The 57,671-nt window shown below is 64.2% G+C and carries 40 protein-coding genes and 1 pseudogene (1 of these 41 cut by a window edge); 28 read left to right on the forward strand and 13 right to left on the reverse strand.

Annotation, left to right across the window (positions count from 1 at the left end; genetic code table 11):
* Positions 1 to 175 precede the first annotated feature (175 nt).
* From BT115_RS10275 to BT115_RS10285, 3 genes are all read left to right on the forward strand, one after another.
* Positions 176 to 634 (forward strand): REP-associated tyrosine transposase, encoded by a 459-nt coding sequence (locus BT115_RS10275; RefSeq protein WP_072322523.1) that lies wholly within the window; start codon positions 176 to 178, stop codon positions 632 to 634.
* 167 nt (positions 635 to 801) lie between these two features.
* On the forward strand, positions 802 to 2,127 hold the full coding sequence (locus BT115_RS10280; RefSeq protein WP_072322524.1) for an APC family permease: 1,326 nt from the start codon (positions 802 to 804) through the stop codon (positions 2,125 to 2,127).
* A 35-nt stretch (positions 2,128 to 2,162) separates the two neighbouring features.
* Complete coding sequence (locus tag BT115_RS10285; RefSeq protein WP_072322525.1) at positions 2,163 to 4,268, forward strand: beta-agarase; 2,106 nt, start codon at positions 2,163 to 2,165, stop codon at positions 4,266 to 4,268.
* An 8-nt stretch (positions 4,269 to 4,276) separates the two neighbouring features.
* Here the strand turns inward: BT115_RS10285 and BT115_RS10290 are convergent, their stop codons facing one another.
* From BT115_RS10290 to BT115_RS10305, 4 genes are all read right to left on the reverse strand, one after another.
* Complete coding sequence (locus tag BT115_RS10290) at positions 4,277 to 4,459, reverse strand: DUF2061 domain-containing protein (protein WP_072322526.1); 183 nt, start codon at positions 4,457 to 4,459, stop codon at positions 4,277 to 4,279.
* A gap of 89 nt (positions 4,460 to 4,548) precedes the next feature.
* Complete coding sequence (locus BT115_RS10295; RefSeq protein ID WP_072322527.1) at positions 4,549 to 4,959, reverse strand: hypothetical protein; 411 nt, start codon at positions 4,957 to 4,959, stop codon at positions 4,549 to 4,551.
* Between the two features lie 10 nt (positions 4,960 to 4,969).
* Positions 4,970 to 5,437: an Mpo1 family 2-hydroxy fatty acid dioxygenase gene (locus BT115_RS10300; protein WP_072322528.1), complete on the reverse strand. Its 468-nt coding sequence runs from the start codon at positions 5,435 to 5,437 to the stop codon at positions 4,970 to 4,972.
* Between the two features lie 50 nt (positions 5,438 to 5,487).
* On the reverse strand, positions 5,488 to 6,384 hold the full coding sequence (locus tag BT115_RS10305; RefSeq protein ID WP_072322529.1) for a phosphoribosylaminoimidazolesuccinocarboxamide synthase: 897 nt from the start codon (positions 6,382 to 6,384) through the stop codon (positions 5,488 to 5,490).
* Between the two features lie 160 nt (positions 6,385 to 6,544).
* Between BT115_RS10305 and BT115_RS10310 the strand changes: the two genes are divergently transcribed.
* From BT115_RS10310 to BT115_RS10335, 6 genes are all read left to right on the forward strand, one after another.
* Positions 6,545 to 6,856 (forward strand): c-type cytochrome, encoded by a 312-nt coding sequence (locus BT115_RS10310; protein WP_072322530.1) that lies wholly within the window; start codon positions 6,545 to 6,547, stop codon positions 6,854 to 6,856.
* Complete coding sequence (gene djlA, locus BT115_RS10315) at positions 6,853 to 7,659, forward strand: co-chaperone DjlA (RefSeq protein ID WP_072322531.1); 807 nt, start codon at positions 6,853 to 6,855, stop codon at positions 7,657 to 7,659. Before BT115_RS10310 ends, djlA begins: the two co-directional genes overlap by 4 nt.
* 88 nt (positions 7,660 to 7,747) lie before the next feature.
* On the forward strand, positions 7,748 to 8,419 hold the full coding sequence (rpe, locus tag BT115_RS10320; protein WP_072322532.1) for a ribulose-phosphate 3-epimerase: 672 nt from the start codon (positions 7,748 to 7,750) through the stop codon (positions 8,417 to 8,419).
* Positions 8,420 to 8,508: 89 nt separating this feature from the next.
* On the forward strand, positions 8,509 to 9,249 hold the full coding sequence (locus tag BT115_RS10325) for a hypothetical protein (protein ID WP_143144528.1): 741 nt from the start codon (positions 8,509 to 8,511) through the stop codon (positions 9,247 to 9,249).
* 95 nt (positions 9,250 to 9,344) lie between these two features.
* On the forward strand, positions 9,345 to 10,118 hold the full coding sequence (locus tag BT115_RS10330; protein WP_072322534.1) for an SEL1-like repeat protein: 774 nt from the start codon (positions 9,345 to 9,347) through the stop codon (positions 10,116 to 10,118).
* Between the two features lie 834 nt (positions 10,119 to 10,952).
* Positions 10,953 to 11,750, forward strand: a complete 798-nt coding sequence (locus tag BT115_RS10335; protein ID WP_072322535.1) for a hypothetical protein — start codon at positions 10,953 to 10,955, stop codon at positions 11,748 to 11,750.
* A gap of 104 nt (positions 11,751 to 11,854) precedes the next feature.
* Here the strand turns inward: BT115_RS10335 and BT115_RS10340 are convergent.
* Positions 11,855 to 12,214: pseudogene (locus BT115_RS10340) on the reverse strand (efflux RND transporter permease subunit); the annotation flags it as partial.
* 230 nt (positions 12,215 to 12,444) lie between these two features.
* Between BT115_RS10340 and pdsR the strand changes: the two are divergent.
* The 6 genes from pdsR (at position 12,445) to BT115_RS10370 (ending at position 18,584) form a co-directional block, all read left to right on the forward strand.
* Positions 12,445 to 13,134 carry a proteobacterial dedicated sortase system response regulator gene (gene pdsR / locus BT115_RS10345; protein ID WP_072322536.1) on the forward strand — a complete coding sequence of 230 codons (690 nt, stop codon included), beginning with the start codon at positions 12,445 to 12,447 and terminating at the stop codon, positions 13,132 to 13,134.
* Between the two features lie 64 nt (positions 13,135 to 13,198).
* A complete protein-coding gene (locus BT115_RS10350) occupies positions 13,199 to 15,196 on the forward strand; it encodes an ATP-binding protein (protein WP_072322537.1) in 1,998 nt (665 codons plus the stop codon).
* Between the two features lie 100 nt (positions 15,197 to 15,296).
* The gene (trpE, locus tag BT115_RS10355; protein ID WP_072322538.1) at positions 15,297 to 16,772 is read left to right on the forward strand and encodes an anthranilate synthase component I; all 1,476 of its coding nucleotides are present in this window, start codon (positions 15,297 to 15,299) and stop codon (positions 16,770 to 16,772) included.
* Positions 16,773 to 16,841: 69 nt separating this feature from the next.
* Positions 16,842 to 17,501: a hypothetical protein gene (locus BT115_RS10360; RefSeq protein WP_083527409.1), complete on the forward strand. Its 660-nt coding sequence runs from the start codon at positions 16,842 to 16,844 to the stop codon at positions 17,499 to 17,501.
* Between the two features lie 93 nt (positions 17,502 to 17,594).
* Positions 17,595 to 18,068, forward strand: coding sequence for a DUF4019 domain-containing protein (locus BT115_RS10365; protein ID WP_072322540.1), 474 nt, complete (start codon positions 17,595 to 17,597; stop codon positions 18,066 to 18,068).
* Positions 18,069 to 18,206: 138 nt separating this feature from the next.
* Positions 18,207 to 18,584, forward strand: coding sequence for a hypothetical protein (locus tag BT115_RS10370; RefSeq protein WP_072322541.1), 378 nt, complete (start codon positions 18,207 to 18,209; stop codon positions 18,582 to 18,584).
* Between the two features lie 26 nt (positions 18,585 to 18,610).
* Here the strand turns inward: BT115_RS10370 and BT115_RS10375 are convergent, their stop codons facing one another.
* The 4 genes from BT115_RS10375 to BT115_RS10390 all read right to left on the reverse strand — a co-directional run bounded on the left by BT115_RS10375 (position 18,611) and on the right by BT115_RS10390 (position 23,935).
* Complete coding sequence (locus BT115_RS10375) at positions 18,611 to 19,984, reverse strand: leucyl aminopeptidase family protein (RefSeq protein ID WP_072322542.1); 1,374 nt, start codon at positions 19,982 to 19,984, stop codon at positions 18,611 to 18,613.
* Positions 19,985 to 20,052: 68 nt separating this feature from the next.
* The gene (locus BT115_RS10380) at positions 20,053 to 20,751 is read right to left on the reverse strand and encodes an HAD family hydrolase (RefSeq protein WP_072322543.1); all 699 of its coding nucleotides are present in this window, start codon (positions 20,749 to 20,751) and stop codon (positions 20,053 to 20,055) included.
* 3 nt (positions 20,752 to 20,754) lie between these two features.
* Positions 20,755 to 22,245, reverse strand: a complete 1,491-nt coding sequence (locus BT115_RS10385; protein ID WP_072322544.1) for a LysM peptidoglycan-binding domain-containing protein — start codon at positions 22,243 to 22,245, stop codon at positions 20,755 to 20,757.
* Positions 22,246 to 22,621: 376 nt separating this feature from the next.
* Positions 22,622 to 23,935, reverse strand: a complete 1,314-nt coding sequence (locus BT115_RS10390; RefSeq protein ID WP_255369427.1) for a Do family serine endopeptidase — start codon at positions 23,933 to 23,935, stop codon at positions 22,622 to 22,624.
* Between the two features lie 422 nt (positions 23,936 to 24,357).
* Here BT115_RS10390 and BT115_RS10395 point away from each other — a divergent pair, with 422 nt between their 5' ends.
* From BT115_RS10395 to BT115_RS10420, 8 genes are all read left to right on the forward strand, one after another.
* Positions 24,358 to 26,505 carry an adenosylcobalamin-dependent ribonucleoside-diphosphate reductase gene (locus tag BT115_RS10395; RefSeq protein WP_072322546.1) on the forward strand — a complete coding sequence of 716 codons (2,148 nt, stop codon included), beginning with the start codon at positions 24,358 to 24,360 and terminating at the stop codon, positions 26,503 to 26,505.
* 21 nt (positions 26,506 to 26,526) lie between these two features.
* On the forward strand, positions 26,527 to 27,516 hold the full coding sequence (locus tag BT115_RS19060; protein WP_218184759.1) for a histone: 990 nt from the start codon (positions 26,527 to 26,529) through the stop codon (positions 27,514 to 27,516).
* Between the two features lie 83 nt (positions 27,517 to 27,599).
* On the forward strand, positions 27,600 to 28,343 hold the full coding sequence (locus tag BT115_RS10405; protein WP_072322547.1) for a TSCPD domain-containing protein: 744 nt from the start codon (positions 27,600 to 27,602) through the stop codon (positions 28,341 to 28,343).
* A 35-nt stretch (positions 28,344 to 28,378) separates the two neighbouring features.
* Entirely contained in the window at positions 28,379 to 31,840 is a 3,462-nt protein-coding gene (locus BT115_RS10410; RefSeq protein WP_072322548.1) for a P-loop NTPase fold protein, read from the forward strand.
* A 60-nt stretch (positions 31,841 to 31,900) separates the two neighbouring features.
* The gene (locus BT115_RS18940) at positions 31,901 to 32,536 is read left to right on the forward strand and encodes a hypothetical protein (RefSeq protein WP_255369439.1); all 636 of its coding nucleotides are present in this window, start codon (positions 31,901 to 31,903) and stop codon (positions 32,534 to 32,536) included.
* Entirely contained in the window at positions 32,443 to 32,895 is a 453-nt protein-coding gene (locus BT115_RS18945; protein WP_255369404.1) for an SOS response-associated peptidase family protein, read from the forward strand. The genes BT115_RS18940 and BT115_RS18945 overlap by 94 nt, the downstream gene beginning before the upstream one ends.
* An 81-nt stretch (positions 32,896 to 32,976) precedes the next feature.
* A complete protein-coding gene (locus BT115_RS18435) occupies positions 32,977 to 33,231 on the forward strand; it encodes a hypothetical protein (protein ID WP_143144529.1) in 255 nt (84 codons plus the stop codon).
* Between the two features lie 13 nt (positions 33,232 to 33,244).
* Positions 33,245 to 33,562 (forward strand): hypothetical protein, encoded by a 318-nt coding sequence (locus BT115_RS10420; protein ID WP_072322549.1) that lies wholly within the window; start codon positions 33,245 to 33,247, stop codon positions 33,560 to 33,562.
* Between the two features lie 1,074 nt (positions 33,563 to 34,636).
* Here BT115_RS10420 and BT115_RS10425 read toward each other — a convergent pair.
* Positions 34,637 to 36,538: a 3'-5' exonuclease gene (locus BT115_RS10425; RefSeq protein ID WP_343124052.1), complete on the reverse strand. Its 1,902-nt coding sequence runs from the start codon at positions 36,536 to 36,538 to the stop codon at positions 34,637 to 34,639.
* A 368-nt stretch (positions 36,539 to 36,906) separates the two neighbouring features.
* Here BT115_RS10425 and BT115_RS10430 point away from each other — a divergent pair, with 368 nt between their 5' ends.
* The 4 genes from BT115_RS10430 to BT115_RS10445 all read left to right on the forward strand — a co-directional run bounded on the left by BT115_RS10430 (position 36,907) and on the right by BT115_RS10445 (position 50,809).
* The gene (locus BT115_RS10430) at positions 36,907 to 39,510 is read left to right on the forward strand and encodes a dermonecrotic toxin domain-containing protein (protein ID WP_072322550.1); all 2,604 of its coding nucleotides are present in this window, start codon (positions 36,907 to 36,909) and stop codon (positions 39,508 to 39,510) included.
* A 61-nt stretch (positions 39,511 to 39,571) separates the two neighbouring features.
* Complete coding sequence (locus BT115_RS10435; RefSeq protein WP_072322551.1) at positions 39,572 to 42,181, forward strand: dermonecrotic toxin domain-containing protein; 2,610 nt, start codon at positions 39,572 to 39,574, stop codon at positions 42,179 to 42,181.
* Between the two features lie 62 nt (positions 42,182 to 42,243).
* On the forward strand, positions 42,244 to 44,865 hold the full coding sequence (locus BT115_RS10440) for a dermonecrotic toxin domain-containing protein (protein WP_072322552.1): 2,622 nt from the start codon (positions 42,244 to 42,246) through the stop codon (positions 44,863 to 44,865).
* 223 nt (positions 44,866 to 45,088) lie between these two features.
* Positions 45,089 to 50,809, forward strand: a complete 5,721-nt coding sequence (locus tag BT115_RS10445; protein ID WP_072322553.1) for an autotransporter domain-containing protein — start codon at positions 45,089 to 45,091, stop codon at positions 50,807 to 50,809.
* 39 nt (positions 50,810 to 50,848) lie between these two features.
* Here BT115_RS10445 and BT115_RS10450 read toward each other — a convergent pair whose 3' ends face one another.
* From BT115_RS10450 to BT115_RS10460, 3 genes are all read right to left on the reverse strand, one after another.
* Positions 50,849 to 51,667: a restriction endonuclease gene (locus tag BT115_RS10450; RefSeq protein WP_072322554.1), complete on the reverse strand. Its 819-nt coding sequence runs from the start codon at positions 51,665 to 51,667 to the stop codon at positions 50,849 to 50,851.
* A gap of 318 nt (positions 51,668 to 51,985) precedes the next feature.
* On the reverse strand, positions 51,986 to 52,447 hold the full coding sequence (locus tag BT115_RS10455) for a hypothetical protein (RefSeq protein WP_143144531.1): 462 nt from the start codon (positions 52,445 to 52,447) through the stop codon (positions 51,986 to 51,988).
* A gap of 185 nt (positions 52,448 to 52,632) precedes the next feature.
* The gene (locus BT115_RS10460) at positions 52,633 to 53,967 is read right to left on the reverse strand and encodes a lysozyme inhibitor LprI family protein (protein ID WP_072322555.1); all 1,335 of its coding nucleotides are present in this window, start codon (positions 53,965 to 53,967) and stop codon (positions 52,633 to 52,635) included.
* Between the two features lie 368 nt (positions 53,968 to 54,335).
* On the opposite strand from BT115_RS10460, the gene BT115_RS10465 reads away from it, so the two are divergent.
* On the forward strand, positions 54,336 to 57,671 hold the 5' portion of the coding sequence (locus tag BT115_RS10465) for an autotransporter-associated beta strand repeat-containing protein (RefSeq protein WP_072322556.1). The gene runs 1,986 nt beyond the window's last position; 3,336 of the gene's 5,322 nt are visible here — the first part of the coding sequence; its start codon is at positions 54,336 to 54,338; its stop codon lies beyond the right edge, outside the window.

Genomic DNA, 57,671 nt, shown 5'->3' on the forward strand with positions numbered 1-57,671 from the left:
TGTGGGAGCCGCCATGGCGGCGAGAAGCCAACAGCGCGATGAAGTGGTGAGGTAACGTTCCCTCGCCGCTGTAGTGGCTCCTACAGTGCTGTGCAAGATGGCGCTTGCTCCCACCTACACGATCGCTGCCTGATGACTGGCAGCGTTCGCGGGTCCCCCGGCTCATCCTCGCGGGATGGCCCTCACAGAAAACTCCCATCGCTTGCGTGCCGGGCGCGTTTCCGAGCCAGGACGCGTCTACTTCGTTACCGCGGTCACCTGGAATCGGACGCCGCTTTTTCGCAACGTCCATCACGCGCGCGTCGCATCGCGTATCTGTCACCGGTCGAGCACTTGGCCACATGCCACGTGTCTTGCATGGGTGCTGATGCCGGACCATTGGCATGGCCTTATCAAACTGGGCGACGAAGACCTGCACCGAGTGGTCGGCCGATACAAAGCGGCCGTATCCCGCGTCATCAAGCGCGCCTCAGAGCGTGAATCGCCAGTCTGGCAGCGCACGTTCCACGACAGGGCACTGCGCCGCGAGGATGACATCAAGGCAGCCGCCAGGTACCTGATCGCCAATCCGCTCCGCGCCGGACTCGTCGAACGGATCGGTGATTATCCCTATTGGAATGCGGTGTGGCTTTAGAGGCGGGGTTCCGAGCTCGAGTGTGGGAGCCGCCATGGCGGCGAGGCAGACTAGCCCCGGTGCGGCAAGATTTACCTCGCCGCCATGGCGGCTCCCACAGCGGGGCACGATGGGTCTAGCCGGCGTGGCGGCTCGCCCTGGGTCGCGGCTTATGGCATCGTCGGCGGATGCCAGCACCTCAGCCAGCTCATTACCTCCGTCGCCTCGGCATCTGGGATGCCGCGATGATCGTCATCGGTGGCGTCATCGGCGCGGGTATCTTCCGTACGCCGGCCACCGTCGCTCAGCTCACGCGTTCCGGCACCGAAGTCATCGTGCTGTGGACGCTCGGCGGCCTGCTTACATTGGCCGGCGTGCTCTGTTACGCGGAGCTTGGTGCGCGACGCCCTCAGGCTGGCGGTACCTACGTCTATCTGCGCGAGGCGTTCGGTCAGCTTCCCGCGTTCCTGTTCGGCTGGACGATGGCGCTCATCAACTATCCGGGCAGCGTCGCCGCGGTCGCCACCACCTTCGCCGACTACGCCTGCCGCGCCCTGGGACTTTCGCACGACTGGGTGAAACCGCTCGCCGTCGGCGCGATCAGCTTCATCGTCGCCGTGAACCTGTTCGGCATCCGTGCGGGCGCCTGGGTGCAGAACACGTTCACGGTGCTGAAGCTGGGTGCCGTGGCGCTGCTGATCGTGGTGGGGTTGTTCCTCGCCCAAGGCCATCTCGGCCTCGCCTTCGCTGCCGATCCGACGCATGACCTGCCGGTCGGCACCGTCGTCGGCGCGCTGCTTCCGGCGTTGTTCGCCTACGGCGGCTTTCATTACCTCAACGACCTCGCAGGCGAAGTGCGCGACCCGCAGCGAACGCTGCCGCGTGCGCTCGGTCTCGGCATGGCGAGCGTGGTGGTCTGCTACGTGTTGGTCAACGTCGCCTATATGGCGGGGCTTGGTCATGCCGGTCTCGCCGCGAGCACCGCACCCGCTGCCGACCTCATGCGTCACGTGTTTGGCGAATCCGGTGCCACCATCATCGCGATAGGCATCGCGTGTTCCACTTTCGGGTATTGCAGCATCGCCATTGCCGGCGGTGCGCGCGTGCTGCAGGTGATGAGCGCGGACGGCATGTTCTTCCGGCCCATCGCGCGTATCGAGCCCCGCACGGGTGCGCCGCAGATGGCGCTGGTAGCGCTCGGCGGCTGGGCGATCGTGCTGATTCTGTCGGGCAGCTTCAACGCGCTGCTCAATTACACGACGGTAGGCGAGTGGTTGTCGCATGCCTTTGGCATCGCCACGATCTTCTGGTATCGCAAGAAGTTGAAGAGCGAGCCGTCGCCGTACCTGGTGCCTGGCTATCCATGGCTGCCGATGATCTTCACCACGACCGTGCTCTGCGTGATCGCCGCCACAGCGTATGCCGCGCCCGGCGATGCGGGCATGAGCCTGGTGATCATCGCGCTCGGTGTACCGGTGTACTACTTCTGGCGGCGTCGCACGCGGGTTCACTGACACCTATCCTTCGCCTTACGTAAACGAGTCCACGCATGCGCCTGCCGATTGCGTTTCTGTTCGCAAGCACCGCTTTGTCCGCGCAAGCAGCCACGCTCGATCTCTCGCATCCACCTGCCACGCTGCGCACCACGGCCCGCGATGCGACGCTCGATCCGACGCCGCGACCCGCGAGCGGTGGCGAGACACTGGTGGCGTTGACCTTCAAGCCGGCGCCCCATCCCTCGCTGACGCTGGCACCGCAGCAGGGTGCTTGGGCCTGGCCCGCGAACGGCACGCTTCGCCTGCGTGTGCAGAACGGTATGCCGTGGCCGGTGACGTTGACGATCGACGTGGCCTCTGGCGCGAAGCACCTCACGACGACCGTGGGTCTGCCGCCGGGGCCGCCACAGACGGTGTCTGTGCCGTTGCAGCCCACGTCGCCGCGCGCGTTCGGTATGCAGGTCGGCCCGCCGATGCCGTTCGATGACGCGGGTACGCCGCGACTCGTGGCGACCGGCGTCGACGGCGCCATCGATCCTGCTGGCGTGACCTCGGTGACCCTCTCGACGCCGCAGCCCGGCGCAGCGCAGACCATCCTCATCGGACGGATGGAGGACGTGGCCGGCAGCGACGATCTGCGCCGCGCTTACACCGGCATCGTCGATCGCTATGGGCAATACACCCGTAGCACGTGGCCGGAGAAGATTGCCGACGACGCATCGCTCAAGACACGCGCCAGCGCGACACTAACGGCCACGGCGAGCACCCAACGCGATCGCTACGGCGGTCGCATCGATCTGCCGGCGATGAAGGCCACCGGTTGGTTCCGTACGCAGAAGCAGGGCGATCGCTGGTGGCTGGTGACGCCGGAGGGGCACGCGTTCTTCTCGCTCGGCGTGAATGCAGTCAACAAAACCGACGGCCGCACCTACGTGCAGGGCCGGGAGTTCATGTTCGCCGAACCGGCCGCGGCGAACGGCCCGTTCGGTGGCACGTCCGACAGTCGCAGCGATCAGGGTTCGCAGCGCGACAACGGCATGAATCACGGTCGCTGGTGGGACGTCTATGCGAACAACGTCGCGCGCTCGCTGGGTGGCGGCGCCGATGTGGAGACGGCTTGGCGACGCCGCACGGTCGATCGCCTGAAGGCGTGGCGCTTCAACACGCTCGGCAACTGGAGCGATCCTGCCTTCGCGAAGGACCCGCGCATCGCCTATACCGTGCCGATCCTGATCCGCGGCGATTTCAACACCGTGGGTACCGGTTTCGACTGGTGGGGTCGCATGCCCGATCCTTTCGATCCGCGCTTCGTGAAAGCAGTGACAGCCGCCGTGGCGGCAGCGACGAAGGGCGTGCGCGACGATCCCTGGCTGCTGGGTTACTTCGCCGACAACGAACTCGCCTGGGCGGGTGTCGGCCCGCAGGGCCGCTGGGCCCTTGCAGCCGGCACGCTCGCGCAGGGGCCGGAGAGCCCCGCGAAACAGGATTTCCTCGTGTATCTCAAGCAGACCCACGGCGACGTCGCTGCATTCGCCAAGGCCTGGGGCGTGTCGGTGTCATCGTGGAACGACGTTGCGGCGAAGGGCTTCAAGGCCCCGGACCCGAACGAGGCGTATCCCGCCATCGCTGTGGACGAGATCGCTTTCCTGCGCCGCTATGCCGACCGTTACTTCAGCACGGTCGCGCATGCGCTGAAGCAGGCCGACCCGCATCACCTGTTTCTCGGCGGCCGGCTCGCCGTGCGTACGCCGGAAGTCGAAGCCGCCAGCGCGGCGTACGCCGACGTCACCAGCATCAACACGTATACCGACCTGCCCGAGCACGGCTTCGACGTGGCCGCGTTCAAGCGTCTCGACAAGCCGGTGATGATTACGGAGTTCCACTTCGGCTCGACGGACCGCGGGCCGTTCGGTGGCGGCGTGGCGTCCGTCGCCAGCGAAGCGGAGCGCGGCAAGGCCTATGCGCGTTTCGTGAATGCTGCCGTCGCATCCGGCCTCATCGTCGGCACCCACTGGTTCCAGTACGTGGACCAGCCGGTCACCGGTCGCGTGCTCGATGGCGAGAACGCGCATATCGGGCTGGTCGGCATCACCGACATCCCGTTCGAGGGTTTCACCCGCGCCGTGAGCGAGACGAACGCTCGCGCCGGCGGCAAGTAATCCGTGGATCAGGCGGCGCGTGCGACCGGAAGGTCGTGGCGCGTGTGCTTGACCAGGTCGCGACCCAGCGCGAACGCGATCGGCTCCGCGATGCCCACGAGTGTGCTGACGGCGAGGTTCTGGTTGACGGCGTAACTCATGGAGAACGCGATGCTGAAATGCGTCGCGGCGTATTTGATTTTCCGGGCCATGGCAGGGCTCCCAATAAGAATGACTCTCATTATGGGGTCGCCCATGCTTAAGTCCAACGCATGGTTTGGATGGCGCCCATAGGCGATAACTATCGCCGAATGGCCGTCCCCACGATCATCGCCACCACCATGACCAGGGCGACGGCCATGCAGGCGCTGGTAGGCTTCACCCGCCGCGCATCGGTACGCGGCACCATCCACCAGAGCAGCCAGACGCCCAGCAGCATGTCTGCCACGAGCGATGCGCGCATCCACGGCAGCACGAAGATCGACTGCCCCGGTTCACGGCCGTGCTGCGCGGCAATCACAAGTCCCCCCATCAACACCGCGGCCAGCGTCCAGACGAGGCTGGCGAGGTAGGCGCGGTTGAACACTACCGGCGTCTTTTCCAGCCAGCGCAGGGCCAGCCAGACGATGAGTGCCGGCACGACGGCGATGGCGCTGGAATAGATCACCCACCAGATGGCGGCGGAAAGCAGGGTCAGGAGCGACTGGGTCACGGCGTGTCCGTCAGTACGACACGCCGAAGCGGCCGAGGGCCTTGCTCATCAGCCACGCGGGGCCGATCAGCAGGTATTGGATGTCGGTGAGGAAGGAAGGGCGCCGGCCTTCGATCTTGTGACCCACGAACTGGCCGATCCACGCCACCACGAAGACGCCGATCGCGAGCCAGAGCAGCCCCGTGCTGCCGATGGCGCGGTAGAGCATGTCGGTGAACAAGGCCAGCACGATGAAGGCGCCGGCCATGGCGAGGCCGATCTTCCGCGACAGGCGGTAGTAGTAGAAGCAGAACGCCAGGAACATCGCCAGCACCGCCCAGAGCCCCGGGCGTCCGAGCCACAGCGGCACGGGGATCAGCCAGACCAGCGCGATCACCGTCCAGGTGATCGCGGGCACGCAGATCCAGTGGATCAGCCGGTTGGTCGGGTTCTGATGGTCACGGCCGTAGTTGCCGAACCAGGTGGCTGCGTCGCGCATGGCATGCTCCGTGAAGCGTTAACCGTGAACCGCCAACCGGTAGCGGCGCCTCAATCTAGGCGGATGCCGGCGAGCTTGTCGAGCGCCTCGGCGTACTTGGCCGCCGTCCCTGCGATGACGTCTGCGGGAACCTGCGGTGCCGGCGGCTTCTTGTTCCAGCCGATACGTTCCAGGTAATCGCGTACGAACTGCTTGTCGTAGCTCGGCGGGCTGATGCCGACCTTGTACTCGTCGGCGGGCCAGAAGCGGGACGAATCGGGAGTGAGCATCTCGTCCATGATGTGCAGCACGCCGTGCTCGTCGGTGCCGAACTCGAACTTGGTATCGGCAACGATGATGCCGCGCTCGGCAGCGTAGGCGGCGGCGAAGGCGTAGATCTTCAGCGTCGCATCGCGTACGGCGTGGGCGAGTGGCTCGCCCACCGCAGCGACGACGGCATCGAAGCTTACGTTCTCGTCGTGGTCGCCCACCGCGGCCTTGGTGGACGGGGTGAAGATCGGCTCGGGAAGCTTCTGCGCCTGCTGCAGGCCCGATGGCAGGGTGATGCCGCACAGGGCGCCGGTGGCCTGGTAGTCCTTCCAACCGGACCCGATCAGATACCCGCGCGCGATGGCCTCGACCGGCACCGGTTTCAGGCGCTTGGTGATGACCGCGCGCTTCGCGTACAGCGCCGGGTCCACGCCCGCAGGCAGCACCGAGGCGACGTCCTCGCCAGTGAGATGGTTCGGGATGATGTGCGCGGTCTTGGCGAACCAGAAGTTGGAGATCTGCGTCAGCATCTCGCCCTTGCCCGGAATGGGATCCGGCAGCACCACGTCGAAGGCCGAGAGCCGGTCCGTCGCTACCATCAGCAGCCGATTGCCGGGCAGGGCGTAAACGTCGCGGACCTTGCCGCGGTGGATGAGCTCCAGGCCGGGCAGGTCGGATTGCGAGAGGGTGGTAGGCACGGCGGGACTCCGGGAGGTCGGCGATCCGCCCATTGTACCGGTGCGTCTTCCTCCGGGACGCACCGCCTGCGACGCTCTGTGGGATAACCGCGATCCATGGGCGGCGGACCGTGCCGATCCGCCTGCTAGAATCTTGCGTTACCGCCCCCATAGCCTCGTCATGCGAATCCTCACGACCGCGGCACTTGCCCTGGCCCTCTCCGCCCCTGTTTCCGCTGCGCCTCCTTCTAAGCCGGCGCGACTCGGGCTGTGCGCGGCCTGTCACGGCGAAGACGGCATGGCGAGAATTCCCGGCGCGCCCAACCTGGCCGGGCAGAAGCTCGACTACCTGCGCCAAGCGCTGCGCCAATACCGCGACGGTCGCCGCGACATCCCCGTGATGCGCGCCGCGACCGGCCCTCTTACCGATGCGGAACTCGACCAGCTTGCCGAGTGGTTCTCCGCCCAGACCCCTTCCAGGGCCGCTCAATGAATTTCACCGGCACTCTTATCGGCGCCGTGCTCGGCATGTGGCTGACGCACAACGTGCTCGGCGCCCTCGTGGGCGGCGCACTCGGCTTCATGTTCGACGCCAGTCGTCAGCAGCAACGTCGCCGCACACCTGCGCAGGGCGGCTACATCGCGCCGCTGTTCGCGCTGATCGGCGCCGTCGCGAAGGCCGACGGACGCGTTTCCGAAGCGGAGATCGCCATCGCCGAACGGCTGATGGCGCGCATGGGTCTCGGCCAGGACGACCGCCGCACGGCCATCGATGCCTTCAACGAGGGCAAGCAGCCCGAGTTCAACGCCACCGCGGTCATCGACGAATTGCGCCATTGGGTTGGTCACCGCCGCGACCATGCATTCCCGGTCATCGACGTCGTGATCGAAACCGTGCTGGCCGAGGGCAATCCGTCGCCGGAGAAGATGGCGTTGCTGCGCCAACTGGCGTTCGCGCTGCGCGTCAGCGACATGGAATTGATGGCGCTGATGGCCATGAAGGGCTACGCGTGGAATGCCGGTGCCGGCGGTCGAAGCCAGGGTGGGCGCAGCCACGGCGGCGGCTACGTGCCTCCGCAGCGAAACACGCAGGGCCCCGATCCGTACGCGATCCTCGGCATTCAGCGCGACGCCGACGATCGCGCGATCAAGCGCGCGTACCGCAAGCTCATTTCGGAACATCACCCCGACCGTCTGGGCGATCTTCCCGAAGACATGCGTCGCCGCGCGGAATCGCGGGCGAGCGAGATCAATGCCGCGTACGAGCGGATCAAGGCCGAGCGCGGCTTCAAGTGAGCACCGACGTGACGCCGACGCGGTAACCTTCGCGAAGGCATTCCCCCAGCCGCGACAGCGGCCCCGACGATCGACACGGTACCTTCCCATGGCCAAGCAATCCCCCGTCATCGCCCCGTCCATCCTCTCGGCCGACTTCGCTCGCCTGGGCGAGGACACGCGCAAGGTGCTCGACGCCGGCGCGCAGTGGGTGCATTTCGACGTCATGGACAACCACTACGTGCCCAACCTCACCATCGGCCCGATGGTGCTGAAGGCCTTGCGTGATTACGGCATCGTCGAGCACATCGACGTGCATCTCATGGTCAAGCCGGTGGACCGCATCGTGCCGGACTTCGCCAAGGCGGGCGCGCGCAGCATCAGCTTCCATCCCGAGGCGACCGAGCACGTCGATCGCACCATCCAGCTCATCAAGGACGAGGGCTGCGAAGCGGGCCTCGTCTTCAATCCCGCCACGCCGCTGTCCTGGCTGGACTACGTCATGGACAAGATCGACATGGTGCTGATCATGTCGGTGAATCCCGGTTTCGGCGGTCAGAAGTTCATTCCCACCGCCCTGGACAAGATCCGCCATGTGCGCGAGCGCATCGACGCCAGTGGCCGCGCCATCCGGCTCGAAGTGGATGGTGGCGTCACGCCCGACAACATCGGCGCGATTGCCGCGGCGGGCGCGGATACCTTCGTTGCCGGCTCGGCCATCTTCAATGCCCCCGACTATGCGGACGTGATTCGCCGTATGCACGCGGCGATCGGCGGCTGAGTCCCGGGATCGCAAGTCTTCACGGCAATAAAGCGAACTCTGTAGTACAGTAAAGCCGCTCTTGGGGGCTACACACAGAGGACGCGCCGATGAAAAGGTTTTGCGCTTTTGTTCTTGCCGTGGCTGCGGCCACATCCCTGGCTGCTCACGCAGGCCAGCGTCCCCAACCGTTGCCCGACCAGAAGAGCCAGGTCGCCAAGTCGCTGATGCCATGCCCCGGCGGCCTCGAACGGTTCCTGCCCGGCGACTATTACTTCTGCTCCGCCGCGCGGAATTTTTGGAGCGGCCATGAGGGCCTCGCGCGCGAAGGCCTGAAGGAAGCCGCACGCTGGGCGAGCAAGCCGGCGCAGTACGCGCTCGGCGTCATGTATTTCAACGGCGATCACGCGGAGAGGAACCGTCCGCTCGGTCTTGCCTGGCTGGCGCTGGCGGCGGAACGCCATGATCCGTCGTACGAGCCGACCTTCATTTCGGCCTACGGACAAGTGACCCCGGACGAGCTGGCGCAGGCCAACGCGTACTGGAAGGAGCTCAAGCAGACCTACGCCGACGACGTGGCCGCGCCGCGTGCGGAGCGCCGTTTCGATCGCGAGTACCAACAGATCGCATGGGCGACCAACTTCGGCGGCAGCATCTTCATCGACGGCGTGACCGTGCCCTACGGCTACGGCGGGTCCGACGACATGCCGTTGCAGAGCGGGTTCTCGCTCGGTCGCATTCTGCAGACGCAGAAGGCCATGTATTTCTATGGCTACGACAGCCACGTCTTCGTGGGCGATGCGGAACTGGTGCCGATCAGCCAGGTGGCCTCCGCCGCCCGGACCAAGTAGGTGCGCAACGAAATAGCCCGAGAAAGGCGCCCCTCTGTCGAGGGGCAGTTACGGGGTAAGGCAAGCAATCCAACGGAACCAGGGAGGTAGTGCTTATGTCAGTCATAAGGATCGTCGCGTTCGTACTTTTCGGTGTATCGGCCGTCGCCACCGCTACCGCCAGTGATGCGGTGCCGGACGCTTCCAGGGAGGCCATCAAGGCATCGGTCAAGTCCTGCGCCACCGGGCTCGAGCGATTGCTTCCCGGTGATTACTACTTCTGCGCCGGTGTGCGCGACTACGGCCAGAGACACGATGGCCGTGCCATGGAGCGTTTTCGCGACGCCGCCTTCTGGGCGAGCAAGCCCGCGCAATACGTGCTGGGTCTCATGTATTTCAACGGCGACCATGGCAAGGTCAATCGCCCGCTAGGCGTGGCATGGCTGGCGTTGGCGGCCGAGCGGCACGATCCGCTCTACGAAAGCGCCTTCGCGCGTGCGTACCTCGCCAGTTCGTCGGAGGAACGGGCACAGGCCGATGCCTATTGGCGCGACTTGCGCAAGCAGTACGCCGACCCCGTGGCGGGCAGGCGTGCGCGTCAGCGCTATCTCGCCGAGATGCGGATGATCGAAGCGGCCACGGCCGTCGGAGGATCCGTCTTCATCACGGGATTGTCGCCGCCGAACGGCGACGCCGTGGGACAGTTCGGTGCCGACGGAGACGCCAATCGCGTCGGTGGCGGTTCCAGCTTCAGCATGAACAAGCTGCTGTCCCGTGCCGGTGACGACTACTTCCGCGGCATGGTGGGTACGGTCACGGTGGGTGAGGTGCAGCCCGCCGACTTGGTACCGATTGGCCAGGTGGCCTCACGCGTCCGCACGGCTCAGTAACGAACGCAAAAAAGCTCCCCCGTCCGGTTGGAGGGGGGAGTGAAGGATGCTCCCGGGGAGGAGCTCAGGGGAAAGAGGTCAAACGGGATACCAGTTCGGGTCCGGTTCTGCGGGCCCAGCGGCCGGCGCGCCTCCCTGCGAGCCGGCCGCGCCAAGGCCTTCCATGGCCGGTTCCACGAAGTCGTCGAAGAGATCCATGCGTATGTCTCCCGTCAGTGCAGGCCGAACAGCAGGCCAAGGACCAGGGCGCCAAGCGCGAGTGCCACGCGCAGGGGCTCGAAGTCGCGGTCGAGTTCGGTGTTGTCGGCGTCGGGCTTGGTTTTCATGGGTTCTCCTCCGGCGCCGGGTGGCGCGCCGTGATGGACAGTGTCGGTGCCGCACACGGCGGGCGGAGCGTCCATGACAGGGCAATCCGCGGACCGTTTATGGCAAAGCGCGGGCAAAGGCTTTGTGCAGGCGTCGTGGGACGTTCTTGCTTCGGCGTCGACAGATGCCTCCAGACGCATACATCGGCCCAGGCCCTGGGGCAGCGGCACTCCCTTGTGGGAGCCGCCATGGCGGCGAGGCAATCCACCTCGCCGCATCATCGCTTCGTGGGCTTCTCGCCGCTGTAGCGGCTCCCACAACTTGCCGGTGGGAGCCAGCCTGCTGGCGATGGGGATCTGACTCACGGTTACAACGCTTCGTTGGCTTTTCGCCACCAGGGTGGCTCCCACCGGCTCCTACTTGCGCGGCCGGATCGCTCGTCGATTGCCATGCGGCGGAAATCGCCTGGCCCTCGATTTGCCAGAGGCCGGCGATATCGTGAGATCGTCTCGCATCGAGGGCACCGCCATGCGTATCTCAGCCATTGCCACAGGCTTCGTTCTTGCGATCGCGATGGGCTTTGTCGCCAAGGCCCATGATGTGAACGTTCAGCGGGCATGGAACGATGCGCTCAACGAGCAGTGCCCCGGCAAGCATCTGACATGGCTTGCACCGGCGGATTTGCGCGAGGCGCTGGACGATTACAAACAGCAGGTTTCGCCGAAGGATCGCCATGCCATGGATGCCGCCGCATCCACGCGCTGCCGCGACGTGATGGCTGGCGCCAGTTGCGACAACCAGGCGGATCTGGTGTTTGCGCAGGCACGTAGCGATTTGGCGAACGTCGCCGCCATGACCTGCGCGGAATTCGCGCGTTGCAATGCGCAGTCACAATGCACGCCCACGTCTTTTCAGGCTCCCTCGGATGCGCCATCAGCACAGCGTTCGTCGGAAACCGCTGGCCTGTCCGAGACTCAGTGGACGGTGGCGCTGGCCCGAGGCAGTCGCGGAGACGCCGACGCCTTGAACACGCTCGTAACCCTTCGCGCGGGCACTGACGGCGATCGTACCGAATCGATCGACGAGGCCATCAGTGACGCGTTACTGACGAATCCCAAAGAGGTCTTGTCGCTGCTGTCTTCCCACCGCGAGCTTCCGCCCGCGTCATGGTATTGCGAGGACCGTGCGATCGAACCCGATGAGGCAGACGTCGCGCGTTGGACGGACGCCGCCGTGACGTCGCTGAGCCATGTGTCCGACCCGGCGCTCGCGCCGATCCGATCCGCATGCCTGTCGTCTCTTCGTCAGACCGCGGCGGCTCATTGATCTTCGCTGAGCCGATCGTGTAACTCGCATGGCGAGAACCGTGCAGGGCGTGGTGCCTGGATGCCTGCGCATGCCCAGGCAACGACGCGACAGACAGCGCGACCTCAAGAAGCATGACGCTCACGGAAGAGCACGTCGTAGAGCAACGGAATGAGTCCAAGCGTAATCAGCGTACCGAGCAGGAGTCCGCCAATGAGCGTGATGGCCATGCCGGTCCAGAGCGCCCCGCCGAACAGCATCAACGGAACGAGTCCGACGACGCAGGTCAGTTTGGTCATCACGATCGGTCGTAGGCGCTTCACCGCAGCCTCGATCACCGCGTCGTGATGGTGGCGACCATCGGCGACCTCCGCCTCGATTCGTTCCAGAAGCAATACGGCGTTATTGACGATGATCCCCGCGAGGGACAGCAGGCCGAACGTCGCCATGAAGCCGAAGGGACAGCCGGTCAACACCAGGGCGAGCGTGGAACGTTAGGTCCGCGGTTTCAAGGCCCGATCCACGTTTCTTGAAGATTTGATGGAGACGCGGCAGCGGCATGTCCTTTCTCGCCAAACCGACATCGGCCGGTGCGCCGGTCTGGCCGACGACGGCGGCTAAGGAGGCGAAACGCGGGCAAAACGGGGCAGGGCCTTGCGGTACGCGCGGGCGCGTAGCACCCTGCGCACGCCGATTCACTTTCACGGAATGCCCCATGGCCCGCAGTATCGCCATCGTCGAGGACGAACCCCTGATCCGCGCCAACTACGTCGAGGCGCTGAACCGCTTCGGCTACGAGACGCGCGGTTACGGTTCGCGTTCCGAGGCGTCGAATGCCTTCGCCATGCGCCTGCCGGAACTGGTGATCATCGACATCGGTCTCGGAGACGAGCCCGAAGGTGGTTTCGATCTCTGTCGCGAACTGCGCGCGAAGTCGGCCACCTTGCCGATCATCTTCCTCACCGCTCGCGATTCGGACTTCGACGTCATTTCCGGCCTGCGCCTCGGTGCCGACGATTACCTTTCCAAAGACACCAGCCTGCATCAGCTCGCCGCTCGCATCGCCGCGCTGTTCCGCCGCATCGAATCGTTGAAGACGCCTGCCGCCAGCGAGACGGTCATCGAGCACGGCCCGCTGAAGCTCGAGTCCGAGCGCATGCGCGTGCTGTGGAACGGGATCGAGATCCCGCTGACGGTGACCGAGTTCTGGATGGTGCACACGCTGGTGCGCTTCCCGGGCCACGTGAAGAATCGCGATCAGCTCATGCGCGAAGCGGAGCTGGTGGTCGACGATGCGACGATCACCTCGCACATCAAGCGCATCCGCAAGAAATTCGTGGCGCTGGCACCGGACTTCGATGCGATCGAAACGGTGCATGGCGTGGGCTATCGCTGGACGCCGTGAGCATCGTTCGCCGTTCTAGCGACCGCGCGCTCCACGTCGCGCTTCGTTCCCGTCGCCATACCCGATGAGCCTGCGCCAGAAACTGCTGCTCGTGGCGCTTTGCACGCTCGCGTTGCCCGTCGCAGGGTGGCTCTACGTGCGCCAGATGGAAACGTTGCTGCGCGAAGGGCAGGCGCAGGCGCTGGTCGCCTCCGCGCGCGCCATGGCGCGCAGCCTGGTGGTCGTGGATGCGCCGCTGCCGCCGGCAGGCCCCGCGTGGTACGTGGAACGCACGCCGGTGCCGATCACCGTGGACGGCTACGCGGACGACTGGGCGTCGCTGAGCCCGTGGGCGCAGAGCTTCGGCCGCAACACGAAGGTGATGCTCGCCGAGGACGATCGCTGGCTTTACTTCTACGCGGACGTGCGCGCGCCGCAGCGCCATCGCGCCGACGCGGGCGACCGCCTGGTGCTGAGCGCCGATCACCTCATCATCTCCATCGCCAGCGGCGAGGATGCACAGCGCTACCTGCTCGCCAGTGCCGCGCCGGGGCCCACGACGGCGATCGCGCTGGATGCCGACGCCGGTGTGCTGCCCGATCGCATCAATGCTCAGTGGCAGGAGGATGGCAGCGGCTTCCACGTGGAATTCCGCCTGCCGCGTGGTCTTCGCCTCGACCGCTTCGGCCTCGGCGTGCACATTGCTGCCGACGGCGACAACGAGCCCTTGAGCGCCGACAGCCGTCCCTTGCTCGATTTTTCCGCGGCGCTCTCGCAGGAGTTGTCGCGGCTGGCGCCGGACGGCGTCCGCGTACGCATGCTATCTCCCGATGCATGGCTGATGGCGCAGAGCGGCAAGCTCGCCTTGCCGGACCTTCCCGCCGCCGAGCGTCCTGGCTGGTTCGCCTCGCTGGTCTATCGCTCATTGCTCGCGACGCGCCTCGACGACGACAGCGCCTGGGCCGAGGATGCGCCGCGGGTCGATCTGCCCGAGGTGCGTGAGGCGTTGCAGGGTAAGCCCGCCACAGCGTGGCGCGCGGGTGAGGCGCGTGGCAGCGTTGTGCTGGCGGCGGCGATGCCGGTGACCGTGCGCGGTCGAATGCATGGCGTGGTGCTGCTCGAACAACCGAGCCGCGCAGTGCCGCTGCTCGCGAACCGTGCGCTGTTCGGCTTGCTGCTTACGAGCTTCGCCGTGCTGCTCGTGGCCGGTGGCGTGCTGCTGCTGTTCGCGACACGGCTCACCTTCCGCCTGCGCCGCCTGCGCAACGCGGCCGAGCGGGCGCAGGCCAACGATGGTCGCCTGGACGGACCGTTCCCGCTCACCGACGCCACGGATGAACTGGGCGACCTCGCGCGTAGCTTCGCGCGGTTGTTCGAGGTGGTCGGTGGTTATACCGATTACCTGCGCACGCTCGCGTCCAAGCTCTCGCACGAGCTCAATACGCCGCTCGCGATCGTCAAATCGTCGCTCGACAATCTCGACCACGCCGGGCTACCGCCCGAGGCCGAGCCGTACCTTGCACGAGCGCGCGACGGCGTGGCGAGACTTGGCGCGCTGGTTCGCGCCATGAGTGAGGCGAGCCGGATGGAGCGCGCCATTGCGGCCGCGGAAGCGGAGGACGTGGACCTCGCCGACATCGTGCGCGGCTGCGCGGAAGGCTATCGCGCCCTGGCCGGCGATCGTCGCCTGGAAACCGAGCTACCTGGCGAGCCGGTACCGATGCACGTCTCGCCCGAACTCATCGCCCAGGCGCTGGACAAGCTGTTCGACAACGCGCTTTCGTTCACCCCGCCGGGCGGCTGGCTGCGCATCGCGCTGCGGCCCACGGCCGAGGGCGCAGACATCACGCTATCGAACCAGGGGCCGCCGCTGCCGGCGGCCATGCAGGGGCGTCTGTTCGACTCCCTCGTAAGCCTGCGCGACAAGGCCACCCCAGGCGACGCACCGCATCTGGGCCTGGGCCTCTACGTGGTCCGCCTCGTGGCCGAGCGCCACCAAGGCACCGCCAGCGCCCGCAACGTGGACGACGGCGTCGCCTTTACCCTGCATCTGAAAGGCATGCCCCGCCAGCGGCTGGGGTAGAGGCCGGCATCCGGGCCCGTCGAAAGACGACGGCGCGCCGGATCACCCGTGCGGGAAACACACGGCTACAATCGGGCGTTCACCCTCACGACCCCAACCGATGATCTCCCGCGACCAATTCGACGCCTACGCCGCGCAGGGCCATACGCGCATTCCGCTGGTGCGCGAAGTGTTTTCCGACCTCGACACGCCGTTGTCGGTGTACCTCAAGCTTGCCGACGGCCCATATACCTTCCTCTTCGAATCCGTCGAGGGCGGCGCCACCTGGGGGCGCCATTCGATCATCGGCTTGCCGGCACGGCGCGTGTATCGCCTGCGCGGCCATGAACTGGAAGTGGAGGAATCCGGCGAAGTGGTGGAGCGCCGTCACCTCGACGACCCGCTCGCCGAGATCGAGACGCTGCGCAAGCAGTACGACGTGCCACGACTGCCCGGGTTGCCCGACTTCACCGGCGGCCTCGTCGGGTACTTCGGCTTCGAGACCATCGGTTACATCGAGCAGCGCCTTGCGCAGTGGGACAAGAAGGACGAGCTCGGCACGCCCGACGTGATGTTGATGCTGGCCGACGAGGTCGCCGTGTTCGACAACCTCAAGGGTCGGCTCTACCTCATCGTGCATGCCGATCCGTCGCGGCCGCAGGCGTATGCCGAAGCGTCACGCCGCCTCGATCAACTCGCCTTCCGGCTGCGCCAGGGCGGCGTGTCGTATCCGCAACTGTTGCAACCGGCTGCGCTGGACGAGTCCGATTTCAAATCGTCGTTCACTCGCGAGGAATACGAGGCGATGGTCCGCAAGGCGCAGGAATACATCCTCGCCGGCGATATCTTCCAGGTGGTGCCGTCGCAGCGCCTCAGTGTCGGTTTCAACGCGCGTCCGGTGGACGTCTACCGCGCACTGCGCGCGACCAATCCGTCGCCGTACATGTTCTTCATCGACATGGGGCCGACGCAGATCGTGGGCTCGTCGCCCGAGATTCTCGTGCGCCTCAAGAACGGTCGCGTCGTGTTGCGGCCGATCGCCGGTACGCGTCGCCGTGGCAAGGACGACGTCGAGGACACCGCACTCGAAGCCGAGCTGCTCGCCGATCCGAAGGAGCGTGCAGAGCACCTCATGCTGATCGATCTCGGCCGCAACGACGTCGGCCGCGTGAGCCGCACGGGCACGGTGGAACTCGCCGAATCCTTCGTGGTGGAGCGCTACTCACACGTGATGCACATCGTGTCGCAGGTCGAAGGCGACATCCGCGACGACCTCTCGTACATGGACGTCATCAAGGCGACATTCCCCGCCGGTACCGTCAGTGGCGCGCCGAAGATTCGTGCGCTGGAAATCATCCAGGAACTCGAGCCGTTCAAGCGCAACATCTATGCGGGCGCCATCGGCTGGCTTGGTTGGTGGGGCGATGCCGATACCGCCATCGCCATTCGCACGGCGGTCATCCAGGACGGCCGGCTGCACGTGCAGGCCGGCGGCGGTGTCGTCCACGATTCCGATCCCGCCGCCGAGTGGGAAGAAACCATGAACAAGGGCCGCGCGCTGTTTCGCGCCGTGGCACAGGCCGCCAAGGGACTTTAGGCATCGCCGCGGCGGCCCGTCGCTTCAGCAAGCGGGCCGCGTCGAATGCCTCACCGTGAAGGACGCACCATGAAGACACGTACGATCATTGCCGCTACCTCCCTCGCCGTCATGGCCGCCACCGCGCAGGCGCGTGAGCCGTGGACGGACGATGTCGCCTCGCGCACGCAGGCGCTCGCATTGCTGCAGTCGCTCAACGCGGACCTGCTCAGTCATCCAAGCGCCACGCTGACGTTGGAGCGCTGGTGCGGCGCTCATGCGCTGGCACCCGAGGCGAAGATTCTTGCGCGGCGTGTGAAAGGGCAGGACAAGCCGCTGCCCGCCGATGCACGCGAGACCCTGGGCATCGGCCCGGACGAGCCGGTGCGCTATCGCCGCGTGCAACTGACCTGCGGCGATCACGTGCTGTCGGAAGCGGACAACTGGTACGTACCGTCGCGTCTCACGCCGGAAATGAACCAGACCCTCGACAGCACGGACCAGCCCTTCGGCAAGGTGGTGCAGCCGCTGCATTTCCGGCGCCAGACCGTCAGCGCCGACCTGCTCTGGGCGCCGCTGCCTACGGGATGGGAAATGGACGCGCCGCTGCCGGCCCCGCACAAGGCACCGTTGGACATCCCGCACGAGGTGCTGCGCCATCGGGCGGTGCTCTATACCGGCACCAACCAGCCGTTCAGCCTCGTGGTCGAGACCTATACCTCCGAGGTGCTCGCCTTCGGGCGGCGTTGATCGGCTACAACAAGCCGCGTATCCCTTCCGGCTGACTTGGCAGCGGGCGGCGCACGCCCGAAGCTGGCTTCGTCCCATGACGGAGAAGGGACCGTGTCTTCGGTTTACCCACAGCCTCATACCATTCCCGCTGCTGGCGTCCCGCGCACGCATGCGTTTGCCTCGCTGTTGAGCATCCGCAACGCGCCGCGGCTCGGTCCTCAGCCCAACTCGCTCGACAACGCCGTGGCGTGCGCCACCCATTGGGTGCGTCTGTCCGACGACCGCCGCCCCGATGCCATGTGGCTGGAGGCCGGCGCGTTGATGCAGAAGCGGGTGCCCCGTCAGGAGTGGACTCGGTATCTGCGTCGCATTCGGCTGGACCGCGGTGCGCTGGTCAGTCGCGAATGGTGCGAAGTGGCGCGCGTACGCGATCCTGTCGGACTCCCGCCGGGCGATTACCTCAACGTGATCTTCGTTACGCACTATGCGCGTGCCGCGTTGTTCGAAACGGTGTCGCTCGCGCCTGGCGGCAGCGGATGGCTGCCCGTGGGTTACATCATCCGGCCGATGCACCAGCCGCTGTAAGGGCATGGTCGCCTCGGGTCATCGGCGGCGACGGATGTACACGGCGCAGGGAAGTCCTGAGCGAAGACGCGACGTGGGCCGATACCGGTGCTAAAGGCCGGTGGCATACTGGCTCGCGTGTCCGCAAGGAAATGCACCATGAGCGACTTCGACGCGCCCGCCCGCCTCTATACCCGACCACCCATGACGCGCGGCGTCGATCCGCAGCGGATGAACTGGCTATGGCAGTTGATCCTGCAAGCGACGGATCTCGATCCGAGGGACGTGCGCAGTGCGCTCAATGCCATCGGCGTCGGCGCCACCGACAAGCTGCTGGCCAGTTGGCAGGTCACCGACGCCCACGAGGACTATTTCCCGCTGACCATCGCCGAACTCGAGCGCAACCTGCGCGCCGTCATCGCGTGGAAGGCGAAGCGGGATCAGGCGGCGGAAGGCATGGCCGATGCAGAAAACGAGGACTCAGCGGCGGTCGACGCCACCGCTGACACTGACGTCGGCAAAACCGACGAGAGCTGACGATCGGCGTTGCCGATCGCGAGCGATCAGGCGTAACGCTCGGACAGGAACCGGAAGAACGCCCGAAGACCCTGCGCCTCGCCGCCGCGCGGATGCGCCGGACGATCGCCGTCGTTCCACGAATACGTGTCGAGGTGCATCCAGTTCTGGGTGTCCGGCACGAAGCGCTCCAGGTACAGCGCGGCGGTGACCGCACCCGCATGGCGCGAAGGGCCCGCATTGGCGAAATCCGCTACGTACGACTCCAGCATGCGTCGATACGGCCGCCACAAGGGCAGACGCCAAAGCGGATCGTGCACGACGTCGGCGGCGCCCAGGACGTGGTCGGCCAGCGTGTCGCGGTTGGTGAACAGGGCAGGAAGTTCGGGGCCGAGTGCCACGCGTGCGGCGCCGGTCAGCGTGGCGAAATCCACGATGAGGTCCGGCGATTGCTCTGCCGCGAAGGCCAGGGCGTCGCACAGCACCAGCCGCCCTTCGGCGTCCGTGTTGTCCACTTCCACCGTGTGGCCGGCGCGCGTGCGGATCACGTCGCCCGGGCGCATGGCATTGCCCGAAATCGCGTTCTCTACTGCGGGCACGAGCAGGGTGAGCCGCACCGGCAGCTTGGCTGCCATGACCAGGCCCGCGAGCGCGATCGCGTGCGCGGCGCCGCCCATGTCCTTCTTCATCCAGCGCATGCCATCCGACGGCTTGATGTCGAGTCCGCCGGTGTCGAAGCACACGCCTTTGCCGATCAGCACGAGCTTGGGATTGGACGCCTTGCCCCAGGTGAGTTCGATCAGGCGCGGTGGGCGGTGGCTCGCACGGCCCACGGCATGGATCGTGGGGAAGTTGCCTTCGAGCAACTCGTCGCCCACCCACTCGCGCACCTTCGCCTTGTGCTCTTCCGCATGCTCGCGAATGGCCTGCGCGAGATGTTCCGGGCCCATGTCCTCGGTCGGCGTGTTCACGAGGTTGCGCACCTGCGTCGTGGCCGCGATGACCGGCGCCAACGCGCGCAACGTGGACGGACTCACCACAAGCTGCGCCGGCTTGCGCTCGGCCGCGCGGTAACGATCGAAACGGTACGCACCCAGCGCCCAGCCGAGCGCAGCGAGATCGCGGTCGTCCACCACGCCTTCCACGGCGAGTTCGTAGACACCTTCCGGCAGCCGATAGGGCAGCGCACCGAGTGCGGCCATGGGCAGGTGGCGATCGGCACCCACGAGCACGCGCGCCACGCCGTCGACGCCCGGCAACAGCGCGAGCGCGCCGGGCACGGGACGAAATCCGGTGGCGGCCAGCCATTGCTTTTGCGCAGCGTCGAGGCGTGCTTCGGTGGCGGCCATGCTGCCCGCGTCCACGGTCTCGATGAGGATGGCGGTGCGTTTTCCGGATTTGCGTTCGATCAGCGGCGACATCAGGTCTCCCAACCTCGCGGTCGTTGCCAACCGCGTCAATGCATTGTTGCTATCAGTAGATCGCCATTCTAACTGTCCGTCGAGACCGTGGCGTCAATCCATTCAGCGAGCGCTGCCATGTCGGCGAATTCGAGATCGGGAGCAGGGCCGTGCGACCAGCGCTCGCCCGTGCGATTGAGCCATGCGGTGCGCAGCCCCGCTTCGCGCGCACCCACCACGTCGAGCATCGGATCGTCGCCGACATGAAGCATGTCACCGGGCGCGATGGCCAGCGCTTCCGCGGCGGCGAGAAAGATCTGCGGGTGCGGCTTGGCGACGCCCACGCCGCTGGCGTTGAGTCGCGTGTGGAAGAAATGATGCAGCCCGATGACTTCCAGGTCGGCGTTGCCGTTGGAAATGCTGACCAGCGGAACGTGTCGTGCGATGCGCTCGAGCGCCGGCAGCGTGTCCGGATAGAGTTCGACGTTGTTGCGGGCGGCGAAGTAGATGCGCCACAACTCGTCCACCGGCGCGTCGTCGATGCCGCACGCGGCAAACGCGTGGCGAATCGTCAGTCGCCGCTGTTCGCTGAAGTCGTGGGCGAGGTGCGTGTTTTCCCGCGCGATCTTGTCGCGCAACTCGCGCATGGCCTCGATGGGCCATGCGCTGGCGACGTCGGGATGATGTTGCTGGAGCCAGCGATCGACGCAGTGTTCGGCCTCGATCAGGGCCGGAAGCACCGGCCACAGGGTGTCGTCGAGATCGAGCGATACCGCGCGAACCGCCACGGCTCAGCGAGCGCCGACGTTGAGCACCTGGCCGAGACGGACGTTGTTGTCCTTCAGGCCGTTCATGGCGCGCAACTGGTTCACGTCGATGGCGTTCTTCTTCGCGATCGAATAGAGCGTGTCGCCCTGCGCCACTTTATAAGTGCGCGAGGCGGCGGGCTTGCGCTCCGCAGCCTTGGCGACGGTCTTGCTGGCCTTGGCGGCCGGCTTGGCCTCGGCCACCTTCGGCGTCGCCACGGCCTTCGACTTCTCGACGGCGTCGGCCGGCGCGGCGGCGATCGGGCGGGCAACGGCCTTACCCTTCACCGTGACCGCATCGGCAAGCACCTTCGCGAAGCGACCGCCAGTCTTGGCGTTGTCCGACGCGGTGAAGGCCTCGACGCGCACGCCTGCAAAGCCCATGTGCGCCGTGGTGGTGACGCTGGCCACGACCTTGGCGAACTGCGACGGCTCCGCCGCGGTGGCGACCGATGCCTTGGCTTCCTTCGCCGCCTTGGCGCCCTTGCCGGCGACCTGCGCCTTGGCAACGGCGGTTTCCTTCTCCACCGCGGCCGGGGTCGGCGTGGCGGATGCCACGGTCGGCGTGGTCATCGCCTGGCCCACATTGGCGCGCGTACCGACGGTGGAAGCGATCGCGGCACGACGCGCGGCATCCTTCGACGCCAGCGACGCGCCATCGGCGTACGGCACGAGGCTATGCGAGCGCAGCAGCGAGCTGCCCTGGCTGGAGGTGAGGAAGGTGATGAACTCCTTGATCTCGGCCGCCTTCGGGCTGCTCTCGTTGGAGACGAGATAAAGCTCGGTGAACAGCGGATAGGTGCCGCTGCTGACCGTGGACATCGACGGGGCGACGCCATCGATGGAAAGGATCTTCACCTTCTTGTTCGACGAGACGCCGGCAAGCGTGGTGGCGCCGAGACCCTGCTTGTCGAGGGTGACGCCTTCTTCCAGCTTCGCCACGTTCACGTACAGGCGCGGCGCGGCGACCGGCTGGTTGCCGCGGCCGAACAGCAGCTTGCGCAGGCTGTATTCCACGCCGTCGCCCGGGCTCGCCACCGCGTAGAGGTTGATCGGCGCATCGTTGCCGCCGAGTTCCTTCCAGTTGGTGATGTGCCCCATGTAGATCTCATGGAGCTGCTTGATCGTGATGTTGCTCACCGGGTTGGACGGGTAGGTGACCATCACCAGCGCATCCCACGCCACCGGCGTGAAGGTGAGCGACTGCTCGGCGCCACCGATGCCCGGACGAGCCGAGCCCGCGAGATCCGCGCTGCCCTTGGCGACTGCGTCGATACCGGAGGCGGTGTTGAACGGCTGCAGTTCGATCTTGCCCTTGCCGGCTTTCTCCCACGCCTTGGCCACGTCGGTGACGACGCCGCGAGCGGTGGTGATGTCGCCGCGCCAGACGAGTTGCGGTCCGGCGGCAAGGACGGTGGCAGTGGCGCTAAGGCCAATCAGCGTGGCGGTGAACAGTCGCGCGAAACGAAGAGACATGGACGGCTGGAACCTCGGGATGGACTGGATAGGCGAGCTAGGCCGCAATTGTGGGCCATCCCAGGCCCGGGCGCAGCATTGACATCTTGCAGCATCCTGCCGTCAGAAAACGGAACGTAACCTGTAGGGGATGCTTTTCACATTTGACTCGGGCTTTTAGCCGTTGTGGGAGCCGCCATCCTTCGCCGTCGTGGGAGCCGCCATGGCGGCGAGGGAAACTTGCCGGTGGGTACGACTTGCCAAGTACTACTTGCCGATGAGGACCGCTTGCCGGTGAGGACCACTTGCTGGTGGGAGCCAGCCTGCTGGCGATAAGCCAACGAAGCAATGAAGCGGCAAGGCAAGCTCCCATCGCCAGCAGGCTGGCTCCCACCATTCACAGCACCACGTAATACACGGCGTCGTCTCGCACTACCGTGAGCAGCAATTGCCGCCCGCCCAGCGAGCCGGTGGTGGGCAGGCTCTTCACACCCGCGATGCGCTTCTGCGCGATGCCGATGACGATGTCGCCGTCCTGCAGGCCGGCCGCAGCGGCCGCCGACCCTCGCCGGACGCCGCTCAAGGCCACGCCGTACAGCCCTTGCGCCTTCTGTTCGGGGGTGAGGTCGTTGAGCGTGACGCCTGCCAGGCGACGGTCCACCTTCGCGCCATCGAGGGTGGCGATCTTCGGTGCTTCCACGGTGGCCTCGACGTCGCGCGTCGCGCCGCCCCGGCGCACCGAGAGCGTAGCCTTCGCGCCCAGAGGCAGCAGGCCTTCGGCGTTGCGCAGGTCCTGCGCCGCGCGCACGGGCTTGCCGTTCACGGCCGTCACGACGTCGCCGGTCTGCAAGCCAGCGCCATCGGCTGGTGATCCGTCGTCCACGCGCGTGACCACCGCGCCGTTGGTGTCCTTCAGGTTCAATGCCTGCGCGATGCGCGGCGTGATGTCCTGCACCTCCACCCCGAGGTTGCCGCGGCGGACCTTGCCGTAGGCCAGCAACTGCTTCATCACGCTGGTGGCGAGGTCGGTCGGGATGGCGAAGCCGATGCCCACGTTGCCGCCCGACGGCGTGAAGATCATCGAGTTGATGCCGACCAGCTCGCCGCGCAGGTTCACCAGCGCGCCGCCGGAGTTGCCGGGGTTGATCGACGCGTCGGTCTGGATGAAGTTCTGGTAGCCCTTGCCCAGGCCCGAACGGCCCAGCGCGGAAACCATGCCGGACGTGGCGGTCTGGCCCAGGCCGAAGGGATCGCCCACCGCCACGACGAAATCGCCCACGCGCAACTGCGAGGAATCCGCGATGGGCAGCGCCTGCAGGCGCTCGGCGGGAATCTGCAACACGGCCACGTCGGTGTCGGGATCGCTGCCGACCAGCTTCGCCTTGAAGTCGCGACCGTCCTGCAGGGTCACGGTGATGTCGTCCGCGCCGCCCACCACGTGATGGTTGGTCAGCACGTAGCCCTTGGCCGCGTCGATCACCACACCCGAGCCGAGGCTCTGCTCCACGCGCTCGCGCTGGACGCCGCGGTCGCCGAACAGCTGGCGAAACAAGGGATCGTCGAAGTAGGGATCGCGGGCGCGCACCCGCGTCTTCGTCGAAATGTTGACCACCGCGGGCGTGACCTTCGCCAGCATCGGCGCCAGGGAAGGCGTCGGCTGGCCGTCGATGGCCGGGGGGATCGCAGCGAAGGCGGGGGACGCCAGGCCCATGGCGAGGGCAAGGCCGAAGGTCAGCAAAGTGGTTCGCCGGTAACTGCTGGCGGGCATTGAAAAGCTCCTTGTCTGGTGTTGCTCGGGACACGCGATCGGCGCTTCGACCACGGCACGGGCCCGCGGGTTTCAATCCTTGCGACGCCCGTTCGCGACACTTTACATCGACCCCCGCCGGGTTTATGGTTCACACCGGCCGCAACCACAACATCTTGTGTTTCGTCGTTCGCTATTTACCAAGTGCTGGTGCTGCGGATCGTCAGGTACAAGCTTCAAACCAGCGTCGGCAAAGGCTTTTCGGGCCGACGGTGGAACCGCTAGGGATGGTCGACGAAGACTCCGGGGGGAGGCGTCGACGGGTTGCGCCGACGCATGCCAATAAGAACGGCCTCTCAAGGTCGAGAATCGAGGACGACACATTCATGAGCACTGCACGTGCGCAAGCCATGGGGCTTGAGACCGCGGCGATTCCGCTTCAGCCCGCCTCGTATGACATCTGGGACAAGAAGTATCGTCTGAAGGCCAAGTCCGGCGACCCCGTCGACGGCTCGGTGGACGAGACCTACAAGCGCGTGGCCCGCGCGCTCTCCGACGTGGAAGCCACCGAGGAACTGCGCCACCACTGGTTCGAGCGATTCCTCTGGGCGCTGCGCCGCGGTGCGATCCCCGCTGGCCGCATCACCTCCAACGCTGGCGCGCTGGAGCACAAGCCCGCCACCTCGACCATCAATTGCACCGTGTCGGGCACCATCCACGACTCGATGGACGACATCCTCGAGAAGGTGCACGAGGCGGGTCTCACGCTGAAGGCCGGCTGCGGCATCGGCTACGAGTTCTCCACGCTGCGCCCGCGCGGCGCCTACGTGTCCGGTGCCGGTGCCCACACCTCGGGCCCGCTGTCGTTCATGGATATCTACGACAAGATGTGCTTCACCGTCTCGTCGGCCGGTGGCCGTCGCGGTGCGCAGATGGGCACGTTCGACATCGCTCATCCGGACGCCAAGGAATTCATCCGCGCCAAGCGCGAGGATGGCCGCCTGCGCCAGTTCAACCTCTCGCTGTTGATCACCGACGGCTTCATGGATGCCGTGGAGCATGATCAGGAATGGCCGACCGTGTTCCCCGTGCATGTGAAGGAACAGGGCGAGATCGACCTCACCGACCCGACCAAGGTCGTGTGGCGCGAGTGGCCCACCACCGAAAACTATGTCACCCGCGACGACGGTCTGGTGGCCTGCAAGATCTACGGCCACATCCGTGCCCGGCACCTGTGGGACATGATCATGGTCTCGACGTACGACTACGCCGAGCCCGGTTTCATCCTCATCGATCGCGTCAACGAGATGAACAACAACTGGTGGTGCGAGCACATCCGCGCCACCAACCCCTGCGGCGAGCAGCCGCTGCCGCCGTACGGCTCCTGCCTGCTGGGCTCGGTGAACCTCACCACCTTCGTGCGCGACCCGTTCGGTCCGAAGGCCCGTTTCGACTGGGACGAATACCGCGAAGTGGTTCGCGTGTTCACCCGCATGCTCGACAACGTGGTGGAAATCAACGGCCTGCCGTTGCCGCAGCAGCGTGAGGAGATCCTCTCCAAGCGTCGCCACGGCATGGGCTTCCTCGGTCTGGGCTCCACGCTCACCATGCTCAAGATGCGCTACGGCGCTGCCGAAGCCGTCGCCTTCACCGAAGAGGTGTCGCGCGAAATGGCGGTGGCTGGCTGGGAAGTGGCCCTCGAACTCGCCAAGGAAAAGGGTCCGGCTCCCGTGCTCGCCCGCGAATACACCGTGACCGGCGACATGCTGCGCAAGCGCCCGGAAATGGCGAAGGACGGCTGGAAGGTCGGTCAGACGATCAAGGGCAGCGTGCTGCACGCCAAGTACTCGCGCTACATGCAGCGCGTGGCCGAGGTGGCGCCCGAGCTGGTCGACGCGCTGGCACAGACCGGTGCGCGCTTCACCCATCATTCGTCGATCGCGCCCACCGGCACCATTTCGCTGAGCCTGGCCAACAATGCCTCCAACGGCATCGAGCCCAGCTTTGCTCACCACTACTCGCGCAATGTGATCCGCGAAGGCAAGAAGTCCAAGGAAAAGGTCGAGGTTTTCAGCTACGAGCTGCTGGCCTACCGCGCCCTCATCAACGGCGATGCCATGCCGTTCTCCGAGGACCCGAAGACCCGCCTGCCGGATTACTTCGTTTCTGCCGACGACATCAGCCCGAAAGAGCACGTCGACATCCAGGCCGCTTCGCAGAAGTGGATCGACTCCTCCATCTCCAAGACCGCGAACGTCCCGACGGACTATCCGTACGAAGACTTCAAGGACATCTATTTCTACGCGTACAAACAGGGTCTGAAGGGTTGCACCACCTTCCGTTTCAACCCGGCCGCGTTCCAGGGTGTGCTGGTCAAGGAAACCGATCTCGAGAACACCCTCTATCGCTTCGAATTGGAAGACGGTAGCGTTGTCGAACTGAAGGGTAACGACGAGGTCGAGTACGACGGTGAAATGCACACCGCCGCGAACCTCTTCGATGCCTTGAAGGAAGGCTATTACGGCAAGTTCTGACCCCGCGGAGAGGGAACACGTATGTCGATCGAAAATCAGACCGTCGAGGGCGAACTGCCCTTGGACGATACCAACGACACCGATCATTCGGCGACGACGGAAGGCGACACCGCCCCGGTCGAGTCGCCGGCACCGGTCGTCGCGAAGAAGGTCGTGAAGCGCAAGCCGGTCGCCCGCAAGGTGATCGATGAGACGCCCGCGCTGACCAGCGACACCGAAGTGAACGGCGCGACCAGTGAACCCGCTGTCGCTCCGGTGCGTGCCAAGGCACCGCGCAAGGCCGCCGCGCAGAGCAGCGGTTCTGCCGAGTCGACCGAGACCACGGCCGCTGCGGCCGCGCCGTCGGCGAAGAAGGCTGCCAAGCGTGCGCCGGCCAAGAAGGCCACCGCCAAGAAGGCGGCAACGAAGAAGGCACCGGCCAAGAAGGCGGCTGCGAAGAAAACGGCTGTGAAGAAGGCCGCGGCGAAGAAGTCCGCCGTGAAGAAGGCAGCAGCCAAGAAAGCCCCGGCCAAGAAGGCGGCGGTGAAGAAGGCAGCCGCCAAGAAGGTGGCAGCGAAGAAGGTCGCCGCCAAGAAGGCGACGAAGAAGTCGGTCGCCAAGAAGGCCAGCGCCAAGAAGGCGCCGGCTCGCAAGGTCGCCGCGAAGAAGGTTGCCCGCAAGGCTGCTGTGAAGAAGTCGGCCGGCCGCAAGGCCGCCGGCAAGACGGTCGCTCGCAAGGGCGCGGCCAAGAAGACCTCCGCACGCAAGGCCGCTGGCCGCGTTGCGAAGAAGGCCACGCCGGCCCGTAAGGCGGCGAAGAAGGCCGTCGGTCGCGGCGCCGCGAAGTCGGCAGCCCGCAAGAGCGCGGGCCGCAGTGCAACGAAGAAGACGGTCCGCAAGGCCGCCGGCAAGACGACGGCTCGCAAGGCCGTCGGTAAGAAAACCGCCGCCAAGGCGGTAAAGAGGTCCACTGCCAGTAAGACCGGCCGCACGTCGGCGCGCAAGAGCGCCGGCCGTGGCCGCCGCAAGTAAGTAGTACCCATCCGGCCCGGCGTGCGCGCCGGGCCGGATATCCCTCCGGGCGCGCCGCCACCGATCAGCAAGAGTAGAGAGTCATGGCGATCAAGATCGAAAAGAAGATCAAGGGCTATAACGTCGTCAAGCCCGAGGACAAGGCCGCCCCGGCCCCCGCCCCTGCGCCGGTGAAAGACACCGCGCCGGTGGCTGAAGTCATCCAGATGCACGAGAGCCTCGAGCGTCCGGAAACCCTCGTCGGCAATACGTACAAGATCAAGTCGCCGCTCTTCGAGCACGCGCTGTACGTCACGATCAACGACATCGTGCTGAATGCCGGCACCCCGCATGAGCAGCGCCGCCCCTTCGAGCTCTTCATCAACTCGAAGAACATGGACCACTTCCAGTGGATCGTGGCGCTCACCCGTATTCTCTCCGCCGTCTTCCGCAAGGGTGGCGACGTGACCTTCATCGTCGAAGAGCTCAAGGCCGTGTTCGATCCGCGCGGCGGCTACTTCAAGGCGGGCGGCGTCTACATGCCCAGCATCGTCGCCGAGATCGGCGGCGTGATCGAACAGCACATGAAGTCGATCGGCCTGATCCACGACCCCGAAATGAGCGAGGCCACCCGCCAGCTCATCGCGGAAAAGCGTGCCGCTTACGAGAAGGCCAGCGCCAAGCCCGCTGCCGCCGCTCCTGCCGAAACGGCCCCGACTGACTCACACACCAACGCCTCCGGCTTCCCCGCCGGCGCCACGCTCTGCGCCAAGTGCAATACGCAGGCACTGGTGCTGATGGATGGCTGCCAGACTTGTTTGAATTGTGGGTATTCGAAGTGCGGGTGAGTTAGTTCCAGCCCTACACGGCGAATAGAGGCTACATGCGGGCCACTGGCATCGGCATCAATGGATCTGATTCGAAGGTGGAGGTCGTTGTTGTGAATGCGGCTATCCAATCCGATGCCCCTAGTGACATCGATGAACTTGGGGCGCATGAGCGAGTTGCTGCGAGTATTGATCGGCTTATTGCGAACAGTTCGGGCGGGAAGACAATCGCGCTTGAAGGGAAGTGGGGCGCAGGAAAGTCAACAGTAATAAGACTCCTTGTCTCGAAGTGTAAGGCAAGGAACACGGCCGTCCATCAGTACGATGCGTGGGCGCACGCAGGAGACCCTCTGCGCAGGGCATTTCTCGCATCACTGATCGACCACCTCACCAACTTAAAGTGGTTGCCCGACGATAGGAGATGGAAGGCAAACTTAGATACCCTTGCCGGGAAGAGGCGCGATTCGGAGAAGATTACGTCTCCGAAGTTGACGGCATTCGGATTGTGGCTAGCCACATCGCTTCTATTGCTCCCCGGAGCGCTGATTTGTCTCGGGAAGAGCCTTGAGGCAATCTTCAACGCTCGCTCGATATATATCGAACCTTGGCCCTGTGCACTCTTCTGGCTCGGGCTCACTCTTTCCGTTTTCCCCCTCATCTTGTGCCTGGGGAATGTAGCTTATTGCAAATTTGTAGGTGAGCCCCGGCCAAATTATCTGGCCATTCTCTTAAATAAGCAGAGCACCATAGAAAAAATTTCTGTAACTGAGAGTGGGGATCAGACAACGATCGAATTTCAGCATTTCTTCAACGAGATCGTTAATTCTGCGCTAGGTGCCGACGCCACTCGGAAGCTCGTCCTCGTGATCGACAACCTCGATCGCATGAATGTCGAGCTAGTCGAGAATGTGTGGTCGCTCCTTCAGTCTTTTGTAGACATGTCTCAGTTTGCTGCTGAATCTTGGCATGCTCGCCTTTGGATCATAGTTCCAATAGCAGCTCCGCCAGACTCAGCGGGATCAGAAGCCCTTGGTCCCCATTTTAATGCACCGTTCCTGGATAAGATCTTTCAGGCCCGCTTCAAATTGCCGCCTCCGATCCTCAAGAATTGGAGGCCGTATCTCGGAAGTCGCCTTGCGGCAGCCATTCCAGCAATGTCCGTGGAAGAGCGAGAGCGAGTAGTTAACGTATTTCTGGCCGCTAGTGACATAGCGAAATTTCCAACGCCGCGAGAGCTCGTTCTTTTCGTCAATCAGCTGGTGGTATTCGCGGAACAGTGGAAAGATGAGTTTGCGCTCGACGTTGGCGCGGCCTACCTCGCTGAGCAAGTTGATACGCATTTACCGCTACTGATTGAAGGGAGGCTTCCACGAGCATCGGTCCAGAGACTGCTGAATATTGATCTTAAGGCAGCGTACGCCTGTATATATTTCAATACGGGCGATAGCGCAGACGCGTTGGATCTTCTTCAAAGGCCCTTGGCGACAAGCCTGGTTCTTAATGCTGGCGTTCAAGAGCTTGCGAGAAATCTAAAGCAACATGAAAGCTTTGCTCACGTGCTTTTGGGGGTCCTCGCTGAACTAGTGCCGCAGCTTCGTAATGACGCATTGAGCAAGTGCGTGGCGGCGATCTGCACAGTGGCGAGCGCGAATCAGTTGATCGATGGGAGAAAAGACGCAGAGAAAAGTCCTGCGGTTGAAGCGATTGAATCTCTACTTGTGAGCGAGGCTAGAGCCTGTGTTCGACAACTTGAAACCAGCATTTTGTTTAGCTCATGGATTGTTGGGCTCCTCGATTGCCTGAAGAGCTCACGGCATTACGAGCAACTGGTCTCTGAAGTGCAGACGAAACTAGAAACTTTCAGGTCCTACTCTTCGGACGAGCTCGCCTCCTTAGAAAAGGAGGGGCGGAAGGAATATCTCACGCAAACGCTGAACGGACTTCTGAACGTAGCTGAGCTTGGGGCGCGTCTAGAAATCTCGGAGTCCGATATTAGCGTGCCAGCGGTCGATGCGGGCTTCGCCAGACTGTTGCATGATCTCGGCGATTCGGTAAGCGAAGGTTTGGTCCGGAAACTCAATCCAGTGAACGGTGAGTTGGGCGCGACTCAATATATAGCGAAAGAGATTGTCTCCGGGGATTTCAGTTCCGTCGATACAGCATGCTTAAACTGGCTAAGGCTTCGAGGCGGAGACGTCCTAACAACCGTTGTACGTGCGATGGAGACGCTAGGCGAGCAAAGTGACAGCGTTACACCGAGGTATTCGCTTCGAATCACGGAGGCATTCTTCCGTCTGCTGAGCGAGGGCGCATCCTTTCCGCGTAGCTTCGATAACGAAATTACCGAATCTTTTGCGAAGTTGATCGCTCCTTGTTTGAGCGATGATGGTTATGACGCCGCGGCTGATTTGATACTCATCGCTATAATGTCGTGCGAGGTCGGGAGCGAAGATTCGATGAAGGCGCAAGTCGGCATCCTTGGGCTTGCGTCATTCTTTCAAGATCCGTCGACAAATCCAAAGCTTTTAAATGCATTAAAAGCGCGCATCACGTTGCGGAACCTCGCAGGGTGGCTCTTTAACTGGAGCTGTGTTTCCCCGGGGCTTGGTGCGCTTGCATCAGCTTACTTCCAGCCTAGAGCTACATTGAATTCTCACTTGTTAGAGCTTGATGTGAGCTCGTTAGATGCTGTGGACAATCTATGCAGCGCTATCGGTGACTATAAAGGAGTCGATCAATTCATAAGTCTTCGTAGCGACAACCCTGCACTTCTTGCTGCGATCAAGGCGCACGTGTCCGACTTCAAGAAGTGGAGGTGGCTTGACAGGGTTATTCGAACAAGTGGCGCTGATGCAGATTTAGGCGAAGTCCTAAGGGTGGCTTGCGACGAACTGAGAAGTCTTCGCACGGAGGATTGGCTGCCGGCGCGATATAATTCCTGGCAAGTTTCGCTCGCCCACGCTGTGCGCGATCGAGGACTTGATCCCGGTCTTTCTCGTTCGGGAGATCTCGTCCGCTCTCAGTTGGACCGGAGCGCTGGCGGCGAAACTGTCAGCTGGCCGGCCGATCATCTGTGGCGCTTCGCAAGCCTACAAAAGCGCGCCGTGCTTTCGTCTATTTGCGGCTTGGAGCTCGATAGGGCTTTCGGAGAGGGTTCTCATGTGCTGGAGGCAGGATATTGGGCACTAGCAAATCGCTTTCTTACTCGGGCCATCGAAGTATCGGATTCCGAGCGGGCCCGGAATTGCGTAGTGATAGCGATCGAGCGCATTGATCCTGCCGCTCTGAGCTGGCTGAAAGTAGCGCTAGTGGATTCGGCTCGACTGCAGGATTTGGTACGCGAGAAAGCTTTCAGGGAAGCTTGCTATGAAAAGATTAGAGCCGGTCTATCCATGCCGAAAATTAGCATCGAAAGCGCGTCTGCTCTGAGGTCCGTAAAGAGTGAGATCACACGACTTGTCCGAAAGAACAATAAAAAGCAGCGCGGCAGAGCGAAAAAAAGCAAAGGTGATTTTTGACATACCGGTTTGTCATATCGCCGCCTAATTATCTAATGCTAGTCGTATCCAGTCAGCGCAATGTGCTACTCCGCCAAAATCCTAGCCGACTTCCGCGCCTACCAACGCTTCGGTGGCACCCTCGACATGCCTGCTTTCGCGAAACTGGCAGGCTGGGCCGCGGAGGCCGGGACCTGGATGAGTGCCGTTCCGAAGGCCATGCGCAATGCCTTCCTCGCGTCTTCCCTGCCTGAAGATGAGGAAGCCAGAAGCGCGGCCATCAATGCCTATCGTGTCGCCGCGCTGGCGCAGGAATGCCTGATCGCCGAGCAGACTGATCGGCTTACTCGCGCCGAGGCCGTGCTTGCAGGCCCAAAACCTACGAAGAAGGCCGCCACCGAAAAGCGCGTCGCCACGAACAAGATCGCCGAAGCCCGCCGCAAACTCGCCGAGATTGGCGATCTGTCCATTCAGGACGGCTTCGACCGCATCTGGCCCGGTCATTACGCCCCGGTGTTGATCCGCGATCCGGCCTCCGGCGAGAGGAGGGTGGTCCGATGCGCTATCGCTGTCGGCTGCCCGGTTGGACGGCCACGGACGAACGCGAGAAGCCCGGTACGTACATGGCTCGGCGCGACAGCTTGTCTACCGTTTGGCGGAAGCTATGGGGTTACAACCATGCGGTGGTCGTGGCGAGTCGCTTCTTCGAATCGGTGAAGCTTCACGATCTTCAGCGCCGATCGCTCTCACCCGGCGAGCGGGAGGTGTCGGTCGAGCTGGAGTTCAGCCCGGAGCCTACGCAGGACATGTTCCTTGCTTGCCTTTGGCGGTATAGCGAACCCACGGACGACGAAGCCGGCTTTTACTCTTTCGCTGCCATAAGCCGGGCTCCACCGCCGGAAGTCCGGGCGGCAGGACATGACCGTTGCGTCATCGCCATCGAGCCGGAATACCTCGATAGCTGGTTGAATCCCGATCCGCAGCACCTGGCGGATCAGGAAGCTATTCTCGACGACCCGATCGACGTTTATTACGAGCACCGGCTCAGTGAACGGGATGGCTCGGCTGAGGATTAGCCTGCGCGCTGTTGTCGGCCACGACGATGCCACTGCCTGCGTCCGATCGCCGCGGTCTGCAAATACATATCCATCGCTTCCATGCGCGATTTCATCAGCGAGGCGCGCCACACCACGACGATGGAAAGTGAGGAAAAAGGTGCGTCTTCGCACGGCGGCTCTAGGGAAGACGCGCCTAGACGCATACAAGACTGCGCGCTGAAAAATGGGTTCAACGGGGCAGATGCCACCGAGCCTGAACATCACTTTGCACAGTCAGGTCCTCCCGACTGGCTGTACCCGGTCATACTTGTCGGGGCTGCCGCATATGCGCTGTTGAACGCAGTTAATCCGTAGAAAGTGGAAACTTATGACCAAGAATCTGCATGACGCTGTTTTTCATTCTCTTGAAATGACGTCGGCCGAGAGCACCACGGTTACCATCACGCTTTCCTACCATCCCAGCGAAGACGGCCGGGTGCGGACGCTCGGTCGCGTGGTAATTGCAAACGTCACGTCTTTTTGCAGCACAGTCGATCTTGCGCGCCAAGCGCGCCATGCGTCGTTTGGCAACATTGCCGACTGGTCGCCCTCGAAAAAGCGTGGTCAGACATTCTTTCACCTGGCCGGTGGCACCATTTCAATTTTTGGTGACGCACCCGTCGTTGAAGATATCAATCAGCCGTAGTCGATGATGTAATGTCCTTTCGAATCAGTTGTCGTGTGCGTAGGAAGTTCAGGGCGATCCGTCGGGATGGATGTGAAAACTGGGGGCGTTGACGTCAACAAAGGGTGTGGCAGCTACAGGCCCCTGCACAACGCAGTGGGGCAAGGCACTAACTAGTCGCAGATTGGTATCCGGATTGTGCGGGATCGCATGGGGCCGCTGAGGCGACGGTTGCGAGTTTTGGTTAAACCTACGCACGTGGTGGGATGTCCAAAGGCGCTAGTTGAGCCCCATAAGTCGCTAGCTCGACGTTCTAAAGCGTCGAGCCGCTATCGCGTTGCCCAGACAATGACGAGCCCCACGGGAATCAGCAACCAAAGCACCACCCCCAGACACCCCTGCGATTGCCGCGCTATCCCGCGAACCTCCATAGGCCGTCGAGGCTGAGTAGCTAGCCATGCCCGATGGCAGGGGCCACAGTAGAAGCGTTCCTTGCCCATTCGCCACGCGCCAATCGTGCGACGGTCGTGCGGAAACGTCTTGCGGCACTTCGCGCAGTTGTAATGGGTGCTCTGTGGGCGTCGCGGTCGTCGAAGGAGCCTCGCGAGGGAGAACACGACGAACACTGCGATAAGCAGATAGAGCGCTACGTTTTCCATGCGTCACGGATTCCCCTAGGTCCGATAGTGGCAGCGGCACGGCTACACCGCGTCGGACACCACGGCGAAGAGCCACGGTCGGGTGTCGGCGCATTAAACCCCGCGGCTCCGCTCCCGCGCCAGTCGCACCGTGTCGGAAAGAAAACGCGCGCTCGCGCGGTTGCTTTGTCTTGCCGGATTTGCCTATCGATCACTCGAGATCAGGAACGACCGTAGCGGTTTCGGTGGCGCAGCTTGCGCAGGCCTTGGCTTCGATCCACTCGCGTCGAGGAGGCCGAAGAAGCTCTCCACTGCGCACTTTCAGTCGCAGTTGTCTCACCGACTCACGTTGTTATTCGGTGTAGCCATCGACTGGCGACCATCGCCGGGACATGCCCCCTTTCTGTCCGTCAAAACGCCGTTCGTAACAATCGCGCATGGTCAGTCCACATGGCGATCACCCCGCCGCGCGAATCTCCCCAATAGCCCGATCCAGCAACGACACATGCAGCGATTCCGCGTCATAAAGCGCCATGACATGCTCGGTCGCACGTGTCATGGCGACATAAAGTAGTCGTGCTTCAAGCTGGCCGTCTTCGCCTTCGCTAGGCATCTGCCCGACACGCGGAATGAAGACCAGTGGGAACTCCAGTCCCTTGCTGCTGTGCATGCTGACGACCTTCACCGTGGGGCCGCCCTGAAAGAGTCTGGACTTGCCGCTCTTTTGCGCGATGCGCGCGTCGATGCCTGCACGGGTTAGCGCTTCATGGAAATACAGCGCATCGGCATCGCGGCGTACCACGATCGCCATATCGGACAGGGAGCGACCGTGAGCTTGTTCCTCGCGGATGCGCGCCACGATGATGGCCGCTTCGCCTGCGCGGTCGTCGGCGCGCAGCAGTTCGGGTATGGGGCCGCGACGGCCAGCGCTTTCCGGTGCGATCGTTGGCTGACCATCATCGCTGTCGGATGTTGGGTCGGACTGCGCCTCGATGAAGGCCTTGGCGACCGATAGGATTTCCAGAGTGTTGCGGTAATTGAGTTTCAGGATGGTGGTGTGTCCGACGGCATCGATGCCGACGCTCTTCCAGGAAAAACGTCTACGTTCCGCTTTGCCGTAGATGTTCTGGGTGTCGTCGTAGAGGACCAGTAGCGCATTAGTCTCGGGATCGACCATTTGAGCGACGAGGCGATACCAATCGGGCGCGAAATCGTGACCTTCATCGATCAGGATGGCGCCGTACTGACCGCGTGGCACCAGTCCCTTCTCCACGCCGTCCATCACCACCTGTGGAAAGCGCTCCCACATGCCTTTGCCCTTGGGCTTGTCAAGGTGGTAGGCCTCCATCTGCGCGTAGCACCACGCGTGGAAGTTGTAGACCTGCACCTTGTCTAACAGGTCGCGCTCGCCAAGAATCTGTTCCAACCGCGCTGCCAGCGTCTTGTTGAAGCAGAGCACCAGAATGGGACGCGTCAGTGCCTGCGCCAGATGCGCGCAGCGATAGCCGAGAATCATCGTCTTGCCCGAGCCTGCCACGCCATGAATGATGCGATGACCGCTGCCGAGCGAGCGCGCCAGTTGTTCCTGCTGGATGTCCATGACCTTGATGATGTCCGGAACATGGATAGCGTTCTTTGCCGATCCATCGAACAAGCCGAACTGGCCTTCGCCTGGTGCGACGCGCACTTCGGGAAAGAGATGCCAGCGCACGCGGTCGATCTGCGGAAGGGTGAGCGCATGCCTGAACTGCCAGGGAAACATGTCCCATAGACGCTTCTGAAGCGCTTCTGCATCGACGGAAGGCGTGAATTCGTCCTGGCAGATCACGAGAGCGGACGGAATGATCGCCCCCAGCCCAGCATCCTCGAACTGCTGGCGGGTGATGTTGGCGAGTACCACGCCATACGCCCATGGGCAGACCAGCTTGCCGGCGTAGGGCGACTCTGGTGGGTGCCGAAGCATGGGGTCGCGTTCCAGAACCACGCCAATTTCTAGCGCATAGAGCCGAGCCTGTGCGACCGGGTTGCGTTGATGCACCAGGCCGCGGTCCGTCAATAGCGTGAAGGAGTCCTTGCTGGACTCGTGAATCGTTTCCAGCTTCCAATCCTTCACTTCAAGGACCAGCAGGCCTCGCCGCGGATGGAACACGACGAAGTCGGGCTTGCTGTACTTGAGGCCGATCGGCACGTCGTACCAGAGCAGGTAGTCGTCATCGAGCTTCTGTTCAAGGCGCTCGGAAACGCGTTTCTCTCCCGCCGTCATGCGCGGCAGGCAGGTGGATCGTGACGGAATGAGCCTGGCCATCGTGGCCTCCCCTGGTCGACCGCCCGCGCCTTCGTCATCGCGCGTGCGGGTCATGCGTGATCTATCGCTCCGCACCTGTATCGGCGCAGCAGCGGTGAACTTCAGTCAAGGCTGACCATGGGAGCGCCCGGTCGATACGCGGATTCGGCAAGCCCTCAATCGGAGCGTGTTTCTGGCGTTGGCACCACGTCCATCGAGCCGAATCGGCCAGCAGGTCCGGCCGCTGCAAACCCACGCATCGAATCGGCGAAGTAGCTCACGGCAGCACGACGTGGCCGAGTCCGCGTCACGCCGACATAGGACAGCCCGATCGCGAGGCCGTTGCTATCGTTGCCCGGCTTCCAGACAGCGATTGACGCGCTGCGAAGTCTCCAGGCACGCCGGACTGCCGATCGTCCGGCTTCATGACAAGGAACGTTTCCATGCGCCACTCACTCCCCCTCACGCGACTTGCCGCTGGCCTGGCCCTGGCCCTGGTCGGCGCGATCTCGGTTCGCGCGACGCCTGCCATCGACGCGACGGGTGACACAACGATAAACACGCTGACGCAGGACGGACGCAAGCCGGTAGCGGCACCCACTTTCGCGCCCCTGTTCGCTACCGAGGCCGACGCACGTATCTTTTGGACGATGACCGAGGAGGCGCAGCAAGCGCCCGTTCCCGAGCCCCGCCTGGTGGCCAAAGCGTTTATCAAGGCGCACCTGAACGTTGACGGCGACGATTACGTGGTCGCTCATTTCGCCTCGGCGAAGACGCGCAAGGAAGGCAAACCGGACCAGATCGTCAAGCTAACCGATGCGCTGATGGAAGCCTTTCCCGAACATTCGCGGCACAGCTTTTTTGCGGCGTCCTCCGATGTGCTCGGTGGCGTGCTCAACGGAGGGGCGAGCCCGTCGCATTACAAAGCTTACGACCAGCTAATGCATAGCCGCAGTGCGATGGATTTCTTCTCCCATGTCGGCAAATTCCTGTGGAGCCGCGCGGGGCTTGGCTACGTCCGGAACACGCTTTTCGCCAAGGGGAACGTCGTCGATACCGCCTACGAGGACTTTCGCCTCCTCGACGACGCATTCGGCGTATTCCGCGCCAATGCGGGCTTCGCCCGCCGGCCGGACTTCCGTCTCTCCCAGATACTCGACAAGCTTGGGGTAAAGCTCACGATATTCGAGCTTCCGTACGTGAAGAAACTGCATGAGGACTTCGATACGTATTGGAAACGTGTCGGCCCCAACTGGGCGACGCTGGCGCGCTATCGATTCGTCGAGGAAGCTCGGCGTGCGCGTGCCTCCGGTGTGCTGACCCAGGCACAGTTCGAACGGGTCATGGCGGGCGGTGCGCCAAACACTCCTTTGCAAGGTCCGCTCACGATGCAGCAGTTGCGCGGCGGGAAACCTCGGTCGGTCCAGGCCCGTCGGTTCGATATTCACGGTTATACGTCGACCAATCTGCTGCGCTTCGTCAGTTCCGACAACAGCGAAGTGCTTTACATCCCTGGGCGCAGTCCGGGATTCGTTACCTTCGCCGACGAGGCGGGACTTCGACGCTGGGTGGCAGATCAGGCGAAGGATTCGGCGGCATTCGATGACCTCATGTCGCGCTTCTCGCTTTACGACCAGCAGGACGGTCTGTTCTGGTCGGGGGTGCACACGAGTTTGCAAAACATTGCCAGCGGTCATTTGCATGCGGAAGACAAGCTCGTCGACAACCGCAATGCTCTGATCAATGGCGATGTGTTCGAGGACATGCGCGCGCGCACCGAGAACAGGCTGCGCCACGACGCGAAGATGAGCGTCAGTACCTCGTGGGAGGCGTGGCGTACCACGCTGAAGCGCGGTGAAATCTTGCTCACGCCGCTGACCTTCGTGCCGGGTGTGGATGGGTTCGTAGTGCCCGTTACGATGATGCTCGATCTAGGGTTGAGCATCGATAGCGCGATTCATGGCCGAACGTTTGCGGAGAGAAAGGCGGGGTTGCAAGGAATAATGACTTTCGTTACGACCGCCTCGCTGAAAGCTACCTCCCCCGGGGTGGCCGCCCGACCCGACGTCGGGCCCGCTTATCAGGTGGATGATCTCATCCCGGCCAGGGAGTTCGAACAATTCGGGCTCGCGCCCATGGAGCGAATCAACGGTCGTATCGGTTACCCACTCAGCCCGGTGGGATCGCCGCGGTTGCCTGCAGCGGACGCGGAAGTGCCACAAGCCGACGTGCTGCCGCCGAATTACGATGAGGACGCGCCCTCGACCGATCTGGCGGCGCCTGCGGCAGCGAATCCGGCAGACGCGGGCTACCTCGTCCAGGTCGTCCCAGGGAGCTCGCAGCAACGATCATCCCAGGTCAACGAAGTTCTGAGGCGGAACATCGAGACCCAGCGTGCGCGCCTCGACGACTTTCGGGCGGAGTCGCTGAGAATCAACGGCCAGGGATACCAGGTGTCCACGGATCACTCCCTCGTGTATCGCTACGACATCCGCACGCCCGAGCAACTGCTCAGTGAGGGCGGGTTCGGCGCCTCCGGCAACGATGATGTGTTCGGTACCTTCAACGGTGTTCCGTCCATGTTGAGCACACCTTCCACGCGTGGCAATAGAACCATGCAGGCCGCCGACCGGGCTTATATGCATCGGATCATGGATCACGCCGTGCCGCTGCAGCCGGGGCAGGTGTTCCACGAATACGCGGTCTGGACCGAAGGGCGCGAGGTCGCCTCGGTGTCCGACAACGCCAATGTCGTCCCCTACGATCCGAGTTACGCCGAGGTACATTTCCCGCACGACATCGCCGCCCGCGATATCTACATCTTCGGCTCAGGCAACCCGCGCTATGCCGCCGCCATAGCTGACATCTTCGAGTCGCCTCACGTGTCCACGCCGTATGGCGTTCCGTTGGAAGCCCTGGTCGAGTACCTCGCAGGGCGACTCAACATCAACCTGCCCAACCGATTCAGCGAGCAGCGGCCTGCCCATTACCTGGATTTGCCGTCGTCTTCGGAAAGCAGCATGAACGACGTGCAGTCGCTTCCCTGAGCTCTACCCGTCTCCACGCCGGCGTCATGAGGGGCCGGCTTCAACGACAAGGAACGTATTCATGAGCCATCCGCTCCCTTTCGCTCGGCTCGCTGCTGCGCTGGCACTGGCCTTGGTTGGCGCGATCTCGTTTTCGGTGGGTGCCGTGCCGGCCATCGACGAGGCGGGCGACGTGACGACGAACAAGGTGGCGCGGGTCGACCAGACGCCGGTAGCGGTGCGTGCCTTCACGCCACTCTTTGCTAAGGAAGACGACGCACGCGCTTATTGGACGATGGTCAACGAGGCGCATCAAGCGCCCATTCCCGACCCACGCCTGGTGGCTAAAGCGTTCATCAAGGCACACCTGAACGTCGACGGCGACGATTACGTGGTCGCTCATTTCGCCTCAGCGAAGACGCGCAAGGAGGGCAAGCCGGATCAGATCGTCACACTGACCGATGCGCTGATGGAGGCGTTTCCCGAGCATTCGCGACACACGTTCTTCGCGGGAGTCGCGGATGTGGTGGGTCGCCTGTACCAGGGAGGAGCCAGCCCGTCGCAGTTCACTTTTATCGATCAGATGGTGCACAGCCAAAGCGCGATGGATTACGTCTCCCGTATCGGCATGTTCCTGTGGAGCCGTACGGGGTTCGGTTACGTGCAGAACACCTTCTTCGCCAAAGGAAACGTCTTCGATGTAGCCCTTCAGGACTTCCGCCAGCTCGACAGCGCATTCGGCGTGTTCCGCGCCAACGCGAGCTTTGCCGGCGAGCCGGACTTCCGTCTCTCCCAGGTACTCGACAAGCTTGGGGTAAAGCTCTCGCGCTCCGAACTTCCGTACGTCAAGAAGCTGCTGGATGACTTTGACGCGTACTGGAAGCGCGTCGGTCCTAACTGGGCGACGCTGGCCCGCTATCGCTTTGTCGAAGCGGCCCGACACGGGCGCGCTACGGGCGTGTTGACACAGAAGCAGTTCGAGCGGGTCATGGCGGGCGGCGCGCCGAACGTTCCTCTGCAAGGTCCGGTCACGATGCAGCAGTTGCGCAGCGGGAAGCCTCGGTACGTCCAGGTCCGTCGGTTCGATATCCATGGCTATACGTCGAGCAATCTGCTGCGCTTCGTCAGTCCCGACAACAGCGAAGTGCTTTATATACCTGGGCGCGACCCGGTGTTCGTTGCTTTCTCCGATGAGGCGGAACTTCGGCGCTGGGTGGTAAAGCAGGCGAAGGATCCCGCAGCATTCGATGACCTTCTGTCTCGCTTTTCACTTTATGACCAGCAGGACGGTGTGTTCTGGTCGGGCGTGCGCACGAGCCTGCAAAAGATTGCCAACGGCCAGTGGCATGCGGACGACAAGCTCATCGATAACCGCAATGCGTCGATTGCCGGTGACGTGTTCGAGGACATGCGTGACCGAATCGAAAACAGGCTGCGCAAGGACGCGAAGATGAGCGTCAGTACCTCGTGGGAAGCTTGGCGAACCACGCTGAAGCGTGGTGAGATTCTGCTCGCGCCGCTGGATTTTGTCCCGTATTTGGGGGAGTTCGTCATCTCGTCCACCCTCCTGCTCGATTTGGGTCTGAGCGCTGATAGCGCAACTCATGGCCGAACCTTTGCGGAGAGGAAAGCAGGATCGCAAGGGATCATGACCTTTGTTACGACCGCTGCGCTGGGTGGTGCTATCCGTAACTCGACTGCCCGACCGGAGGCCGGACCGAGTTCTCAGACGGATGACCTCATTGCGGCTCAGGATGTAAAGCCGTTCGGGCTGGCGCCTTTGCGGCAAGTCAACGGTCGTATCGGGTATCCACTGAGTCCGGTGGGATCGCCGCGCTTGCCGGCGGGGGAGGCCGAGGTGCCTCGAGCCGACGTACCGCCGCCGAATGACGGTGCGGGCGCTGCGCCGTCCGAACCGGCGGCACAGGCAGCAGCGCCCCCGCCTGACGAGGGCTATCTCGTGCAGGTCGCGCCCAGGAACTCGCACGAACGGTCGGTCCAGGTGAACGAAGTCCTGAGACGAAGCATCGAGGCCCGGCGCACCCGCCTGGACGACTTCCGGACGGGATCTCTGAGGGTCAACGAGCGGAGATACCGGGTATCGACGGATCACTCGATCGTGTATCGGTACGACATCCGCACGCCCGAACAACTGCTCAGCGAAGGCGGGTTCGGTGCGTCCGGCAACGACGATGTATTCGGCACGTTCAACGGCGTGCCGTCCATCCTGAGTACGCCTTCCACGCGTGGCAACGGAACGATGCGGGCCGCCGACAGGGCTTTCAGGCATCGGCTCGTAGACCGCGCCGCACCGATGCAAGCGGGACAGGTGTTCCATAACTACGCGGTCTGGACCGAGGGGCGTGAGGTGGCTTCGCTGTCCGACAATGCCGACGTGATCGCCTACGATCGGCGTTACGCCGAGGTACATTTCCCGCACGACATCGCCGCCCGCGATATCTACATCTTCGGCTCAGGCAATCCGCGCTATGCCTCCGCCATCGCCGATATCTTCGAGTCGCCGCACGTGTCCACGCCGTATGGCGTTCCGTTGGAAGCTCTGGTCGAGTACCTGGCGGGGCGACTCGATATCCATCGACCCAACCGTTTCAGCGAGCAGCGGCCTGCACACCACCTGGATTTGCCGTCGTCGTCGGAAGGGCACACGAACGACGTGCAGCAGCTTCCCTGAGTTCTACCCGCCTCCACGCCGGAATCAAGAACGTCCGGTTGCAAACCACAAGGAACGTATCTATGAGCCATCCGCTCCCCCTCACGCGGCTCGCTGCTGCACTGGCCCTGGCCATCGCTGGCGCGGTCAGCCTCCCCGCGCAGGCTGACGCGTCGATCACGCCCCCTGCCGGTGCGGCAGGCAAAACGACGGCGACCAAGGCGCCGCAGGCGACCTATCCGCATGTGACCGTGCCGACATTCGCGCCCTTGTTCGCGACGGAAGGCGATGCTCGCCTGTACGGGGCGATTTCCGCGCAGGTTTTCAATGCCCCCATTCCCGACCCCCGGCTCGTAGCGAAAGACTTCATCAAGGCGCACCTCGGCATCGACGGCGACGATTACGTGGTCGCTCACTTTGCGTCGGCGACGACGCGGAAGGAGGGCAAGCCGGACCAGATCGTCAGGCTGACGGACGCGCTGATGGAGGCCTTTCCCGAGCATTCCCGGCATACCGCTTTTGCGGGGCTCGCGGATGCGGTCGGTGGACTGAATGGGGGAGGGAAGGCCAGCGCGTCGCTGTATGCCTTTCTCAACCGTATGGTGCATGCACGCAGCGCGATGGACTACTTCTCGCAGGTCGGCACGTTTCTTTGGAGCCGCACCGGGCCCGGGTACCTGTACAACACCTTCGTCGCGAAGGGCAACGTCATCGACACCGTCTACGAGGATTTCCGCCGTCTTGACGATGCGTTCGCCGTGTTTCGTGCCGGCACCACGTTCGCACGCCGTCCCGACTTCCGTCTCTCTCGGATACTCGACGAGTTCAAGGCAAAGAAGGTGTTCGACGAACTTCCGTACGTGAAGAAATTACACGTCGATTTCGACGCGTACTGGAAGCGTGTCGGGCACAACTGGCCCTTGCTGGCCCGCTATCGATTCGTCGAGCAGGCACGTCATGCGCGGGCTTCCGGTGTGCTGACGCAGGAGCAGTACGAGCAGGTCATGGCAGGCGGCGCATCCAACGTCCCTCTGGATGGTCCGATCAAGGTCTGGCAGTTGCGTGCGGGGCGGCCACGCTCGGTCCAGGTCCGCCATTTCGATATCCATGGCTATACGTCCAGCAACCTCCTGCGCTTTGTTTCCCCTGGCAAGGGCGAGGTGCTGTACATCCCCGAAGGAAAGCCGGCGTTCGTGGCCTTCTCTGATGAAGCGGATCTTCGACGCTGGGTCGTGAAGCAGGCGAACGACCCGCGGGCACTCGACGACCTGATGTCTCGCTTTTCGCTCTACGACCAGCAGGACGGTGTGTTCTGGTCGGGCGTAAAAACCAGCCTCGAGAAGATTGCCAGTGGTCGGTGGCATGCGGACAGCAAGATCATCGATACGCGTAACGCGCCGATCGACGGCGATCCCTTCGAGGACATGCGCAAGCGCACCGAACGCCGACTGCGCGACGATGCGAGGATGCGTGTGGCGACGTCATGGGAAGCGTGGCGCACCACGCTGCACCGCACGGTCACCTTGCTGGGTCCGTTGGGATACGCGCCGCCGCTCGCGATTGCCGTTCAGGCGAGCAGCGCCGCGGTCGGCCTGGGCCTGGGCATCGAGCGAGAAATCGATGGCCGAACCTTCGAGGAGAGGCGGGATGGCCTGGCGGAGGGCCTGATCACCTTTGCGACGGCCGTTCCGCTGGGTGCCGCTTTCGATAGTCTGAATACCATTCCTGGGATCGGCTCCCATTCTCGTGTCGGCGAACGGCCTACCGCCCAGGGGCCGGAGCAGTTCGTGCTCGCGCCTCTGGACCGAATCCATGGGCGCATCGGTTATCCGCTGAGCCCACTGAGATCGCCGCGTTTGGCTGGAGGGGACGCGGAAGTGCCGGAAGGTGATGAACTGCCGTCGGATCACGATGAAGACGCGCCCTCTTCCTCACAAGGGGCGGCAGCGCCCGCGATCGATGAGGGCTATATCGCCCAGGTTGTGCCCAGGAGTTCGATGACGCGCGCGTATCACCTCAATGAGCGACTGAGGAACAACATCGAGGGCCAGCGCACGCGCATGGACGAATTCCGGAGAGATTCCCTGCGAGCCAACGCCCAGGGTTACCTGGTCTCCACGGATCACTCCATCGTGTATCGGTACGACATGCGTTCGCCCGAGGAGCTGATCGCGAATGGCGGATTCGGTGCATCCGGCAACAACGATACGTTCGGCACATTCAGCGGTGTGCCGTCGATGCTGGACACGCCTTTCACGCGCGGGCACGGAACGATGCGGGCTGCCGACAGGGCTTACATGCACCGGCTCATGGATCGTGCGTCGCCTATTCAACCGGGGCAGGCGTTCCATAACTACGCGGTCTGGACCGAAGGTCGTGAGGTCGCAACGCTTTCGGACAACGTCAGTCTCGCCGCCTACGACCCCACCTACGCGGAGGTGCATTTCCCGCACGATATTCCACCGCGCGACATCTACATCTTCGGCTCGGGCGATCCCCGCTACGCCACTGCCATCGCAGACATCTTCGCATCGCCTCACGTGTCCACGCCGTACGGCGTTCCGTTGGAGGCCCTGGTCGAGTATCTGGCAGGTCGACTCAATATCGATCTGCCCAATCGATTCAGCGAGCAGCGACCGGCCCATTACCTGGATTTGCCGTCGTCGTCGGAAGGCAGCATGAGCGACGTGCAATCGGCCCCCTGAACTCGCCCTTTCCGTGCCGGGTCTGACGGAGGCCCGGCCTCCACGACAAGGAATGTCGCCCATGGGGCGGAATACCTCCGCGTCGTTGGCCGTGCCTCCCCAGGGCGGCGATGTCGTTGAGGTGCAGCCGCTCCCCTGATCACACGTCACCCCTGGAACGGCGCTAAGATGCGCGCCAATGCGTCGACCCTGGCAGGGAGGCGCCGTCGCCAAGGGGATCCCAATGAATCGTGTTTACCATCTCGTATGGAACGGGGCGCTGCGCGTTGTGCAGGTGGCCTCGGAGCTTTCGTCGTCTCGCGCACAGGTCGCACGCGACGAACGGGGTGGGATGCCACGCCTGCGTGCGTTGTCATTGGCGTTCCTCGCCGCGGGTCTCGGGCTCTCCTCCTCGGTGGTTTCTGCTGCCCAATGCACGCCGCTCGACCTGCGCCCATGCAGTGCCGCAGGCGGTACGCCGAGCGTCGTCCAGACCTACGACCGTCTCGGCCAGGGTGGTTTCGGCAATGGCAACGGTGGCAACGCGATCGCGATACCCCTCGCGCAGATCGCCGGCGGGCTTAGCGTCAACGGGAATGGCGGCGCTGGCGCCAACGGCCAGGATTTTCCGAATGACGGCGCGGGAGGTACGGGGGGCAACTCGGGTACGAACGGGACGCTGACTGGCCAGAACGGCGGCGATGGCGGCTTCGGCGCTCGTGCCGGCGGTGGCGGTGGCGGCGGCGGTGCCGGCGTCTATAGCACCAGCACGAGTATCAGTATTTCGTCCGGCGTGAACATGGCGGGCGGGAACGGTGGCAACGGTGGTGATGGCCAGTCCAACACCGGCTCGGGCCCGGGGGGTGGTGGTGGCGGTGGCACGGGCCTCATCCTGGCGGCCGACGGCACCGTGCTGGTGACGGCGGGCACGTTGAAGGGCGGCGCGGGTGGGCGGGGTGGCACTGGCGGCGGCACCGGCACCACTATCGGTGCGGGTGGCGGTGGCGGTGGCGATGGCCTGCTGGCGTTGGGTAACGGCACCCAGGTAACCAACAGCGGCACCATCACCGGCGGCGTCGGCGGCGCCGAGGGCACGGGTGGCGCGGGGCCGTTCGATGCGGGCCAAAGCGGAGCGGGCGTGACTCTCGCAGGCGCGAACTCGAGGCTTATCAACTCCGGGAGCATCTTCGGTGGTGCCGCGGTCGGGCCTACCGGTGCAGCCGGCGCGGGCGTGATCACGTATGGCGGCGGGACGCTGATACAGAACGGCAGCCTCATTCAGGGCGGCCTCGCCGCGGATGGTGTATCTCGCGCCTCCGCGATCATCTTCAACGGCACACTCAACCAGTTGCTGATGTTGCCGGGAGCCACCCTCAATGGCGCCGTGCAGGTGAACGATGGCGGCGTCGTCACGATCAGCTCCAACATTCCCGCCAACGGCGGTGCCCAGTCCCTTATTGGGGACGTGCGGCTTCAAGGTGCGTCCAACGGTGCGTCCGTCGCGTTCGCCACGGGGCAATTCGACGCGGCCGGCATCAACGTCACCGGATCGATCCAGGGCACGGGCAACGTCACCAGTTCCGGCGGGGCGCCTCTCAGCCTGCACGCCGTCAACGTCGACGGTACGCTGAATCTGCAGAATTCCAATGTGATCGGGCTGGCGGGAAACATCACGACCACCGGTCAGCAGACCTACGGTGCGCCGATTCAACTCAACAGCGCGGTGACGATGCAGTCGCAGGCGGCCATCGACATCGTGGCGCCGGTCATCGGCACGTTCGCACTGTCCATCGTCACGCCGAACGACATCACGCTGGGCGCGGACGTCGGCTTTTCCAACATGCTGACGTCGTTCAGCGCCAACGGCAACCATGTCGTGGCGCAGGACAGTATCCGTGCGGGATCGATCAGCATCACCACGCACGGTGGCCCGATCGAGCAGAGCGGCGCGTTCGTCGGTGCGAGCGCCAACGCGTTCGACGCCGGCACGAACGACATCACCCTGATCAACGCGGGTAACGACTTCGGCAGCGGCGTATCGCTCGTCGGCGGCAACATCGCCGTGAACAGCGCTACCGATCTCACGGTCAGCAATGTGAGTTATGCGGCTAACGGCAACGTCTCACTGTCGTCAGGCGGAAGGGTGGTCCTGCCCTTCGATGTCATTACCAGCGGGGCAGTGTCGTTGACGTCGCGCGGCGGTACATTTGCAACGGGCGGACAGGTCAGCGGAAGCACGGTTGCCTTGCAAGGCGATACGGGTATCACCTTGAACCACGACGTGACGTCGACCGGTACGCTGAATATCGATAGTGCGCATGGTTCACTGAACCAGATTGCCGGCGCGGTCACCGCCGCCACCTTCACCGCGAATGTCGCGGGTAACATCACGCTGACCTCGGCGGGCAATGCCATCGGGGCCATCGGCAACGTCACCGCCGCCGACTTCACGCTCGCCAATACGCTCGCGACGACGGTGACCGGCAACGTCAACGTCAGCAGCGCGGACCTGATCTCGCCGCAGGGCACCGTCATCACGGGTACCCTGCGGACCGACGTGGTGACCCGGATCGGTACGGGCACGTCGCTTGCCGTCGGAAACGGCGGCACCAGCGGCACGTTGACCAGCGACGTCATCAACAATGGCACCCTGGTTTTCAACCGTTCCGACGTCGCGAGCTTCACCGAAGCGCTCGCCGGCAGTGGTCATTTCATAAAGGCGGGCACGGGTACGCTGCTGTTCGATGGTGACGCGGCACCGTATACGGGCGACACCACTGTGCAGTCCGGTCAGCTCATCGTGGGAAGCGTCGCGGGTAGCCCCGCGCAGTTGAACGGCAACGTGTCGGTCGACAGCGGTGCCGGTCTTGGCGGTCACGGCCTCATCGTTGGCGATGTTTCGCTGGCGGGTGGCGCATCGCTTTCGCCGGGTCATTCGATCGGCACGCTCACCGTGGACGGCGACCTCGCGATGGCCGACGGCAGCACTTACGACGCCGAACTGGGCGCATCGGGTGCGGGCGACAAGGTCGTCGTGACCGGTGCGTTGTCGTTGGGCGACGTGACGCTCAACGTGAGCGATGCGGGTGGCATGGGCCCGGGTGTGTACACGCTGTTCTCGTATGGCACCACGCTCACCACGACCAACGGCGGCCTGCATGTCGGCAGCGCGCCGTCGGGGCGCTTGGTGCAGTTGCAGTATCTGACCGGTGCCAGGCAGATCAACCTCATCGACTACACGGGCGCCACGCTAAATTTCTGGAACGCCAACGGTCTTGCCACCACGACGCAGATGGGCGGCGGCAGCGGTACGTGGTCGGCTACGTCCAACACCTGGACCGACGCGCAAGCCAGCATCACCGCGCCCATGACGCCGCAGCCGGGCTTCGCGGTCTTCGGGGGCGCGCCGGGTACCGTTACTGCGGACGCGTCGGCCGGCGCACTGGCGGTCACGGGCATGCAGTTCCTGAGCGACGGCTATCGCGTGACGGGCGACTCCCTGAACCTCGTTGAGTCAGGTGGTCCGGTCATACTCCGCGTGGGCGACGGTACGTCGGTAGGCCGAGCTTATGTAGCTGCCATCGATTCGGTGCTCTCGGGCACGCAGGGGTTCACGAAGCAGGATGCCGGGACGCTGGTGCTCAACGGTGCAAATACGTTCTCTGGCGGGCTTACCATCAACGGCGGCACCGTGTCCGTTCGCAACGATGCCAATCTTGGCGATGCCGCAAATGTCGTGACTATGATCGGTGGCGAACTGCGGATTACCGGTACGTCGTACACATCGACCGATCGTACCCTGTCGCTCCTCCCGGGTGGCGGCATCGGCATCGACGACGCAGCCAACGTCTTCACATGGGGCGGCGCGATCACGGGTCCCGGTTCGTGGCAGAAGACGGGCGCAGGTACGCTCGTGCTCGAGCATGCGAACAGTTACGGCGGCATTACCTGGCTCAGCGACGGCACATTGCGTCTGGGCGATAGCGGAGCCATCGGCACCGGCAACCTCGTGATGAGCGGCGGCACGCTTGCCTTCGGGGCGGATGGCCTGTCGCTTGCGAATGCCGTTCGGCTTGTGGGCGAAGGCAGCATCGACGTTCAGGCAGGCAACACCGCGACCTTGTCGGGCCGTATCGACGACAGCGCGATACCTGGAACGATTGGTGCACCCGTCGCTGGGTCCTTCACGAAGACGGGCGCCGGCACGCTCGTGCTAACCGGCACCGTTGCCAATACGGGCCTCACGACCATTGCCGATGGCACGCTGCACGTCGGCGACGGCGGCACGCGCGGCACCTTGCCGCTGAACATCGCCAACCACGGATCGCTGGTGCTCGACCGCTCGGACGATGTCGATTACGCAGGCACGATGTCCGGCGACGGCGCGTTTCACAAATTGGGCAGCCATGCGTTGCGCCTGACCGGCGACAGCAGCGCCTTTGCCGGCACATCGAGCATCGCCGGCACGTTGCAACTGGACGGCGCGCTGGGCGGCAGCCTCGCGTTCGCTAACGGCGCGGTGCTGACAGGTACAGGCAAGGCCGGTAGCGCCTCCTTCGCGGCGGGTAGCGAGCTTTCGCCTGCCGGTCGCGGTACGGTCGGTAGCCTGTCGTTCACTGGCGACCTGACGCTGGCGGCAGGAATGCGTTACACCGTCGACGTCACCGACGCCGGCACTTCGGACAGCGTGACCGTCGGTGGCAGGGCATCGTTGCAGGGCGGTTCGGTAGTGAGCCTCGGCAGCGGTGCGCAATGGCAAGCCAACACCACGTATCGCATCCTCACCGCGGTGGGCGGCGTGGGCGGTACATTCTCGAATGTCTCGTCGGATCTGGCGTTCCTCACGCCGTCGCTTGTCTACACTTCCAACGCTGTCGACCTCACGCTCGCTCGCAACGACCGCACGTTCCCTGACGTCGCCGTCACGCGCAATCAGCGCGCGACCGCCGCGGCGGCGGAATCGCTGGGCAGCGGCCCCGTCTACGATGCGATCCTGAGGATGGACAGCGCCACCGCTGTGCGTGCGTTCGACAACCTCTCCGGCGAGATCCGCGCCAATCTGCGTGGCGCACTGGTCGACGACGACCGCTACCAGCGCGACGCGATCAATCAGCATCTGCTCGTGCAACAGGCAGACGGCGCCGACGACGCCAGTGGCGCATGGGCGTCCGTGTGGGGTCATTGGGGCAACCACGACGGCGATGGCAATGCCGCACGCCTGAGCGCCAACGGCAGCGGTTTGCTGGTCGGCGCGGACGCGGGCATCGGCAGCGATACGCGCCTTGGCGTAGCGCTCGGCAGCGGTCATGTCTCGGCATCCGCTCGCGGCGATTCCGCCAGTGGCGACACACGCACCGCCGCGCTCTACGGTAGTGGGCACTACGGTAACGTGTTGCTTCAGGCGGGCGCGTTGTACAGCTACCGCGACATCGATACGCATCGCACGGTAGACGTCGACACCCTCGGCGGCCGCGTGGCGGGCAGCCAGCACGCGCGGTCGGCGCAGGTGTTCGTCGAAGGCGCCTACGAGCTCCGTTTTGATCGTGCGTCCCTCGCGCCGTTCGTCAACGTCGCTCGCCAGCAGTTGCGCACCGATCATCTGCACGAGCAGCCGGGTCCTGCCGCGCTGGACGTGATGGGGGAGACGTCCGCGCAGACGTTCGGCACGCTCGGCCTGCGCGGCAACTGGACGCTTTCCGACGAAGGCGGCATTGCGGCGTTCGGCAGCGTGGGTTGGCAGCATGCCTGGGGCGACACGGACACGCTCAGCCGCCAGCGCTTCGTGGCGGGTGGCGATACGTTCCATGTGGCGGGCACCCCGATCGCCGAGAACGCAGGCGTCGCGACGATGGGTCTACGTTTCAAACCTGCGCCGTCGGTCACGATCGATGCGTCGTACATGGGGCAGTTCGCCAGCCATGCAAAGGACCAGTCCGCACGATTGAGCGTGAACTGGGCGTTCTGAGCACGAAAGAGACGGTGGACCTCCACCGTCTCTTTGCCGTCAGGGCAGCGACGGCGTGGTCTTTTCCAGAATGCGCATCGACGCTGCGTTTTGCCTCTCCCACTCGGCGATGTCCGTCTTGCTCGTCGGCGTGTCGTGCACGATGGCAGGGTGGCCTTGGATCGTGCTCGTGGGTTTGTGCGCGGTGAACCCGGGATAGGTCGGCGGCATCCTGCTCGCCTGGGCCAGACGCGTGGCAGCCTGGGTCATCGAGGCACGCGTTGCCTCGAGCTGCGCACGCTGGATTTCGTTGAGGTAGTACTGATAGAGCACGGTAAGCGTCACCGCCATCGTAATCAGCGCAGCCGCCGCTGCGACCAGCGGCGAGTGGGAACGGCGGCGAACGCTCGGCCGGTAACGCGCGTGTGTCCAGTGGGGCATGCCGTCCATCGTTGCGTGTGGCATCTCGGGTTCCGCCACCGGGCCCAGCATGGCGCGGACGGCGCGTCCGTCGATCAGCCGGATATGGCGAAACTTGAATCCCGACTCGATGGCCTTGGGCGTGAATTCGCCTGACGTAATGATGATGGCGCCCGTAGCGCCTGCGGTGTGCATCACGCCGATGAGCTGATGGACGTCGTTGTGCGGTACCTGCCAGCAGTTCCAGTGCTTGCACTGCACGACGATCACCTCCTGCTCGCGCCGGAGCAAAAGGTCGATGCCACCGTCCGTGCGGTTGAATCCGCCGCCGGTACCGACGTGCTCCACGGCGTACCCGAGCCTGCGGTAATGCTCGGCCATCAGGCGCTCGAACGCGTCCCACGAGACACGGCTCAGCGCATCGTCATAACGATGGGTGACCGGCTTGAAGCCGCTCATGGGTGTGCCATCGGGTGTGTTTCCCCTTTGCCCCCGGCGACCGCCCCCTGCGGCCCGGTTGGACCGCGCATATATTGCACAACTCGGGTGACATTTCTGTAGGCGAAAGACTACGCGAAATCGGCGCTTGATAGTCAAAGTTCTAAATCGACGATCAACCGGTAATCATCGACAACGCCCATCCGGGCGAGTAGCATTGCCGTAACGCTATAGCTGGTGTCCCCTGGGACAGCGTTACCTGCCACGCGAGTGGTCCCGCCCGGTGCGGAGGCAACAGGGTCCAGACTACGAAGCCCCGCACTGCGGGGCTTCGCTTTTTTAGCGCTTGGGTCGGGTTGGGGTCGTGCCTCGCAACGCGTGACCCAAGAGTACGTTGAAGCGGATCTTCCCCCGGCATGGGTCCGGCTTCTTAGGGTCAAGGCAGTACGCGCTCTGGATTACCAGGAGCACGGCATTGTCGCCACGTCCTTGTCCTGCCCACTTTTTGATGTTGAAGAACACGCCGTAGCGCAGCCTCTCGCCATTGGCGTCGGTGAGATCCAGGCATACGAAGTTCTCGTTCTTTGCGAACGCGCATTGCCGTTGCTGCAGCTCGCGAGCGATGGTCCTCAGTCGCTTGGAATGTTCATACCGCTCAAAGTCGAACGTCCGTTCCTCACGGTCATCGGCGTACCGATTGCTCGGATCGTCGCCCTTTTCGACTTTCTTGGTAAAGCAGTGCATGCCGAAACCAACATGCACGGCTACGACGGTCTCCGGCCGTCCGTCCTTGGCGGGCATCACCACTTCGTACCGAAACGGATGTAAATGGTACAGGGGATGCTGCTTACCGTCCTTGTCTGTGTGCGGTCGCCATCGCATGAGGCCCGCACTCCAATTCACAGCCATGTGTCCATCTGTCCATAAGTCGATGGACGTATTCTCTCACGCCAGCTTCTTGCTTCTTTCAGGGTGTATTACGAAGCTCAGTGCGAGACCGGCGGAGGGGGCGGCACGATCGACGAGAGCAGCAGGGCGCCACGCTGTACCGTGACATACGCCGATGCCACCGCTTCGAGCTTGCCGGCTTTCAGTCGCCAGGCCGAGACCAGCCAGTCGTCGTTGACGCGCCAACCGATGTGGCCATGGCCTATGAAGCCCAGCAGCGTCTCGCCCTGGACATCGATGGGGAAGAACGTGGCGTCCTCGCCGTACATGTTCATCTGCCCTGAGGCGAGGTTGCTGCCGAAGGGCGGCAGTTCCGGATAGGTGGGCATGTTGCCGGGCGGTGCGAGACCCGAAGAGGACCGTGCGGCGGCGAGCAGGGCGGCATAGCCGGCTTTCGCGGCTCCCTTGAGCTGGCGGTCGAGCGCACCGGGGACCGGGCTCCGGTCGTAGCGCGTCGCGGCGGCCAATGCGGCTGTGGCGAAGGCAGCGCAGGGCGACTGGGCGGGCGCGCAGGCGCTGCCGGTCACCGCCAGGGTGTGATCGAAGCGCAGGCTCAGTACCGCGTCGGGCCCAAACCGTTTCCCTTCCCAGCGGCTGACGCCGAGGTTCGTCTCGTCCACCGACGGATGGCTGAGGACAGTGGCGATCACGTCGTCGCCGACCCGGGCCATGCCATGGAGCGACATGCAGTCGCTGTCCCATGCGCGGGGCGGATCGACGGCGATGGCGCTATTGCCCTCAAGTCGGAAGGGGGCCTCCGTCCAGCAATTCGCCGTCCCGCCGATAGAGTAGATCGAACTGACGGGCATCCCCGGCAGCTTGCGGTAGCCGGAGGACGCGTCGAGCTCTTCCAGCGCCTTGCGCAGTGGCGCGTCGGGGGTGAACGGAAAATCCTTTGCGTCGTCGATCCGCACCTCGGTTGCCACCGCGACCGGCAGCCCGGCCTTGTCCAGGTCGGCCAGGATGTCGCGCGATCCGGCAGGCAGGCGCGGCAGCGCCTCACGCACCCGGTCCAGCGGCGGTGGCGCCTTGGCGTCCAAGCCGCGAAGAAAGTCGATTCGGCCCTGATAGTCGGCCACGTCGGCGACCAGGGGCTTGCCCGGATGGTCGCGCAAGGCGCCGGAGATGGCCGCGTCCCGATCCGCCAGCCAGTGGCGCTGGTCGAGCGTCAGCGCGTCGCGCTTGTCCGGATGATTCGACACGGCGGCCCGGAAGGCTTCGCCCAATTGCCCGTCGAGGGCGGACACCGTGGGCGAGGCGCAGATGGCCTTTTCGATGGCCGTGGAGGCCTTGGTGCAGTCGAATCCAGCTGCCTGGGCCAGGAAGGGCGCCAGCCACAGCGTGGCGGCAAGCGTCAGTCGAATCGTCTTCAATTCTCTTCTCCATGAGTGCCGGCGCCCGGCGTGGGCGACATGGTAGAGGGTGCTCGGCACCCGGAGGCTGGTACACCGTGACCTGGGCCCAGCGTCGTTCAGGCACCACGTCGGAGGGACGCTCTCACCTCTTGCCGATAACGCGCTTACCTTTCACGGCAAATACGTTCCGTGACAGGTGTCACAAAACGACCCGCTGCGTCACATGGCCGTAACCGCGTGTTACTGCGGACCGCGTTAACGCGGTCTTCACGCCGGCTGGCACGGGCCTTGCTGATGGCATCCCCGCTCACCGACCAAAGCTGTCGTCCATGAAACGCAGGGAAGTTGGGGAGGGGCATCGACTCACGACAGGACCAAACACCCCCATGAACAGAATTTTTCGCATCGTCTGGAACCGGACGCTCGGCCAGCTCGTCGTCACTTCCGAACATGCTCGTTCCAAGGCCAAGGGCGGCCGCTCCGCTGCCGGCGGCTCCACTGCCGCCACCCTGACCCGCGCCGCCCTCGGCCTCGCGCTCGCCCTCTGCGGCATGCCGTTCGCCAGCGCGCATACGATTTCCGTCGGTTACACGAACAACGGTAGCGGCGCGCTTACGTTCTGGTACGGCACCTATCACGACCCGTCCGAGGCCAACCACTTCGAAGGTCAGTTCCAGTTGGTCGGTCCGAACGGCTACCAGCAGCTCGTGGACTTCACCCAGCTGGTCAGCTCGACGCCGACCGGCCTGGAAGATGGTGTCAACAATTTCTACGCCGCCGCGGCCACCGGCACCACGCTCACGCCGACGAACCAGACCGGTCATGGCGACGTGCTGACCTGGCAGGGCGTGTCGTTCAGCAATCTGCTTCCCGGCGTCTACACCTACACCTACGTGCCCGCCGCCAACCCCACCCAGGCATGGGATCCGTGGGACCCGGTGCTCACCAACGTGCTGACGATCAGCGGTGCCGACCTCAACGGCTTCCCGCTGCAGAACGGCGGTGTCTACGACCAGACGGATCCGGAACTCAACGATCCGAACTCGATCCTGTTCAACAACGGCACGTTCAAGCCGACTGAAGACACCACGCGCGGCCAGGACGTCACGGTGCGCAGCGGCGGCGGCACGGTCGATACGACCGACGGCAACGTCACCTTCACCGGCGGCGTGGACGGCAACGGCACGTTGACCAAGACCGGAGACGGCACGCTCACGCTCACCGGCCCGAGCACCTACACCGGTGGCACCGACGTTGCGCAGGGCACGCTGCAGGGCGATACCGGCAGCCTCCAGGGCCACATCGACAACGACGGCACGGTCGATTTCGCGCAGAACACGAACGGCAGCTTCGGCGGCACGATCGCCGGCACCGGCGACGTGGTGAAGAGCGGCACCGGCACGGTCACTTTCACCGACGCCAACAACTACGGCGACACCATCGTCAACGGCGGTACGCTGGCGCTTTCCGGCAACGGCTCGATCGGTACGCAGGACATCGTCGTCGGCGCTGCCGGCACGCTCGACGTTTCCGGTGCCAACCATGACACGACGGGCACGTCGCTTGCGGGCAACGGCTCGGTGCTGCTCGGCGGCAACGATCTGAACCTCACCAACGCGCACGATACGTTCAGCGGCACGATCGCCGGACAGGGTGGCCTCAACGTCAGCGGCGGTACGCAGACCCTCGCCGGTGCCAACACCTACAGCGGTGGCACCACCGTGAGCAACGGCGGTACCGTCGCCATCGGTAACGACAACGCGCTGGGCAGCGGCCCCCTCGTGCTGAATCACGGCACGCTGGACACACTCGCCGACGTCACCTCGTCGCGCGATATCTCGGTGGTCGGCAACGGCACGGTGAAGACCGAGGCGGGCACCACGTTCGCCCATGCGGGTGACGTCTCCGGCAGCGGCGACTTCATCAAGAACGGCGCGGGTACCCTGGTGCAGACGGGCGATCTCGACCATACCGGCGCCACGATCGTGAACGGCGGCACGCTGGTACTCGACGGCACGCACAACACCTATGCCGGCGGCACCGTGGTCAACGGCGGCGGCGTGCTTCAGGTCTCCAGCGACGACAACCTCGGCAACGCCAACGGTGGCCTGACGCTCAACGGCGCGACGCTCCACGCCAGCGACACCATGGCGACGTCGCGCAACGTTGCGCTCAATGGCGCCGGTTCGTTCGTCAACGATGCGGGCGACACCCTGACCCTCGGCGGCACGGTGTCCGGTAACGGCATGCTGGTGCACACCGGGCAGGGCACGCTCGTACTCGCGGGCAACAATACCTACACCGGCGGCACCACGATCGGCTCGCAGAGCCGCGTGGAGATCAGCCAGGACAGCAACCTCGGCAACGCCTCGGGCGACATCCGCCTCGACAACGGCACGCTGCACACCACGGGTAACGTCGACGCATCGCGCAATATCGTGCTCAGCCCGAACGGCGGCACCATCGACGCGGATGGCAACACCCAGTTCGCCACCACGGGCGGCATCGGCGGCGACGGTACGCTGTACAAGACGGGCGACGGTACGCTGCGCGTCGACGGCAACGCGAACCAGACGGGTGGTGTTGTCGTGTCCGATGGCACGCTGGTGCTCAACGGTACGAATGGTTACATGGGCTCCACCTCGATCCTCGCCGGCGCCACGCTGCAGGTGAACAGCGGTGCGGCACTCGGTTCGTCGCTCGGCGGCGGCCTGATCGTCGCGGGCGGTACGCTGGCGACCACGGGCAACGTCGATACGTCCAAGCAGATCGGCATGTTCGGCGGCCTCACGTTCGACGTGGGCGCGAACACGACCACGGCGGTGCACGGCGACGTGCTCGGCACCGGTCCGGTCGTCAAGACCGGCCAGGGCACGCTCGTGCTCGACCATGCCAACGGCTTCAGCGGCGACACGCGCATCGACAACGGCACGCTGCAGATCGCCAGCGACGCCAACCTCGGTACCGGCGGCCAGTTGATCTTCAACGGCGGTTCGCTGCACACCACCGGCGACGTGACCTCGTCGCGCAACCTCGCGCTTCAGCACGACGCGTCCGTCGCCGTCGATGCGGGTACGCAGATGTCGACCAGCGGCACCGTGTCGGGTGCGGGTGGCCTCGTGAAGAACGGTGCCGGCGTGCTTGCCATCAGCGGCGTCGCGTCGCACACGGGCGGCACGACGGTAAACGACGGCACGCTGATCCTGAGCGGCAACAACACGTACACGGGCGGCAACACGCTCAACGGCGGCACCTTGCAGGTCGCTTCCGATGCCAACCTCGGTGCGGCGTCCAACGGCATCGCCTTTGCGGGCGGCACGCTGCACACCACCGGCAGCTTCGCCACGGCGCGTAACCTCGACCTCGGCAGCAACGGCATCGTCGCGACCGATACGGGTACCACCCTCACGGCCAGCGGCAGCGTCGCGGGTGCGGGTGGTCTGGTGAAGAACGGCGCGGGCACGCTGGTGGTTTCGGGTGTCGCCTCGCATGCCGGTGGCACGACGGTGAACGACGGCACGTTGATCCTCAGCGGCAACAACACCTACACCGGTGGCACGGCGATCAACGGCGGCACGCTGCAGATCGCGTCGGATGCGAACCTCGGCAATGCCTCGGGCAACATCGCCATCAATGGCGGCAACCTGTCCGTCACGCAGACGATGACGACCGCGCGCGACATCGTGATCGGCTCGCGTGGTGCGAGCATCACCACGGCCACG

Origin of the sequence: Luteibacter sp. UNCMF366Tsu5.1 (assembly GCF_900119235.1) — a bacterium.
Lineage (GTDB): Bacteria > Pseudomonadota > Gammaproteobacteria > Xanthomonadales > Rhodanobacteraceae > Luteibacter > Luteibacter flocculans.

Bases quoted from the DNA above. Each gene is read 5' to 3' on its own strand.
- BT115_RS10440 (WP_072322552.1), top strand. From the start codon at position 42,244: ATGAGCCATCCGCTCCCCCTCACGCGGCTCGCTGCTGCACTGGCCCTG.
- BT115_RS10445 (WP_072322553.1), top strand. From the start codon at position 45,089: ATGAATCGTGTTTACCATCTCGTATGGAACGGGGCGCTGCGCGTTGTG.
- BT115_RS10310 (WP_072322530.1), top strand. From the start codon at position 6,545: ATGCGAATCCTCACGACCGCGGCACTTGCCCTGGCCCTCTCCGCCCCT.
- pdsR (WP_072322536.1), top strand. From the start codon at position 12,445: ATGGCCCGCAGTATCGCCATCGTCGAGGACGAACCCCTGATCCGCGCC.
- BT115_RS10350 (WP_072322537.1), top strand. From the start codon at position 13,199: ATGAGCCTGCGCCAGAAACTGCTGCTCGTGGCGCTTTGCACGCTCGCG.
- BT115_RS10290 (WP_072322526.1), bottom strand. From the start codon at position 4,459: ATGGCCCGGAAAATCAAATACGCCGCGACGCATTTCAGCATCGCGTTC.
- BT115_RS10330 (WP_072322534.1), top strand. From the start codon at position 9,345: ATGTCAGTCATAAGGATCGTCGCGTTCGTACTTTTCGGTGTATCGGCC.
- BT115_RS10455 (WP_143144531.1), bottom strand. From the start codon at position 52,447: ATGCCCGCCAAGGACGGACGGCCGGAGACCGTCGTAGCCGTGCATGTT.
- BT115_RS10375 (WP_072322542.1), bottom strand. From the start codon at position 19,984: ATGTCGCCGCTGATCGAACGCAAATCCGGAAAACGCACCGCCATCCTC.
- BT115_RS10370 (WP_072322541.1), top strand. From the start codon at position 18,207: ATGAGCGACTTCGACGCGCCCGCCCGCCTCTATACCCGACCACCCATG.
- BT115_RS10335 (WP_072322535.1), top strand. From the start codon at position 10,953: ATGCGTATCTCAGCCATTGCCACAGGCTTCGTTCTTGCGATCGCGATG.
- BT115_RS10450 (WP_072322554.1), bottom strand. From the start codon at position 51,667: ATGAGCGGCTTCAAGCCGGTCACCCATCGTTATGACGATGCGCTGAGC.
- BT115_RS10280 (WP_072322524.1), top strand. From the start codon at position 802: ATGCCAGCACCTCAGCCAGCTCATTACCTCCGTCGCCTCGGCATCTGG.
- BT115_RS10420 (WP_072322549.1), top strand. From the start codon at position 33,245: ATGACCAAGAATCTGCATGACGCTGTTTTTCATTCTCTTGAAATGACG.
- BT115_RS10325 (WP_143144528.1), top strand. From the start codon at position 8,509: ATGAAAAGGTTTTGCGCTTTTGTTCTTGCCGTGGCTGCGGCCACATCC.
- rpe (WP_072322532.1), top strand. From the start codon at position 7,748: ATGGCCAAGCAATCCCCCGTCATCGCCCCGTCCATCCTCTCGGCCGAC.
- BT115_RS10410 (WP_072322548.1), top strand. From the start codon at position 28,379: ATGCGGGCCACTGGCATCGGCATCAATGGATCTGATTCGAAGGTGGAG.
- BT115_RS18940 (WP_255369439.1), top strand. From the start codon at position 31,901: ATGTGCTACTCCGCCAAAATCCTAGCCGACTTCCGCGCCTACCAACGC.
- BT115_RS10360 (WP_083527409.1), top strand. From the start codon at position 16,842: ATGAAGACACGTACGATCATTGCCGCTACCTCCCTCGCCGTCATGGCC.
- djlA (WP_072322531.1), top strand. From the start codon at position 6,853: ATGAATTTCACCGGCACTCTTATCGGCGCCGTGCTCGGCATGTGGCTG.
- BT115_RS10390 (WP_255369427.1), bottom strand. From the start codon at position 23,935: ATGGGCCTGGCGTCCCCCGCCTTCGCTGCGATCCCCCCGGCCATCGAC.
- BT115_RS10285 (WP_072322525.1), top strand. From the start codon at position 2,163: ATGCGCCTGCCGATTGCGTTTCTGTTCGCAAGCACCGCTTTGTCCGCG.
- BT115_RS10275 (WP_072322523.1), top strand. From the start codon at position 176: ATGGCCCTCACAGAAAACTCCCATCGCTTGCGTGCCGGGCGCGTTTCC.
- BT115_RS19060 (WP_218184759.1), top strand. From the start codon at position 26,527: ATGTCGATCGAAAATCAGACCGTCGAGGGCGAACTGCCCTTGGACGAT.
- BT115_RS10395 (WP_072322546.1), top strand. From the start codon at position 24,358: ATGAGCACTGCACGTGCGCAAGCCATGGGGCTTGAGACCGCGGCGATT.
- BT115_RS10300 (WP_072322528.1), bottom strand. From the start codon at position 5,437: ATGCGCGACGCAGCCACCTGGTTCGGCAACTACGGCCGTGACCATCAG.
- BT115_RS10385 (WP_072322544.1), bottom strand. From the start codon at position 22,245: ATGTCTCTTCGTTTCGCGCGACTGTTCACCGCCACGCTGATTGGCCTT.
- BT115_RS10430 (WP_072322550.1), top strand. From the start codon at position 36,907: ATGCGCCACTCACTCCCCCTCACGCGACTTGCCGCTGGCCTGGCCCTG.
- BT115_RS18945 (WP_255369404.1), top strand. From the start codon at position 32,443: ATGGCTCGGCGCGACAGCTTGTCTACCGTTTGGCGGAAGCTATGGGGT.
- BT115_RS10405 (WP_072322547.1), top strand. From the start codon at position 27,600: ATGGCGATCAAGATCGAAAAGAAGATCAAGGGCTATAACGTCGTCAAG.
- BT115_RS18435 (WP_143144529.1), top strand. From the start codon at position 32,977: ATGCGCGATTTCATCAGCGAGGCGCGCCACACCACGACGATGGAAAGT.
- BT115_RS10425 (WP_343124052.1), bottom strand. From the start codon at position 36,538: ATGACCCGCACGCGCGATGACGAAGGCGCGGGCGGTCGACCAGGGGAG.
- trpE (WP_072322538.1), top strand. From the start codon at position 15,297: ATGATCTCCCGCGACCAATTCGACGCCTACGCCGCGCAGGGCCATACG.
- BT115_RS10435 (WP_072322551.1), top strand. From the start codon at position 39,572: ATGAGCCATCCGCTCCCTTTCGCTCGGCTCGCTGCTGCGCTGGCACTG.